The 57,391-nt window shown below is 70.3% G+C and carries 49 protein-coding genes and 1 pseudogene (1 of these 50 cut by a window edge); 42 read left to right on the top strand and 8 right to left on the bottom strand.

The annotated features are described in order from the left end of the window. A protein-coding gene (gene urtD / locus MFF64_RS24835) for an urea ABC transporter ATP-binding protein UrtD (RefSeq protein WP_099899801.1) crosses the window boundary here: on the top strand, positions 1-252 show its 3' end. Its footprint begins 540 nt before the window's first position; the window shows 252 of its 792 coding nt (coding positions 541-792); its start codon lies beyond the left edge, outside the window; its stop codon occupies positions 250-252. Between the two features lie 15 nt (positions 253-267). Continuing rightward, a complete protein-coding gene (urtE, locus tag MFF64_RS24830; RefSeq protein WP_099899799.1) occupies positions 268-963 on the top strand; it encodes an urea ABC transporter ATP-binding subunit UrtE in 696 nt (231 codons plus the stop codon). Positions 964-967: 4 nt separating this feature from the next. On the opposite strand, the gene MFF64_RS24825 is transcribed toward urtE, so the two are convergent. After that, positions 968-1,840 (bottom strand): LysR family transcriptional regulator, encoded by an 873-nt coding sequence (locus MFF64_RS24825; RefSeq protein ID WP_238192696.1) that lies wholly within the window; start codon positions 1,838-1,840, stop codon positions 968-970. Between the two features lie 103 nt (positions 1,841-1,943). Between MFF64_RS24825 and MFF64_RS24820 the strand changes: the two genes are divergently transcribed. From MFF64_RS24820 to MFF64_RS24760, 13 genes and pseudogenes are all read left to right on the top strand, one after another. Continuing rightward, a complete protein-coding gene (locus MFF64_RS24820; protein WP_238192695.1) occupies positions 1,944-3,059 on the top strand; it encodes an alkene reductase in 1,116 nt (371 codons plus the stop codon). 277 nt (positions 3,060-3,336) lie between these two features. Next, positions 3,337-3,930 (top strand): annotated as a pseudogene (gene rimP / locus MFF64_RS24815) (ribosome maturation factor RimP); the annotation flags it as partial. 73 nt (positions 3,931-4,003) lie between these two features. After that, entirely contained in the window at positions 4,004-5,713 is a 1,710-nt protein-coding gene (gene nusA / locus MFF64_RS24810; RefSeq protein WP_099908444.1) for a transcription termination factor NusA, read from the top strand. 14 nt (positions 5,714-5,727) lie between these two features. After that, positions 5,728-6,522 (top strand): RNA-binding protein, encoded by a 795-nt coding sequence (locus MFF64_RS24805; RefSeq protein ID WP_099908442.1) that lies wholly within the window; start codon positions 5,728-5,730, stop codon positions 6,520-6,522. A gap of 114 nt (positions 6,523-6,636) precedes the next feature. Beyond that, entirely contained in the window at positions 6,637-9,612 is a 2,976-nt protein-coding gene (infB, locus tag MFF64_RS24800; RefSeq protein WP_099908440.1) for a translation initiation factor IF-2, read from the top strand. Positions 9,613-9,781: 169 nt separating this feature from the next. Further along, the gene (gene rbfA, locus MFF64_RS24795) at positions 9,782-10,189 is read left to right on the top strand and encodes a 30S ribosome-binding factor RbfA (protein ID WP_425324424.1); all 408 of its coding nucleotides are present in this window, start codon (positions 9,782-9,784) and stop codon (positions 10,187-10,189) included. Positions 10,190-10,311: 122 nt separating this feature from the next. Further along, positions 10,312-11,358: a tRNA pseudouridine(55) synthase TruB gene (gene truB, locus MFF64_RS24790; protein WP_099908449.1), complete on the top strand. Its 1,047-nt coding sequence runs from the start codon at positions 10,312-10,314 to the stop codon at positions 11,356-11,358. A gap of 14 nt (positions 11,359-11,372) precedes the next feature. Next, complete coding sequence (locus tag MFF64_RS24785; RefSeq protein WP_099908436.1) at positions 11,373-11,804, top strand: acyl-CoA thioesterase; 432 nt, start codon at positions 11,373-11,375, stop codon at positions 11,802-11,804. Positions 11,805-11,925: 121 nt separating this feature from the next. Next, positions 11,926-13,446, top strand: a complete 1,521-nt coding sequence (locus MFF64_RS24780; RefSeq protein WP_099908434.1) for an ABC transporter substrate-binding protein — start codon at positions 11,926-11,928, stop codon at positions 13,444-13,446. Between the two features lie 320 nt (positions 13,447-13,766). Next, positions 13,767-14,711 (top strand): ABC transporter permease, encoded by a 945-nt coding sequence (locus MFF64_RS24775; RefSeq protein WP_099908433.1) that lies wholly within the window; start codon positions 13,767-13,769, stop codon positions 14,709-14,711. Next, positions 14,708-15,556, top strand: coding sequence for an ABC transporter permease (locus tag MFF64_RS24770; RefSeq protein WP_099908431.1), 849 nt, complete (start codon positions 14,708-14,710; stop codon positions 15,554-15,556). Before MFF64_RS24775 ends, MFF64_RS24770 begins: the two co-directional genes overlap by 4 nt. Further along, positions 15,556-16,395 (top strand): ABC transporter ATP-binding protein, encoded by an 840-nt coding sequence (locus tag MFF64_RS24765; protein WP_207768261.1) that lies wholly within the window; start codon positions 15,556-15,558, stop codon positions 16,393-16,395. Before MFF64_RS24770 ends, MFF64_RS24765 begins: the two co-directional genes overlap by 1 nt. Next, the gene (locus tag MFF64_RS24760; RefSeq protein ID WP_273557173.1) at positions 16,392-17,204 is read left to right on the top strand and encodes an ATP-binding cassette domain-containing protein; all 813 of its coding nucleotides are present in this window, start codon (positions 16,392-16,394) and stop codon (positions 17,202-17,204) included. Before MFF64_RS24765 ends, MFF64_RS24760 begins: the two co-directional genes overlap by 4 nt. A gap of 351 nt (positions 17,205-17,555) precedes the next feature. Here the strand turns inward: MFF64_RS24760 and MFF64_RS24755 are convergent, their stop codons facing one another. Next, positions 17,556-19,052, bottom strand: a complete 1,497-nt coding sequence (locus MFF64_RS24755) for a CoA-acylating methylmalonate-semialdehyde dehydrogenase (protein WP_238192694.1) — start codon at positions 19,050-19,052, stop codon at positions 17,556-17,558. A 237-nt stretch (positions 19,053-19,289) separates the two neighbouring features. After that, positions 19,290-20,621 (bottom strand): omega-aminotransferase AptA, encoded by a 1,332-nt coding sequence (gene aptA, locus MFF64_RS24750; RefSeq protein ID WP_099899570.1) that lies wholly within the window; start codon positions 20,619-20,621, stop codon positions 19,290-19,292. A gap of 152 nt (positions 20,622-20,773) precedes the next feature. On the opposite strand from aptA, the gene MFF64_RS24745 reads away from it, so the two are divergent. From MFF64_RS24745 to MFF64_RS24705, 9 genes are all read left to right on the top strand, one after another. Then, positions 20,774-21,325, top strand: a complete 552-nt coding sequence (locus MFF64_RS24745) for a cupin domain-containing protein (RefSeq protein ID WP_099899568.1) — start codon at positions 20,774-20,776, stop codon at positions 21,323-21,325. 62 nt (positions 21,326-21,387) lie between these two features. Beyond that, positions 21,388-22,092 carry a GntR family transcriptional regulator gene (locus MFF64_RS24740; protein WP_099899565.1) on the top strand — a complete coding sequence of 235 codons (705 nt, stop codon included), beginning with the start codon at positions 21,388-21,390 and terminating at the stop codon, positions 22,090-22,092. 324 nt (positions 22,093-22,416) lie between these two features. Next, complete coding sequence (locus MFF64_RS24735; RefSeq protein ID WP_099899563.1) at positions 22,417-23,169, top strand: ABC transporter ATP-binding protein; 753 nt, start codon at positions 22,417-22,419, stop codon at positions 23,167-23,169. Next, positions 23,162-23,866 carry an ABC transporter ATP-binding protein gene (locus MFF64_RS24730; protein WP_099899561.1) on the top strand — a complete coding sequence of 235 codons (705 nt, stop codon included), beginning with the start codon at positions 23,162-23,164 and terminating at the stop codon, positions 23,864-23,866. Before MFF64_RS24735 ends, MFF64_RS24730 begins: the two co-directional genes overlap by 8 nt. A 51-nt stretch (positions 23,867-23,917) precedes the next feature. Further along, positions 23,918-25,138, top strand: coding sequence for an ABC transporter substrate-binding protein (locus MFF64_RS24725; RefSeq protein WP_099899572.1), 1,221 nt, complete (start codon positions 23,918-23,920; stop codon positions 25,136-25,138). An 82-nt stretch (positions 25,139-25,220) separates the two neighbouring features. Next, on the top strand, positions 25,221-26,126 hold the full coding sequence (locus MFF64_RS24720) for a branched-chain amino acid ABC transporter permease (protein WP_099899559.1): 906 nt from the start codon (positions 25,221-25,223) through the stop codon (positions 26,124-26,126). Position 26,127: 1 nt separating this feature from the next. Continuing rightward, positions 26,128-27,120 (top strand): branched-chain amino acid ABC transporter permease, encoded by a 993-nt coding sequence (locus MFF64_RS24715; protein WP_099899557.1) that lies wholly within the window; start codon positions 26,128-26,130, stop codon positions 27,118-27,120. Between the two features lie 38 nt (positions 27,121-27,158). Then, positions 27,159-28,055, top strand: a complete 897-nt coding sequence (locus tag MFF64_RS24710) for a dihydrodipicolinate synthase family protein (RefSeq protein ID WP_099899555.1) — start codon at positions 27,159-27,161, stop codon at positions 28,053-28,055. Positions 28,056-28,065: 10 nt separating this feature from the next. Then, entirely contained in the window at positions 28,066-29,307 is a 1,242-nt protein-coding gene (locus MFF64_RS24705) for an NAD(P)/FAD-dependent oxidoreductase (RefSeq protein ID WP_238192693.1), read from the top strand. A gap of 118 nt (positions 29,308-29,425) precedes the next feature. Here MFF64_RS24705 and MFF64_RS24700 read toward each other — a convergent pair whose 3' ends face one another. Beyond that, on the bottom strand, positions 29,426-30,085 hold the full coding sequence (locus MFF64_RS24700) for an HdeD family acid-resistance protein (protein WP_099900811.1): 660 nt from the start codon (positions 30,083-30,085) through the stop codon (positions 29,426-29,428). Positions 30,086-30,356: 271 nt separating this feature from the next. Between MFF64_RS24700 and MFF64_RS24695 the strand changes: the two genes are divergently transcribed. From MFF64_RS24695 to MFF64_RS24685, 3 genes are read left to right on the top strand one after another with little or no spacing between them, the layout of a single operon-like run. Further along, positions 30,357-31,616, top strand: coding sequence for an HlyD family secretion protein (locus MFF64_RS24695; protein WP_238192692.1), 1,260 nt, complete (start codon positions 30,357-30,359; stop codon positions 31,614-31,616). A 10-nt stretch (positions 31,617-31,626) separates the two neighbouring features. Then, positions 31,627-33,234 carry a DHA2 family efflux MFS transporter permease subunit gene (locus tag MFF64_RS24690; RefSeq protein WP_099907777.1) on the top strand — a complete coding sequence of 536 codons (1,608 nt, stop codon included), beginning with the start codon at positions 31,627-31,629 and terminating at the stop codon, positions 33,232-33,234. A 48-nt stretch (positions 33,235-33,282) separates the two neighbouring features. Further along, a complete protein-coding gene (locus MFF64_RS24685; RefSeq protein ID WP_099907779.1) occupies positions 33,283-34,236 on the top strand; it encodes a cation diffusion facilitator family transporter in 954 nt (317 codons plus the stop codon). 117 nt (positions 34,237-34,353) lie between these two features. Here the strand turns inward: MFF64_RS24685 and MFF64_RS24680 are convergent, their stop codons facing one another. Continuing rightward, a complete protein-coding gene (locus MFF64_RS24680) occupies positions 34,354-35,613 on the bottom strand; it encodes a transglycosylase SLT domain-containing protein (RefSeq protein ID WP_099907780.1) in 1,260 nt (419 codons plus the stop codon). Between the two features lie 331 nt (positions 35,614-35,944). Between MFF64_RS24680 and MFF64_RS24675 the strand changes: the two genes are divergently transcribed. The 11 genes from MFF64_RS24675 to MFF64_RS24625 all read left to right on the top strand — a co-directional run bounded on the left by MFF64_RS24675 (position 35,945) and on the right by MFF64_RS24625 (position 48,165). Continuing rightward, positions 35,945-37,135: an inositol-3-phosphate synthase gene (locus tag MFF64_RS24675; RefSeq protein WP_099907782.1), complete on the top strand. Its 1,191-nt coding sequence runs from the start codon at positions 35,945-35,947 to the stop codon at positions 37,133-37,135. Between the two features lie 2 nt (positions 37,136-37,137). Beyond that, entirely contained in the window at positions 37,138-38,064 is a 927-nt protein-coding gene (locus MFF64_RS24670; protein WP_099907785.1) for an HD domain-containing protein, read from the top strand. Between the two features lie 91 nt (positions 38,065-38,155). After that, positions 38,156-39,328, top strand: a complete 1,173-nt coding sequence (locus MFF64_RS24665; RefSeq protein ID WP_099907787.1) for a class I SAM-dependent methyltransferase — start codon at positions 38,156-38,158, stop codon at positions 39,326-39,328. After that, positions 39,328-40,371 (top strand): Gfo/Idh/MocA family protein, encoded by a 1,044-nt coding sequence (locus MFF64_RS24660; protein ID WP_099907789.1) that lies wholly within the window; start codon positions 39,328-39,330, stop codon positions 40,369-40,371. Before MFF64_RS24665 ends, MFF64_RS24660 begins: the two co-directional genes overlap by 1 nt. A gap of 24 nt (positions 40,372-40,395) precedes the next feature. Next, a complete protein-coding gene (locus MFF64_RS24655) occupies positions 40,396-41,952 on the top strand; it encodes a YcaO-like family protein (RefSeq protein WP_238192691.1) in 1,557 nt (518 codons plus the stop codon). After that, entirely contained in the window at positions 41,949-42,773 is an 825-nt protein-coding gene (locus MFF64_RS24650; protein WP_238192690.1) for a sugar phosphate isomerase/epimerase family protein, read from the top strand. Before MFF64_RS24655 ends, MFF64_RS24650 begins: the two co-directional genes overlap by 4 nt. Further along, positions 42,770-44,005: a glycosyltransferase family 4 protein gene (locus MFF64_RS24645; protein ID WP_238192689.1), complete on the top strand. Its 1,236-nt coding sequence runs from the start codon at positions 42,770-42,772 to the stop codon at positions 44,003-44,005. The genes MFF64_RS24650 and MFF64_RS24645 overlap by 4 nt, the downstream gene beginning before the upstream one ends. A gap of 61 nt (positions 44,006-44,066) precedes the next feature. After that, positions 44,067-44,819, top strand: coding sequence for a PIG-L deacetylase family protein (locus tag MFF64_RS24640; protein ID WP_099901161.1), 753 nt, complete (start codon positions 44,067-44,069; stop codon positions 44,817-44,819). Next, on the top strand, positions 44,816-45,445 hold the full coding sequence (locus tag MFF64_RS24635) for a uracil-DNA glycosylase (protein ID WP_238192688.1): 630 nt from the start codon (positions 44,816-44,818) through the stop codon (positions 45,443-45,445). The genes MFF64_RS24640 and MFF64_RS24635 overlap by 4 nt, the downstream gene beginning before the upstream one ends. A gap of 169 nt (positions 45,446-45,614) precedes the next feature. Next, positions 45,615-46,748, top strand: coding sequence for a lysylphosphatidylglycerol synthase domain-containing protein (locus tag MFF64_RS24630; RefSeq protein ID WP_099907600.1), 1,134 nt, complete (start codon positions 45,615-45,617; stop codon positions 46,746-46,748). Positions 46,749-46,824: 76 nt separating this feature from the next. Continuing rightward, positions 46,825-48,165 carry an ATP-binding protein gene (locus MFF64_RS24625; RefSeq protein ID WP_099907603.1) on the top strand — a complete coding sequence of 447 codons (1,341 nt, stop codon included), beginning with the start codon at positions 46,825-46,827 and terminating at the stop codon, positions 48,163-48,165. On the opposite strand, the gene MFF64_RS24620 is transcribed toward MFF64_RS24625, so the two are convergent. After that, on the bottom strand, positions 48,132-48,770 hold the full coding sequence (locus MFF64_RS24620) for a DUF1007 family protein (RefSeq protein WP_099907598.1): 639 nt from the start codon (positions 48,768-48,770) through the stop codon (positions 48,132-48,134). The two genes, MFF64_RS24625 and MFF64_RS24620, sit on opposite strands and share 34 nt — an antisense overlap. Before the next feature lie 135 nt (positions 48,771-48,905). Between MFF64_RS24620 and MFF64_RS24615 the strand changes: the two genes are divergently transcribed. Further along, on the top strand, positions 48,906-51,317 hold the full coding sequence (locus MFF64_RS24615) for a heavy metal translocating P-type ATPase (protein WP_099907597.1): 2,412 nt from the start codon (positions 48,906-48,908) through the stop codon (positions 51,315-51,317). A 4-nt stretch (positions 51,318-51,321) separates the two neighbouring features. Here the strand turns inward: MFF64_RS24615 and MFF64_RS24610 are convergent, their stop codons facing one another. Then, entirely contained in the window at positions 51,322-52,410 is a 1,089-nt protein-coding gene (locus MFF64_RS24610) for a mandelate racemase/muconate lactonizing enzyme family protein (protein WP_099907595.1), read from the bottom strand. Between the two features lie 313 nt (positions 52,411-52,723). Here MFF64_RS24610 and MFF64_RS24605 point away from each other — a divergent pair, with 313 nt between their 5' ends. The 3 genes from MFF64_RS24605 (at position 52,724) to MFF64_RS24595 (ending at position 56,008) form a co-directional block, all read left to right on the top strand. After that, on the top strand, positions 52,724-54,103 hold the full coding sequence (locus MFF64_RS24605) for an ABC transporter substrate-binding protein (protein ID WP_099907594.1): 1,380 nt from the start codon (positions 52,724-52,726) through the stop codon (positions 54,101-54,103). A 124-nt stretch (positions 54,104-54,227) separates the two neighbouring features. Then, positions 54,228-55,097 carry a carbohydrate ABC transporter permease gene (locus MFF64_RS24600; RefSeq protein WP_099907592.1) on the top strand — a complete coding sequence of 290 codons (870 nt, stop codon included), beginning with the start codon at positions 54,228-54,230 and terminating at the stop codon, positions 55,095-55,097. Next, positions 55,094-56,008 (top strand): carbohydrate ABC transporter permease, encoded by a 915-nt coding sequence (locus tag MFF64_RS24595; RefSeq protein ID WP_238192687.1) that lies wholly within the window; start codon positions 55,094-55,096, stop codon positions 56,006-56,008. The genes MFF64_RS24600 and MFF64_RS24595 overlap by 4 nt, the downstream gene beginning before the upstream one ends. Positions 56,009-56,093: 85 nt before the next feature. Here MFF64_RS24595 and MFF64_RS24590 read toward each other — a convergent pair. Continuing rightward, on the bottom strand, positions 56,094-57,391 hold a 1,298-nt coding region (locus tag MFF64_RS24590), incomplete at its 5' end, for a hypothetical protein (RefSeq protein WP_238192686.1).

The raw sequence follows: 57,391 nt of genomic DNA, 5'->3' as shown, positions 1-57,391 counted from the left end.
CAGGACCCCAAGCTCCTCCTCGTCGACGAGCCGGTCGCCGGCATGACCGATGCCGAGACCGAGGCGACCGCGACGCTCTTGCGCCGCATCGCCAAGGACCACGCGGTGATCGTGGTCGAGCACGACATGCACTTCGTGCGGGCGCTGCAGTGCCGCGTCACCTGCCTGCACGAGGGCGCGGTGCTGGCCGAGGGCTCGATCGATTCCGTCTCGGCCGACCCGCGGGTGGTCGAGGTCTATCTCGGCCGCTGAGGATTTTTTCCAGATATGCTCTCCGTCGAGACCATCGATCTCCATTACGGCGCGGCGCAGGCCCTGCGCGGCGTCTCACTCCAGGCCGAACTCGGTAAGGTCACGGCTGTGCTCGGCCGCAATGGCGTCGGCAAGACCTCCTTGATGCGCGCCATCGTGGGCCAGCAGCCGGTGTCGAAGGGCGCGGTCAAGCTCGACGGCCGCGACATCAGCCGGCTCGCCCCCTACGACCGCGCCCGCCAGGGCATCGCCTTCGTGCCGCAGGGCCGCGAGATCTTCCCGCTGCTGACCGTCAAGGAGAACCTCGAGACGGGCTTTGCGCCCTGCAAGCGGGCCGACCGCTACGTGCCGGCCGAGATCTACGACCTCTTCCCCGTTCTCAAGGACATGCTGGGGCGGCGCGGCGGCGACCTCTCGGGCGGCCAGCAGCAGCAGCTCGCCATCGGCCGCGCCCTGGTGACGCGTCCCCGCGTCCTCGTCCTCGACGAGCCGACCGAGGGCATCCAGCCCTCGATCATCAAGGATATCGGCCGGGCGATCGACTATCTCCGGGGCAGGGGCGATATGGCGATCGTGCTGGTCGAGCAGTATTTCGAATGGGCCCGCGACCTCTGCGACACCTACGCGGTGATGGATCGCGGCCAGGTGGTCGAGGCGGGGCCGCGCTCCGGCATGGTCGAGGCGCAGGTCAGGCGCTGGCTGTCGGTGTAAATCCTCACGCCAATCCCCGCTCCAGGGCCGCCAGGAACACCCGCAGCTTCGGCGGCGCGTAGCGCGCCGTCGGGTAGAGGGCCCAGATCGACAGGTCCTGCGGCTCGGCGTCGGTGAGGTCGACGCTGGCGAGACGCCCCGCCGCCAGCTCGTCCTTCACGTCCCAGTAGGACAGGAGCGCGAGGCCGAGCCCGCGCCGGCAGGCCTCGTGCACCCCCTCGATGCTGCTCGACGAGAAGCGTCCGTCGATCCGGACGTTGCGGGAAGCGGTGCCGGAGCGGAACGGCCAGTGCGTCACCCCGGTGAGGCGCACGCAATCGTGGTGCGCGAGATCGGCGAGGGTGACCGGCACGGCCCGCTCGGCGAGATAGGCCGGGCTCGCGCAGAGCAGGCGCGGGTTGGGCGCGAGCCGCCGGGCGATCAGCCCGGAATCCCGCAGCGGTGCGATCCGGATCGCGACGTCGAACCCCTCGCCGACGATGTCGACCACCGCGTCGGTCAGCTGGAGGTCGATCCGCAGGCCCGGGTTGGCGGCGAGCAGGTCCGGCATCAGCGGCACCACCACCTTGCGCCCGAAGGCCGCCGGCGCGGTTGCCCGCAGGAGGCCGGTGGCGCAGACCTGGCCGGGGGCGAGGGCGGCGCGGGCGGCCTCCTCGGCCTCCAGCATCGCCTGGGCGTAGGGCAGCAGCGCCTCGCCCTCCGTGGTGAGCGAGACCGAGCGGGTGGTGCGGTGCAGAAGGCGCGCGCCGCAATCCCGCTCCAGGGCGGCGAGGCGGCGCGAGGCCGCCATCGGGGTCAGGCCGAGGCGGCGCGCCGCCGCCGAGAGGCTGCCGGCGCCCGCGGCCGCCGCCAGCACCGCGAGGTCGCGGGTCTCCATGGATTGTAACGCTTTCCGTTAAGACGGCTCCTCCGGCTCGGCACTACACCTCGGGCGCGCGATCGGCCATCTCGCCACCCTCCAAGCCCGGAGAACCATTCCCGTGTCGGCCCACGATCCCCTGTTTCAGCCTGTCCAGCTCGGCGCCCTGTCGCTCGCCCACCGCGTCGTGATGGCGCCGCTCACCCGCCTGCGCGCCCGCCGCCCCGGCGACGTGCCGGTGCCGCTGAACGCCACCTATTATGGTCAGCGCGCCAGCCGCGGCGGCCTGATCATCACCGAGGCGACCGACATCAGCGAGCAGGCCCGCGGCTATCCGGGCGCGCCGGGCCTCTACAGCGAGGAGCAGATCGCCGGCTGGCGCGGCGTCACCGGGGCGATTCACGCCCGCGGCGGGCTGGTCGCGGCGCAGATCTGGCACACCGGGCGCGTCTCGCACGCCTCGATGCAGCCCGGCGGCGCGAGTCCGGTCTCCTCCTCGGCCCGGCCTGTGACCGGCATGGGCCACATGGACGCCAGCGGCCGGCCGGTGCCGTTCGAGACGCCCCGGGCGCTCGAGGAATCCGAGATCCCCGGCATCGTCGCGGACTTCGCGCAGGCCGTGCGCAACGCCCGGGCCGCCGGCTTCGACGCGGTCGAGATCCACTCGGCGAACGGCTATTTGCTCGACCAGTTCCTGCAGGACGGCGTCAACGCCCGCACCGACCGCTACGGCGGCCCGATCGCCAACCGCGCGCGGCTGCTGCTCGAGGTGGTGGATGCCGCGACGAAGGCCTGGAGCGCGGACCGCATCGGCGTGCGGCTCTCGCCTTGGGGCAGCTTCAACGCCATGCGCGACAGCGATCCCGGCGCCCTGTTCGACCACGTCGCCGCCGCGCTCGGCACGCGGGGCCTCGCCTATCTCCACGTGGTCGAGCCCCGCGCCGACCAGAACAGCGACGTCAACGCCCTCGATCCTGACGCGCCCGACGCCGCGGCGCGGGTGAAGGCGGCCTTCGGCGGCAAGGTGATCTCGGCCGGCGGCTACGTGCGCGACACCGCCGACGCGGCGATCGCCGAGGGCCGGGCCGACGCCATCGCCTTCGGGCGCCTGTTCATCGCCAATCCCGACCTCCCCGAGCGCCTGCGGCAGGGCGCCCCGCTCAACCGCTACGACCGGGCAACGTTCTACGGCGGCGACGCGCGCGGCTACACCGACTACCCGGCGCTCGCCGGCTGAGGCCGCCCCGCCCGGCGCCTCTCCAGCCCGGAGAGCGGAAGCGCCGGGCGGGAAGTGCCGGGCGAACTCGCCGCCGACCACCTTGCATTTCGTGCAGTCCCGGATTATCTCCGCGACAACAGTTCTGTTCGTGGCTGATGAGGCTGCGGTGCGGGAGTGGGTCCCTCGGGGCCCGCTCTTTTTTATTGCCGCAAGCCTCCCCGGGCACGAGCCGAACGCCAGATTGCCTCCCTTCCAAGGGCCCCTCTCCCGGGGATTGCGCCACGGCACCGACCTCATGACCGACGTCCCAGACCTGAACCCGGCCGAGAAGCGCCTCATCACCGAGACCGGAATCGCCGCTCGCGTCGCGCAGATCATCGAGCCCGCGATCGAGGGCCTCGGCTTCCGCCTCGTGCGGGTGAAGGTCTCCAGCCAGAACGGCTGCACGGTGCAGATCATGGCCGAGCGGCCGGACGGCACCATGTCGGTCGACGAGTGCGAGACCGTCAGCCGCACGATCTCGCCGATCCTCGACGTCGACGACCCGATCGGCGGCGCCTACTACCTCGAGATCTCCTCGCCGGGGATCGACCGGCCGCTGGTGCGGGCGGGCGACTTCGCCCGCTGGGCGGGCTACGAGGCCAAGGTCGAGCTGGCGACGCCGCTGGACGGCCGCAAGCGCTTCCGCGGCATCATCCGGGCCCCGGAGGGCGACACGGTCCGCATCGACCTGCCCGACGCCAAGGAGGGCACCCCGTCCTCCTACGACCTGGCCTTGCGCGACATCGGCGAGGCCCACCTCGTCCTCACCGACGCCCTGGTGCGCGAATCCCTGCGGCGCGGCTCGGCCCCGCCGCAGGACGACGAGGAGGATGACGAGGACGAGGGCGGAAGCCCCTCCGTCACCCACTGAAAAACGCCCAGAGACCCGTAGCGAACCAAGAACAGGAAGGACTGATCCGATGGCCGTCGTCAGCGCCAACAGGCTCGAACTCCTCCAGATCGCCGAGGCGGTCGCCCGCGAGAAGGTGATCGACCGCTCGATCGTGCTCGGCGCCATGGAGGAGGCGATCGCCAAGGCCGCCCGCTCGCGCTACGGCGCCGAGACCGACGTGCATGCCGAGATCGATCCCCGCACCGGGGCGCTTCGCCTGTCGCGCCACCTCCTGGTGGTGGACGAGGTCGAGAACGACGCCCGCGAGATCGACCTCCCCTCGGCCCGCCGCCACAACCCGGCCGCCCAGGTCGGCGACGTGATCTCCGACACCCTGCCGCCGTTCGATTTCGGCCGCGTCGCCGCCCAGTCGGCCAAGCAGGTGATCGTCCAGAAGGTCCGCGACGCCGAGCGCGACCGCCAGTACGACGAGTACAAGGACCGCATCGGCGAGGTCGTCAACGGCCTGGTCAAGCGCGTCGAGTACGGCAATGTCATCGTCGATCTCGGCCGCGGCGAGGGCATCGTGCGCCGCGACGAATCGATCCCGCGCGAGACCTTCCGTCCCGGCGACCGCATCCGCGCCTACCTGTTCGACGTCCGCCGCGAGGTGCGCGGGCCGCAGATCTTCCTCTCGCGCTCGCACCCGCAATTCATGGCCAAGCTCTTCGGCCAGGAAGTGCCGGAGATCTACGACGGCATCGTCGAGGTGAAGGCGGTCGCCCGCGATCCGGGATCCCGCGCCAAGATCGCGGTGATCTCGCGCGATTCCTCGATCGACCCGGTCGGCGCCTGCGTCGGCATGCGCGGCTCCCGCGTCCAGGCGGTGGTCGGCGAGCTGCAGGGCGAGAAGATCGACATCATCCCGTGGTCGCAGGATCAGGCGACCTTCATCGTCAACGCGCTGCAGCCGGCCGAGGTGGTCAAGGTGGTGCTCGACGAGGAGGCCGACCGCATCGAGGTGGTGGTGCCTGACGACCAGCTGTCGCTCGCCATCGGCCGGCGCGGCCAGAACGTGCGGCTGGCCTCCCAGCTCACCGGCTGGGACATCGACATCCTGACCGAGGCCGAGGAGTCGGAGCGCCGGCAGAAGGAGTTCGTCGAGCGCACCAACACCTTCATGCAGGCCCTCGACGTCGACGAGACCGTGGGCCAGCTGCTGGCCGCGGAAGGCTTCCGCTCGGTCGAGGAGATCGCCTATGTCGAGCCGGCGGAGCTCGCCAACATCCAAGGCCTCGACGAGGAGACCGGCGCCGAGATCCAGGCCCGCGCCCTCGACTACCTCAACCGCATAGAGGCCGAGAACGACGCCCGCCGCATCGAGCTCGGCGTCGCCGACGAGCTGCGCGAGATCGACGGCATCACGACTCCGATGATGGTCGCGCTCGGCGAGAACGACGTGAAGACCGTCGAGGACCTTGCCGGCTGCGCCACCGACGACCTCGTCGGCTACACGGAAGGCCGCGGGCCCGAGGCGGTGCGCCATGCCGGCTACCTCGACGGGTTCGAGCTCTCCCGCGCTGAGGCCGAGGCGATGATCATGGCCGCCCGCGTCCATGCCGGCTGGGTCGAGGCACCCCCGCCGGAGGAGGCGCAGGACGGCGAAGGGTCCGAGGGTGACGAGGGCCAGGAATCCGAGGCTGAGGAATCCGGGACCGAGCACGCCGAGGGTGAGGAGCCCGAGACCGTGCCGGTCGAGGAGGGCGCCGTGAAGGCCACCGAGGGCCAGCCGACCTGAGGCCGGCGAGCGGGATGAGCGCGACCATGCAGGATGAGCAGCCCCAGGATGCGGATGCGCTGCCGCCGGACGTCCTCGACGCCGGCGCCGGGCGTGGCCGCGCCAACGCGGAGCGCACCTGCCTGGTCACGCGCGAGGCGGGCAACCCCGATCGGATGATCCGCTTCGCCCTCGGCCCCGACAACCAGGTGGTGCCGGACCTGCGCGCCCGGCTTCCCGGCCGCGGCGCCTGGGTCACCGCGACCCGGGCGGCGGTGTCGGAGGCGGTGAGGAAGCGCCTGTTCCAGCGCGCCTTCCGGCAGAAGGAAGCCCGCGTCGCGCCCGATCTCGTCGATGTGATCGAGGCGGGGTTGCGTGACGACCTGCGTCAGGGTTTCTCGCTCGCCAACAAGGCGGGCTGCGTCGTCACCGGCTTCACCAAGGTGGAGAGCGCGGTGGACAGCCCGACGGGGATCGCGGCCCTGGTGCACGCCAGCGATGCGAGCCCAGATGGGCGCCGCAAGCTCGCCCAGGCATTGCGAAGGCGCTACGGCGATGCCATATCGAGGATCCCGGTCATCGACGACCTGTCCGGTGAAGAATTGGACATGGCCTTGGGCCGGGATCATGTGATACACGCTGCCCTCGTCGCGGGAGCCGGCACTGCCGGCTTGCTCGCGCGTTGGCGTCGGCTCCACGTCTTCCGCGGCGGGACGGCGACGTCGGGACGCGCCGGAACGGAGCCCCCGGGCTCCGACGCGGCGCTCCCGGACGCTGTCCAGGATGGTGGAACATCGCTGCGGACCGGCCCCCCGGAGGCCGGTGGTTGAGTGAATCGAATGGGATCGGCCCGGTTGGTGGGTGCGCTCCCGGGAACACGATGGGAGGCGGCCACCGGGAGGCCGGGTCCCGGGACGGACGAGAACCCCCAGGGTCTGAACTGAATGAGTGAGACGAAGAATCCGGGCGACAAGACGTTGCATGCCGGTCCCTCCAAGACGCTGTCGATGAAGCGTCCGATCGAGCAGGGCACGGTGCGCCAGAGCTTCTCCCATGGCCGCTCGAAGTCGGTCGTGGTCGAGACGGTGAAACGTCGCCCCGGCGGCGCGCCGGCCCCGGCCGCGCCGAAGGACGCCGCACCGAGCCAGGCGCGCTCTGCTCCCCAGGGGCAGGGTCGTCCGGGCGCGTCGCGCCAGGATCGCCCGGGCGCCGCGCGCTCCGGCGTCGTGCTGCGCACCCTGAGCGATCAGGAGCAGAGCGCCCGCATGGCCGCCCTCGTCGACGCCAAGCGTCGCGAGGAGGAGGAGCGGCGCCGTGCCGCCGAGGAGGCGCAGCGCCGCGCCGAGCGCGAGGCCGCCGAGATTCGCGAGCGCGAGGCCGCCGAGGCCCGCAAGCGCGAGGAGGAGGAGCGCCGCCGCCAGGAGGACGCGCGCAAGCGCCGTGCCGCCGAGGAGGCCGAGCGCCGCGCCCAGGAGGATGCGGCCCGCGCCGCCGCCGCCACGGCCCCCGCTCCCGCCGCCGCCGCTCCGGCCGCCCCCGCGGCGCCGGCCCCTGCCCCGCGTCCGGCCGCCGCGGCTCCGGCTGCCGCCCGTCCGGCTTCTGCCGCGGGCGTCGCCCGCCCGGCCGCTCCTGCCGGCGCCGCGCGTCCCGCCGCCCCGGCGGGCGCGCGTCCGGGGGCTCCTGCCGGCGCCCGTCCGGCGACTCCGGGCATCACCCGTCCGAGCGCCCCGGCCGAGCCGCGCCGCGTGCTGACGGCCGATGCCCGCAAGCCGCGCGACCTGAACTTCATGGCTCGCCCGGCGCCGAAGCCGGAGCCCGAGCCCGCCAAGCCCGAGCAGCCGAATGCGGCCAAGGCCGCCGCTGCGGCCAAGCCCGCGACGGGTGCCGGCGCGACGGCGCGCCCCGCCACTGGCCGTCCGGCCGCGGCGGAAGAGGAGGCCGAGACCAAGCGGGTCATCCGCCGTCCCGGCATGCCGCTCAAGGTCATCACCCCGCCCAAGACGCCAAAGTCGCCGGGCGGAGACCGCAACCGCGGGCGCCTGACCATCGCGACGGCGACCTCGGGCGAGGACGAGCGCACCCGCTCGCTCGCGTCGTTCCGCCGCCGCAACCAGCGCCTGACCGGCCACCGCCAGGTGGAGCAGAAGGAGAAGCTGGCCCGCGAGGTGGTCATCCCGGAGACGATCACCATCCAGGAGCTCGCCAACCGGATGAGCGAGCGGGCGGTCGACGTCATCCGCATGCTGATGAAGCAGGGCCAGATCCACAAGATCACCGACGTGATCGACTCGGATACCGCCCAGCTCATCGCGGAAGAACTCGGCCACACCGTGCGCCGCGTCGCGGAGTCGGACGTCGAGGAGGGTCTGTTCGACGAGCCCGATACCGACGAGGACACCCAGCCGCGTCCGCCGGTCGTGACCATCATGGGCCACGTCGACCACGGCAAGACCTCGCTGCTCGACGCGATCCGCAACGCCAACGTCGTCTCCGGCGAGGCGGGCGGCATCACGCAGCATATCGGCGCCTATCAGGTGACCTCGCCCTCCGGCGGCAAGATCACCTTCATCGACACCCCCGGCCACGCCGCCTTCACCTCCATGCGCGCCCGCGGCGCCAGGGTGACGGACATCGTGGTGCTGGTGGTGGCGGCCGATGACGGCGTCATGCCGCAGACGATCGAGGCGATCTCCCACGCCAAGGCGGCCGAGGTGCCGCTGATCGTGGCGATCAACAAGATCGACAAGCCCGACGCGAACCCGCAGCGGGTCCGCACCGAGCTGCTGCAGCACGACATCCAGGTCGAGTCGATGGGCGGCGAGACCCTCGAGTTCGAGGTCTCGGCCAAGACCAAGGAAGGTCTCGACGAGCTTCTGGAGGGTCTTGCCCTCCAGGCCGAGATCCTGGACCTGCGCGCCAATCCGGAGCGGTCGGCCGAGGGTACGGTGATCGAGGCGAAGCTCGACCGCGGCCGCGGCCCGGTGGCGACGGTGCTCGTCGAGCGCGGCACCCTGCATACCGGCGACATCATCGTGGCGGGCGCCGAGTGGGGCCGCGTGCGCGCCCTCGTCGACGATGCTGGCCGGAACGCCAAGGAGGCGGCTCCGTCGGTGCCGGTCGAGGTGCTGGGCTTCAACGGCACGCCGGAGGCGGGCGACCGCGTCGCGGTGGTCGAAAACGAGGCCCGGGCCCGCGAGGTCACCGAGTACCGTGCCCGCGTGAAGCGCGAGCGCGCGGCGGCCACCGGCAGCGGTGCCGGCCGGACGCTGATGGACATGATGCGCGACCTCAAGGAGGGCGCCGGGCGCAAGGAGTTCCCGCTCGTCATCAAGGGCGACGTGCAGGGCTCGGTCGAGGCCATCGCAGGCTCGCTCGAGAAGCTCGGCAACGACGAGGTGGCGGCCCGCATCCTGCACACGGGCGTCGGCGGCATCACCGAGTCGGACATCACGCTCGCCCAGGCTTCCGGTGCGGTCGTGGTCGGCTTCAACGTCCGCGCCCACAAGGAGGCTCGCGAGGCCGCCGAGCGGGCGGGCGTCGAGATCCGCTACTACAACATCATCTACGACCTCGTGGATGACGTGAAGGCGGCGATGTCGGGCCTGCTTCCGCCGACGCTCCGCGAGGAGCGCCTGGGCGAGGCGCGCATCCTCGAGATCTTCAACGTCTCGAAGGTGGGCAAGATCGCCGGTTGCCGGGTCGAGGACGGCCGGGTCGAGCGCGGCGCCCATGTCCGCCTCATCCGCGACAACGTGGTGGTGCACGAGGGCAAGCTCTCGCAGCTCAAGCGCTTCAAAGACGACGCCAAGGAAGTGGCGGCCGGTCAGGAATGCGGCATGGCCTTCGAGAACTACCAGGACATGCGTCCGCGCGACGTGATCGAGTGCTACATCGTGCACGAAGAGCGCCGTACGCTCTGACGCGTAGCCCGCTGCCATCGGCCGTCCGCCGTCATGGCGGCGGCCCACGAGGAAACCGCGAGCCCGGGACGCCAGCGTCCCGGGCTCGTCGGTTCATAAGATGACAGCCGCGAGGGCCCAGAGGCCAGATGGCCGCCCCGCGGCCCGGTCCGAGCCCGGAGAGACGATGGTGCGCAAACCCCAAGAATCCGCAGGCCCCTCGCAGCGCCAGCAGCGCGTGGCCGAACTCGTGCGGCACGCCCTCGCCGAGGTGCTGAGCCGCGGCGACATCCAGGACCCGGTGCTGAGCCAGCACGTGATCACGGTGCCGGAGGTCCGCATGTCGCCGGACCTCAAGCTCGCCACCGCCTACATCATGCCGCTGGGCGGTCAGGACGAGCGCCCGGTGATCGAGGCGCTGGAGCGCAACAAGAAGGTGCTGCGCCAGGAGGTGGCCCGCCGGGTGGCGCTGAAATTCGCCCCTGATCTGCGCTTCCGCCGCGACGAGACCTTCGACGAAGCGGCGCGCATCGACGCGCTCCTGCGCAGCGACAAGGTCCAGCGCGACCTCGGGTCCGAGCCGGACACCGAGGAGTAGGACATCGCCCGGCGCGCCGAACCCGCGCCCGGCTGACGACTTGAACAAGCAGGATCGGCACGGACCAACGCGGGCGGCACGTCCCGCGGCGACCGCCGTTCGAGAACGGACACAGGATGACGATGCACGAGGACCAGCCCGCAGAGCCGGCGCCGCAGGCGACCCGCCCCGCCCGCGAAGGCCGTGACGGAGCCCCGCGTCAGGACGGTCAGCGCCAGGACCGGCCGCGCGGCCGCGGCCGCCCGCCGGGCGACCGGCCCAAGCGCCGCGAGATCAGCGGCTGGGTGATCCTCGACAAGGGCGTCGGCATGACCTCGACTCACGCGGTCGCGGCGGTCAAGCGCGCGCTCAACGCCAAGAAGGCCGGCCACGCCGGCACCCTCGACCCGCTCGCCTCCGGCATCCTGCCGATCGCGCTCGGCGAGGCGACCAAGACCGTTCCCTTCGTGATGGACGGCCGCAAGGCCTACGTCTTCTCGGTCACCTGGGGCGTCGAGACCGACACCGACGATGCGGAAGGGCGCCCGGTCGCGACCTCCGACGATCGTCCGACGCAAGGGGAGGTCGAGGCGATGCTGCCGCGCTTCGTCGGCGCGATCGAGCAGGTGCCGCCGCGCTACTCGGCGATCAAGATCCAGGGCGAGCGCGCCTACGACCTCGCCCGCGACGGCGAGGTGGTCGAGCTGGTCGCCCGCCCGGTGCAGATCGACCGTCTGGCGATCGTCGCCCACACGCCCGAGCGCACCGTGATCGAGGCGGAGTGCGGCAAGGGCACCTACGTGCGGGCCATCGCCCGCGACCTCGGCCGGGCGCTCGGCTGCTACGGCCACGTCTCGGCCCTGCGCCGCACCCGCGTCGGCCCCTTCGCCGAGGACCAGTCCTGCACCATCGGCGCGCTTGAGGCCGCCGAGGCCGAGGCGAACGCGGCTTTGCTCCGCCCGGTCGAGACGGCGCTCGACGCCGTACCGCACGTGCCGGTCTCCCGCGACATGGCGGTGCGGCTGATGCGCGGCCAGCCGGTGATCCTGCGCGGCCGCGACGCGCCGACCGAGGGCAAGGCCTACGCGACCTGCGGCGGCGTGCTGGTGGCGGTCGGCGACGTCGAGCGCGGCGAGTTGGTGCCGCACCGGGTGTTCCACCTCGGCGGCACCGCCCCGCGCAACGGCTAGAAGAGGGCAGGGCAATGACCGAGGGGCTCGAGGGCGATCCGCGGGTGCTGTGGAGCGAGGACGTGCTGCGCTACCGCGACACGGACGCCAACGGCCACGTCAACAACGCGGTCTTCGCCGCCTTCTGCGAGAGCGGACGGGTGCAGTTCTTCGGGACGCACCTGACCCCGCTGCTCACCCCCGACACCTTCTTCGTCATCGCCCGTTTCGTCATCGATTACCGGGCGGAGCTGCACTATCCGGGCCGGGTCCGCACCGCGACCTGGCTCGCCCGCGCGGGCCGCACCTCGCTGAGCTTCCGCCACCGGATCCTGACCGGCGACGACGTCGCCGGGGAGGCCGAATCGATCTGCGTGCTGCTGTCGAAGGATACGCGGCGGCCGACGCCGCTCGGGGCGGCGGGGGAGGTCGCGGCGCGGCTGGTGGTCGAGGCGGCGGCGGGCTGAGGGTTCGGACCCGGCCGTTCCACATCGCTGTTGCGGCCACACCAAAAATCCTGATCTCCTTGCGGAACCAGAACGGCCGCGCGAGAGAGGCGGCCGGTCCCAACGCCGACCGAGGGGTTCCATGGTTTCTCGTACGCGCGCCTCACGCCGCCGCCTGCTGGCGGGCGTCCTCTTCGCCGCGCTCGCGGTTCCGGGGCTCGCCGGCAGCGCCCTGGCGGCGGCGCGCACCGACCTCGTCCTCGGCATGCCGGTGGAGCCCCCGGGCCTCGATCCGACCAGCGCCGCCCCGACGGTGATCGGCCAGGTGGTGTGGCAGAACGTGTTCGAGGGTCTGACCCGGGTCGACCGCGACGGCAAGGTGCAGCCGCAGCTCGCCAAGAGCTGGACGGTGTCGCCCGACGGCCTGACCTACACCTTCGTGCTCCAGACCGGGGTGACGTTCCACAACGGCGAGCCCTTCAACGCCGAGACGGCGAAGTTTTCCCTCGACGCGATCCGGGCGCCGGGCTCGGTCAACCCGCAGAAGGCGCTCTACGCGGCTATCGCCGACGTGAAGGCGCCGGACCCGGCAACCCTGGTCCTGACCCTGTCGAAGCCCTCCGGCAACCTGCTGTTCTGGCTCGGCCTGCCGGCGGCGGTGATGGTCGAGCCGAAATCGCGCGACGGCCTCAAGAGCCATCCGGTCGGCACCGGGCCGTTCCGCTTCGCCTCCTGGCGCAAGGGTGACCGGGTCGAGCTGACCCGCAGCCCCGACCACTGGGATGCCGCCCGCAAGGTCCATCTCGACAAGGTGACCTTCCGCTTCATCGGCGATCCCCAGGCTGCCGCCGCGGCGCTCCGCGCCGGCGACGTCGACGCCTTCCCGCTGCTGCCGGCGCCGGAACTCTACGCCGCCTTCCAGAAGGACAAGGCGTTCACGGCGGAGCCGGGGCTGACCGAGATGAAGGTCGTGGCCGGCATGAACAACGCCGCGAAGCCTTTCAGCGACAAGCGCGTGCGCCAGGCGCTGATGATGGCGGTCGACCGCAAGCTCCTGATCGAGGGCGCCTATTCCGGCTACGGCGCGCCGATCGGCAGCCACTACACGCCGAACGATCCGGGCTACAAGGACCTGACGGGCGTCTACCCCTACGACCCGAAGAAGGCGAAGGCGCTCCTCGCCGAGGCCGGTTACGCCAAGGGCCTGACCTTCACCTTCAAGTCGCCGCAGATGGCCTACGCCACGCGCACCGCCGAGATCCTGCAGGCGATGTTCTCCGAGGTCGGTGTCACGATGACCATCGTCCCGACCGAGTTCCCGGCCAAGTGGGTGCAGGAGGTGATGCGCGACCGCAGCTTCGACATGACGGTCATCGCCCATGCCGAGCCGATGGACATCGCGATCTACTCCAACGATCCGTACTATTTCGGCTACAAGAACCCGGCCTTCAACACCGCGGTGACGGAGGCCGCGCAGGCCACCGACGAGGCGACGCGGCTCAAGCGCTACGGCGAGGCGCAGGAGATCCTCGCCGAGGACGTCCCGGCCCTGTTCCTGTTCGTGCTGCCGAAGCTCAGCGTGTGGAAGGCCAAGCTGACCGGCTACTGGAAGAACGAGCCGGTGCCGTCGAACGACCTGACCGAGGTGCGGTGGACGGAGTAGGGGCCCTCTCTGTCGGACGTGATTCACGCAACGGATGCGCGCATCGCCTCTCCCCGCGGGCGGCAAGGTTGTCCGGGGAGAAGAAGGGGGCGGGCTTTTCCCTCCCCCCTCTGCGGGAGAGGCGCGCGCGACGCTTCAGGATATGGCGCCCGCCATGAAGCACGCGACTTCTCGGTAGCGGCGTCCCCTCTCCCGGCCCCCTGCGGGGCCCACCCTCCCCCGCAGAGGGGGAGGGGAAACCCGCGCCGCATCGTCGGAGACGGCTTCTCTCGAACGTGAGTCCGAACAACTGCAAAGGCTCCGATGCTCGAATTCGCTCCATGCTGAGGCACCTCGCCCGCCGCGCCGCCGGCTTCGCCGTCACCTTCCTGCTGATCTCGGTCCTGGTCTTCTGCATGATGGAGATCGTGCCCGGGGACCCGGCCTCGGCGATGCTCGGCACCTCGGCGACTTCTGAGACCCTGGCGGCGCTGCGCGCCCAGATGGGCCTCGATGCGCCGGCTCTCGTCCGTTACCTGCGCTGGCTCGGCGGGCTCGCGAGCGGCAATCTCGGCGTGTCCTACACCTACGGCGTGCCGGTGGGCGGGTTGATCCTCGAGCGGCTGGCGGTGACGCTGCCGCTCACGGGTTTGGCGGTGCTCCTCGCCGTCGGCATCGCGCTCCCGCTCGGCGTCACCGCGGCGTCGCGACCGGGCGGCGTGGCGGACGGGGTCGCCACCCTCTACGCGCAGGCCGGGATCGCGGTGCCGAATTTCTGGATCGGGCTCCTGCTCATCATGGTGGTGGCGCTCGGCCTCGGGTGGCTGCCGGCCGGGGGCTTCCCGGGCTGGGGCGAGCCCGTGGCGGCGTTCCGCGCCCTGCTGCTGCCGGCGCTCGCGCTCGCCATCCCGCAATCGGCGGTGCTGACCCGGGTGACGCGGGCCTCGGTGGTCGAGGTGATGAACGAGGATTTCGTCCGCACCGCCCGGGCCAAGGGCGCCTCGGTCTCCCGCGCCCTGTGGCGCCACGCGGTGCCGAACGCGCTGGTGCCGGTCATCACCATGCTGGGCCTGCAGATCTCGTTCCTGATCGGCGGCGCGGTCCTGGTCGAGAACGTGTTCACCCTGCCCGGCATGGGCCGCCTCGCCTGGCAGGCCCTGGCGCAGCGCGACCTGATCGTGATCCAGAACGTCGTGATGGTGTTCGCCACCATCGTCATCGTGGTCAATCTCGGGGTCGACCTGCTCTACACCGTGGTCGATCCCCGCCTGAGGAGGCGCGCATGACGGCGCTGGCCCTGAGGCTCCGGCGCGGCTGGCGGCCCGGCAGCGCTGCGCTCCTTGTCGGCGGCGTCCTGACGGCGTGCCTCGTCGGCATCGCGCTCACCTCCCTGGTCTGGACTCCCGAGGACCCGACCCGGATGCGCATCCTCCAGAAGCTGCGAGGCCCGCTGGTCTCGGGGTGGCTCGGCACCGACCATCTCGGGCGCGACGTCGCCTCGATGCTGATGCGCGGCGCCTTCAACTCCCTCACCACCGCCTTCGCGGCGGTGGGCTTAGGCGCGGTGCTCGGCACGCTCGCTGGCGTCGCGGCGGCCGCGGGCCCGACGTTCGACGCGATGCTGATGCGGATCTGCGACGCGCTGTTCGCCCTGCCGCCGATCCTGTCGGCGATCATGCTCGGCGCGCTGCTCGGCCCGGGGGCGCTGACCGCCATCGTCGCCATCGGGGTGTTCATGATCCCGGTCTTCGCCCGGGTCACCCGCGGCGCGGCGATGCAGATCTGGGCCCGGGAGTACATCATGGCCGCCCGCATGGCCGGGAAGGGCACGGCGCGGATCACCCTGGAGCATGTCCTGCCCAACATCGCCGGCCAGGTCATCGTCCAGGTCACGATCCAGCTCGCCATGGCGATCCTGACCGAGGCGGGCCTGAGCTTCCTCGGCCTCGGCCTGCCGCCGCCCGCCCCGACCTGGGGGCGGATGCTCGCCGAATCGCAGACCTACCTCACCCAGGCGCCTCACCTCGCGCTCGCCCCCGGCCTCGCCATCGCGGCCGCGGTGCTCGGCCTCAACCTCCTCGGCGACGGGCTCGCCGCCCGCCTCGATCCGCGCCGCCGGCAGGCCTCCTGATGCTCGCGATCCGCAACCTTTCCGTCGCCTTCCCGGGACCGGAGGGCCCGGTCCGCGTCGTCGACGACGTCTCGGTCGAGGTCGGGCGCGGCGAGAGTCTCGGCATCGTCGGCGAATCGGGCTCCGGCAAGTCGATGCTGTCGCTCGCGACCATTGGGCTGCTGCCGAAGAGCGCCCGCACCTCCGGCGGGATCCTGCTCGAGGGCCGCAACATTCTCACGATGGGCGAGAAGGAGCTGTGCGGTTTACGCGGCCGGCGCATCGGCATGATCTTCCAGGAGCCGATGACGGCGCTCAACCCCGCCATGACGGCGGGCCAGCAGATCGCGGAAGGGATCCGCCTGCACCACGGAACCGGCCGCGCCGAGGCTCGGGCCGAGGCGTTGCGCCTCCTCGACCGGGTGCGAATCCCCGATCCGGCCCGGCGCATCGACAGCTACCCGCACGAGATGTCCGGCGGCCAGCGCCAGCGCGTCGGCATCGCGATCGCGCTGGCCCTGAAGCCCGACCTGCTGATCGCCGACGAGCCGACCACGGCCCTCGACGTGACGGTACAGAAGGAGATCCTCGACATCCTCGACGAGCTGGTGGCCGATCTCGGCCTGTCCCTGATCCTGATCAGCCACGATCTCGGGGTAATCGCCCGCAGCACCGACCGGACCCTGGTGATGTGCCGCGGCCGGGCGGTGGAGGACGGGCCGACCGAGGCGGTGCTGCGCAACCCCACGGCGCAGTACACGCGCGACCTGATCGCGGCGCTGCCGCGCCGGGCCAGGGCGGGCTTGGGCGAGCCGGGTCTGGGTGAGGAAGCCCGCCTCGCCGCAGGGGGCACCCCGTGACCGCGCTCCTGGAGATCGAGAACCTGACCCGCGACTACGCCCTGCGGGGCAAGGGCGGCGCCGCGCGGTCCTTGCGCGCCGTCGACGATGTGAGCCTCGACGTCGAGGCCGGCAGCATCGTCGCGGTGGTGGGCGAATCCGGCTGCGGCAAGTCCACGCTCGCCCGCATCGTCATGGCCCTCGACCGGCCGACCGGCGGCACGGTGCGGCTCGGCGGCGACGATCTCTTCGCGCTCACGCCCAAGGCGCTGGCGCGCAAGCGCCGCGACTTCCAGATGGTCTTCCAGGACCCCTACGGCTCGCTCAACCCGCGCCACTCGGTCGGCCGCATCGTCGCCGAGCCGCTCCACCTCCTCGACGACGCGCCCCGGGGCCGGGAGCGCGCCGCCCTGGTCGCCCGGGCGCTGGAGGATGTCGGACTGCCCGGCAGCGCCGCGGAGCGCTTTCCCCACGAATTCTCCGGCGGCCAGCGCCAGCGCATCGCCATCGCGCGGGCACTCATCACCCACCCGAAGCTCCTCGTCGCCGACGAGGCGGTCTCGGCCCTCGACCTGTCGATCCAGGCCCAGATCCTGCGCCTGATCCTGTCCCTGCGTGACCGGCACGGCCTGACCGTGCTGTTCATCACCCACAATCTCGGCGTCGTCGACGAGATCGCCGACCGGGTCGGGGTGATGCAGGCCGGGCGCCTGGTCGAGACCGGGCCGGTGCGCGAGGTGCTGGACCACCCGCGCGAGGATTACACCCGTACGCTGCTCGCGGCCGAGCCGACCCTGGCTGTGCTGGGGCAGAGGCGGCGGCGAGCGTGAGAGGGGGAACGGCGGCACCCTGTTGGCGCCATGTCGTCGGCGCATGGCGGCTCCTCCGCCGCGCCGCTTGCTGCACGGGGTGCAGTGTGTGAAAACGATTTCACGCACCGCGGCGATGGCGTCGCGGCGGTGCTGCCCTTCTTGGGCGTTTCCTCCCTAGACTTCGGGCCGCCTCGCAAGGGCGGCCTTTTTTCTGTCCCGTCTCGGGCCGCGAGGATTACTCTGTGCCGTGTGCCGGCCACCGCGCTTGGCAGCGGCCCGTGGGTGGACCGCGCGGGGGCGCGGTCCCGGGCAGCACCGGGCGTCTGGGCGGGATCCAGCGATTCCCACCCGTCCGCCGCCGCGCGTTCGTCAGCGCATGGTCGGCATCACGAACTCGGCGCCGGCACGGATGCCGGTGGGCCAGCGGGTCGTGATGGTCTTCAGCCGGGTGTAGAAGCGCACGCCCTCCGGCCCGTGCATGTGGTGGTCGCCGAACAGCGATGCCTTCCAGCCGCCGAAGGAGTGGAACGCCATCGGCACCGGGATCGGCACGTTGATGCCGACCATCCCGACCTGGATCTGGTGCGCGAATTCCCGCGCCGCGTCGCCGTCCCGGGTGAAGATCGCCGTGCCGTTGCCGAATTCGTGCTCGTTGATCATCCGCGCGGCCGTCTCGTAATCGGCTGCGCGCGCCACCGCGAGCACCGGCCCGAAGATCTCCTCCTTGTAGATCGTCATCTCGGGCGTCACCCGGTCGAACAAGGTGCCGCCGACGAAGTAGCCGTTCTCGTAGCCCTGGAGCGTCAGCCCGCGCCCGTCGACCACCAGTTCGGCGCCCTCGGCGACGCCGCGGTCGATGTAGCCTTTCACCTTGTCACGGTGTTGCGCGGTGACGAGGGGGCCCATCTCGGCCTCCGGGTCGGTGCCGGGGCCGACCTTGAGGGCACGCACCTTCGGCACCAGCTTCTCGATCAGCCGGTCGGCGGTCTCCTCGCCGATCGGCACCGCCACCGAGATCGCCATGCAGCGCTCGCCGGCCGAGCCGTAGGCCGCGCCCATCAGGGCGTCGACCGCCTGATCCATGTCGGCATCGGGCATCACCACCATGTGGTTCTTGGCCCCGCCGAGGCATTGCGCCCGCTTCCCCGTCCGCGCCGCGGTCTCGTAGATGTATTTCGCGATCGGCGTCGAGCCGACGAAGGACACGGCCGAGATGTCGGGGTGGTGGAGGAGGGCGTCCACCGCCTCCTTGTCGCCCTGCACCACCGTGAACACGCCGTCGGGCAGCCCGGCTTCCTTCAGCCACTCGGCCATGACGAGGGCGGCGGAGGGGTCGCGCTCGGAGGGCTTGAGCACGAAGCAGTTGCCGCAGGCGAGCGCGACGGGGAACATCCACATCGGTACCATGGCGGGGAAGTTGAACGGCGTGATGCCGGCCACGACGCCGAGCGGCTGGCGCAGGGAGTGGCTGTCGACGCGGGTGCCGACATTCTCGGTGATCTCGCCCTTGAGGAGCTGCGGCGCGCCGGTGGCGAACTCGACCACCTCCATGCCGCGCTGGATCTCGCCCTTGGCGTCGGACAGGACCTTGCCGTGCTCGGCGGTGATCACCGCGGCGAGCTCGTCGATCCGCTCCTCCAGGAGGCGCAGGAACTTGTTGAGGATGCGGGCGCGGCGCAAGGGCGGCGTGGCGGCCCAGGCCGGGAAGGCGGCGCGGGCGGCAGCCACCGCGGCGCCGACCTCCTCGGCGCTCGCCAGCGCGACCTCTGCCGATTGCTCGCCGGTGGCCGGGTTGAAGACCGGCGTGGTGCGGCCCGAGCGGCCCGCAACCTGGCTGCCGCCGACGAAGTGTCCGATGGTGTGCATGGTGACTTTGATTTTCCAGTTTTCGGTGGAGCCGAGTTTTTTGCCCCACGTTCCATCGTCATTCCGGGGCTCGCCGCAGGCGAGAGCCCGGCATCCAGCGCCGCAGGATCGTCAGGATTGAGCGAAATGCACTCCGCTTCGTCCTGAACCATCAGCGGATCTGGATTCCGGGTTCCGCTGCGCGGCCCCGGAACGACCAGGAGGGTGGAAGGACCGTCGATCGGGTCCAGGTGATCGTCACGCCGCCCGGCGCAGCGCCTCGCGCAGCATCGAGGCCATCGTGTCGATGTGCTCGGCTTGCGCGATCAGCGGCGGCGAGAGGGCGATGATGTCGCCGGTGACGCGGATCAGGAGGCCCTTCTCGAAGCAGTCGGTGAAGACGTCGTAGGCCCGCGCCCCCGGCGCCCCGGCCCGGGGCTCCAGCTCGATGCCGGCGATGAGGCCGATGGTGCGGATGTCGATCACGTGCGGGCAGTCGCGAAGTCCGTGCATGACCTCGTGCCACTGCGCCTGGACCTGGGTCGTGCGGGTGAGCAGGTCCTCCTCGGCGTAGATCTCCAGGGTGGCGAGGCCGGCGGCGCAGGCGACCGGGTGGCCCGAATAGGTGTAGCCGTGGAACAGCTCGATCGCGCCCTCCGGCCCATGCATCAGCGCGTCGTGCACGGCACGCGACGCGAAGACCGCGCCCATCGGGATCGTGCCGTTGGTAAGCCCCTTCGCGGTGGTGACGAGGTCGGGCGTCACGCCGAAATAGTCGGTGGCGAAGGGCGCGCCGAGGCGGCCGAAGCCGGTGATGACCTCGTCGAAGATCAAGAGGATGCCGTGGCGGGTCGCGATCTCGCGCAGGCGCTCGAGATAGCCCTTCGGCGGCACCAGCACGCCGGTCGAGCCGGCCACCGGCTCGACGATCACCGCCGCGATCGTCTCGGCGCCGTGGAGCGCCACCAGCCGCTCGAGGTCGTCGGCGAGATCGGCACCGTGCTCGGGCTGGCCCTGCACGAAGGCGTTGCGGGAAAGATCGTGGGTGTGGCGCAGGTGATCGACGCCCGGCAGCAGCGGGAACATCCGGCGGTTGTTGACCAGCCCGCCGACCGAGATGCCGCCGAAGCCGACGCCGTGATAGCCGCGCTCGCGCCCGATCACCCGGGTCCGGGTGCCCTGGCCGATGGCGCGCTGGTAGGCGAGCGCGATCTTGAGCGCGGTATCGACCGATTCCGAGCCGGATCCGGTGAAGAACACCCGGTCGAGGGCGCCGCCCGGGGCGATCGCCGCCAGGCGCTCGGCGAACTCGAAGGCGATCGGGTGGCCCATCTGGAACGAGGGCGCGTAATCGAGGGTGGCGAGCTGGCGCTCGACGGCCTCCGCGATGCGGCGGCGGCCGTGGCCGGCATTGACGCACCACAGGCCGGCGGTGCCGTCGAGCACCGTGCGGCCGTCATCCGCCGTGTAGTGCATGCCCTCGGCCGCGACGAGCAGGCGCGGCGCGGCCTTGAACTGGCGGTTGGCCGTGAACGGCATCCAGTAGGCGTCGAGGCTCGGGCGGTTGAGGCGCGGCGGATGGGCGTTCATCGTGGAGTCCTTCTGGGGCGCGGCGGCCGCCAGACAAGACCGTTCCGGCAAGGGCAACAAGTCCTTTTCTGCTCACCTGCAACCCTTTGAAAAGCCTTGCGGCCAGGATAAGCTGTTGCCTGATCCGCAACAGCCTCAACAGGGGAGCCGGCGTGACCAACGACGAGGTGGGCGCGCGCCTGCGCCACGTGCGCATCCTGCACGGCCTGTCGCAGCGGGCGCTGGCCAAGCGCGCCGGGGTGGTGAACTCCACGATCTCGCTCATCGAATCGGGCCAGACCAACCCGTCGGTCGGCGCCCTCAAGCGCATCCTCGACGCGGTGCCGATCGGGCTCGCCGAGTTCTTCTCCCTGACGCCGGAGCGGTCCGAGAAGGCGTTCTACGCCAGCGAGGAGCTGGTCGAGATCGGCAAGGGCCGGATCTCCTACCGGCAGGTCGGCGACACCTTGTTCGGCCGCGCCCTGCAACTGCTCAAGGAGCGCTACGAGCCCGGGTCCGACACCGGCCGCGTGCCGCTGGTCCATGACGGCGAGGAGGGCGGCATCGTGCTCTCGGGCAGGCTCGAAGTGACGGTGGACGACGAGCGCCGGGTGCTCGGGCCGGGCGACGCCTACTACTTCTCCAGCCGCCGGCCGCACCGCTTCCGCTGCATCGGCCCGATTCCGTGCGAGGTGGTGAGCGCCTGCACGCCGCCGACCTTCTGATGCCCTTGCCAATCCAAGATCGTATACAATATGCGTTCGAGTGAGCCGGTGGAGTTGAGAGCATGGCCGTGACGGCGCGCGCCCGCGGAGCCCGATCCGTCCCCGGAAGCCTCGGCCACCGGACCGTCTCGGCGGCGGTTGCCGAGGCCCTGCGCCAGCGCATCCTCTCGGGCGCCCTGGCGCCGGGCTTCCAGCTGCGCCAGGACGCCCTGGCGGAGGAGTTCGGCATCAGCCGGATCCCGATCCGGGAGGCTCTGCTCCAGCTCGAGGCTGGCGGCCTCGTCAAGATCGTGCCGCATCGTGGTGCCGTGGTCTCCGGGCTCTCGGTCGAGGAGATCGAGGACGTCTTCCAGCTCCGCGTCTCCCTCGAGCCGCAATTGCTGATCCTCTCGGCCCGCCACCTGACGCCGGACGATTTTTCCGAGCTGCGCGCCTTGCGCGACGAGTACAGCGCGGCGCTGAAGGCCGGCCAAGTCGAGCATTGGGGCGAGCTGAACCGGCGCTTCCACCTCGGCCTGCTGCGCCATGCCGGCCGGCCGCGCTCGCTCGCGATCGTCGCCGGCCTGCTCCAGGATTGCGACCGCCCGACCCGCCTCCAGCTCTCCGTCTCCGGCGACGTCGCCCGCGCCGACATGGAGCACACCACGATCCTCGATTTGTGCGAGGCGGGGGAGGTTGTGGCGGCAGCGAACCTGTTGCGGATCCATGTCGAGCATGCCGGGCACTCGCTGGTGGAGATCTACCGCAAGTCGGCGGCGGCGGAGTAAAGATTATCCGCGGATGATCCCGGTCGGCAGCTTCGAATAAATCGACGATTGTCCAACCCTCTCCGTCATCCCGGGTTCAGCTGCGCGGCCCCGGGATGACGCGGGGCGTGTAATACGACGTCCGCTCGATCGATCTCGAAAAGATAGACCGCGGGATCCCCTCTCCCACACGCGAGAGGGGAGCCGCGCTCCATCCTGAATGCCGATCAGTCAAGCGGAAGCCGTACGAAATCCGCATCCGGTCGAACAGACCGCCGCAAGGTCGCTTGACGTTGCCGAATATTTTATACAATCTACGAATCAGGTGATGCGAAGGACCGCGCCGTGCCCGACACCGCACTCGAGACCAGGGGGCTCACCAAGGCGTTCGGCGGCTTCCGGGCGGTGCGGGGGCTCGACCTGAAGGTCCGGCGCCACGCGATCCACGCGCTGATCGGCCCGAACGGCGCCGGCAAGACCACGGTGTTCAACCTGCTCACCAAGGTCCACGTGCCGACCGAGGGTCAGATCCTATACGAAGGTGCGGACATCACGCGGGAGGCCTCGGCAGCCATCGCCCGGCGCGGGCTGGTGCGCTCGTTCCAGATCTCGGCGATCTTCCCGAACCTCTCGGTGCGCGACAACGTCCGGGTCGCGCTGCAGCGGCGGCTCGGCACGCAGTTCCAGTTCTGGCGCTCCGGCCGCACGCTCACGGTGCTCGACGAGGAGGCGATGCGGCTGCTGGCCGAGGTCGGCCTGGCGGAGGCCGCCGACGCCCGCGCCGCCGATCTCTCCTATGGCCGCAAGCGCACGCTGGAGATCGCCACCACGCTCGCCCTCGACCCGCCCTTTCTCCTCCTCGACGAGCCGACGCAGGGGATGGCGATCGAGGATGTCGACCGCATCAAGCGGCTGATCCGGCGCATTGCCCGGGGGCGCACCATCCTGATGGTGGAGCACAACATGTCGGTGGTGGCCGACCTCTGCGACACGATCACGGTGCTCCAGCGCGGCGAGATCCTGGCCGAGGGTCCCTACGCCGCCGTCTCGACTGATCCGGCGGTGCGCGCCGCCTATCTCGGGGGCGGGCATGCCTGAGACCGTCCTCGAGACGCGCGGCCTCCAGGCCTGGTACGGCGAGAGCCACGTGCTCCACGGCATCGACCTCACGGTGCGCGAGGGCGAGTGCGTGACGCTGATCGGCCGTAACGGCGCCGGGCGCACCACGACCCTGCGGGCGATCCTCGGGCTGACCGACCGGCGCGCCGGCTCGGTGCGGGTGCGCGGGCAGGAGGCGATCCGGCTGCCGCCCCACCGCATCGCCCGCCTCGGCCTCGGCTACTGCCCGGAGGAGCGCGGCGTCTACCGCACGCTCACCACCCGCGAGAACCTGACCCTGCTGCCGCGCCTCGGCGAGGGCGGCCTGCCGCTCGACGAGGTGCTGGCGCTGTTCCCGAACCTCGCCGAGCGCGCGGACAGCTATGGCGGCCGATTGTCGGGCGGAGAGCAGCAGATGCTGGCCCTCGGGCGCATCCTCACCACCGGCGCCCGCATCCTCCTCCTCGACGAGATCACCGAGGGGCTGGCGCCGGTCATCGTCGAGGCTTTGGGCCGTGCCGTGGCGCTCCTGAAGGGCCGCGGCTTCACCATCGTCCTGGTCGAGCAGAACTTCCACTTCGCCCGTCACCTCGCCGACCGCCACTACGTGGTCGAGCACGGCCGCATCGCCGCGGAGATCGCGGCGCACGAGGTCGCGGCGCGGGAGGAGGAGGTCGGCCGGCTGCTCGGGGTCTGACCCGACACAGCGTTGCGCGTCTATCGAGCGATCATCACGGAGGCGGGAATCATGCGGTCGCGTGTCATCGGGTGCGCCCTCGGGCTCACGCTCGCGGGTCTGACATCGGGGGCTCTCGCCGCCGACACGATCAGCGACGGGGTGGTGAAGGTCGGCATCCTCAACGACCTGTCGGGGATCTATTCCGACTTCACCGGCCGCGGCTCGGCGGTGGCGGCGCAGATCGCCATCGACGAGATGGGGGCCAAGGTGCTGGGCGCACCCGTCGAGCTCGTCGCCGCCGACCACCAGAACAAGCCCGACATCGCCGCGAACCTCGCCCGCGAGTGGTTCGACCAGGGCAAGGTCGACATGATCGCCGACTTCCCGACCTCCTCGACGGCTCTGGCCGTCATGGAGATCGCCAAGCAGAAGAACCGGGTGACGATGCTCTCGGCGGGCGTCGCCATGGCGGCGATCACCGACAAGTGCTCGCCCTTGAGCGCGCAATGGATGGTCAACACCTACGCGCTCGCCGCCGGCACCGCCAAGGCGCTGCTGAAGGCCGGGCGTAAGAGCTGGTACTTCGTCACCGCCGACTACACCTTCGGCCACTCGCTGGAGAAGGACGCCGCCGCGGTGGTCGAGGCCGAGGGCGGCAAGGTGCTGGGCGTCTCGCGCCATCCGTTCCCGGGCGGCGACTTCTCGTCCTACATGCTGAAGGCGCAGAGCACCGGTGCCCAGGTGATCGCGCTGGCGAATGCCGGCAGCGACACCATCAACGCCGTCAAGCAGGCCGCCGAATACGGCATCGGCCGCACCGACAAGCAGGTGATCGCGCCGCTCCTCACCTACATCACCGACGTGAAGAGCCTCGGCCTCGCCAAGGCTCAGGACATGTACCTGACCGAGGCGTTCTACTGGGATTACGACGACCGCTCGCGCGCCTTCGCCGAAAAATATTTTTCCAAGATGAAGCGGATGCCGAGCGCCTCGCAGGCTGCCGTCTACTCGGCGGTGCTGAGCTACCTGAAGGCGATCGAGGCGGCGGGCACCGACGAGGCCGGTGCGGTTATGAAGCAGCTGCGCGCGATGACCATCGACGACGCGGTGATCCGCAACGGAAAGCTTCGCGCCGACGGGGCGCTGGTGCACGACCTGCTGCTGCTCCAGGTGAAGAAGCCGGCGGAGTCGAAGCGCGACTGGGATTTCTACCACGTCAAGGCGGTGCTCAAGGGCGACGACGTCTACCCGAAGCCGAGCGACGCCTGCCCGCTCAACGCGAAGGGGTGACGCAACGCCCCGAGCCCTCCCCCGCAGAGGGGGGGGAGGGGAGAACCCTGAACCGTCCCGTCAGTCCTTCCTCGGTGCCCCCATGTCGGACATCACCCTCCAGGCCTTCATGGCCCAGCTCACCATCGGGCTGATCGGCGGCTGCTTCTACGCCATGCTGAGCATGGGGCTGGCGATCATCTTCAGGCTGCTCAACATCATCAACTTCACCCACGGGGCGCAGTTCATGATGGCGGCGTTCCTGGCCTGGATCGGGCTGACCCAGGTGGGGCCCTGGCTCGGACAGCCGGACCTCCAGGTGAATTTCTGGCTCGCCCTGGTCCTGGCCCCGGCCCTGGTCGCGGTGTTCGGGATGGCGATCGAGCGCACGCTGCTGCGCCGGCTCTACCACCTCGACCACCTCTACGGCCTGCTCCTCACCTTCGGCGTCGCCCTGGTGATGGAGGGCGGCTTTCGCTATGTCTTCGGCGTCTCCGGCCAGGGCTACGAGCCGCCGGAGGTCCTGCAAGGCCCGGTCGATGTCGGCTTCATGCTGCTGCCGAAATACCGGGTCTTCGTGGTCGCCGCCTCGCTGCTGATCTGCCTGTCCACTTGGTATCTGTTCGAGCGCACCAAGCTCGGCGCCTACCTGCGGGCCGGCACCGAGAATCCGCGCCTGCTCCAGGCCTTCGGCATCAACGTGCCGGTGATGATCACCCTGACCTACGGGTTCGGGGTGGCGCTCGCCGGCATCGCCGGGGTGCTGGCCGCCCCCATCATGCAGATCACCCCGCTGATGGGCGGGAGCCTGCTCAACATCGTCTTCGCCGTGGTGGTGATCGGCGGCCTCGGCTCGATCCTGGGCGCCATGCTGACGGGGCTCGGTCTCGGGCTGATCGAGGGCCTGACCAAGGTCGTCTACCCGGAGGCCTCGACCGTGGTGGTGTTCGTGATCATGGCCCTGGCGCTGCTGCTGCGCCCGGCCGGGCTGTTCGGGCGCGAGGCGTGAGATGAGCAACAAGACCCTGTTCGCCGCCCTCGTCGCGCTGCTCGTCCTGGTGCCGCTGGTGCCGGGGCTGATCTACCCGATCTTCGTCATGAAGGTGATGGCCTACGGGCTGTTCGCCTGCGCGTTCAACTTGCTTCTCGGCTTCACCGGCCTCGTCTCCTTCGCCCATGCCGCCTTCCTCGGCACCGCGGGCTACGTCACCGGCGCGCTGATGATCCGGTTCGGCGCCCATCCCCTCGGGGTGCCGGCGGCCTTCGCGGCGGGCGTGGCGGCGGCCGCGCTCGTCGGCTTCGCCATCGGCGGCCTGGCGATCCGGCGGCGCGGCATCTACTTCGCGATGATCACGCTCGCCTTGTCGCAGATCGTCTACTTCCTGGCGGTGCAGTTCCGCTGGACCGGCGGCGAGGACGGGCTCCAGGGCATCCCGCGCGGCACGCTGCTCGGCCTCGTCGACCTCTCCAGCGACACCGCGATGTACTACGTCGCGCTGGCCCTGTTCGCGGCGGGCTTCCTGTTCATCGACCGGGTGGTGCACTCGCCCTTCGGCCAGATCCTCCAGGCGGTGCGCGACAACGAGGCGAGGGCGGTGTCGCTCGGCTACGACGCCGCCCGCTTCCAGCTCCTCGCCTTCGTGCTCTCGGCGGCGCTCGCCGGCTATGCCGGCGCCCTCAAGGCCCTGGTCTTCGGCCTCGTCTCGCTCAACGACGTGTCGCTGCACACCTCGACCGAGGTGGTGCTGATGACGCTGCTCGGCGGCGTCGGCACCCTGTTCGGGCCGCTCGTCGGCGCCGCCCTGGTGGTCGGGTTGCAGAACTACCTCGCGACGATCGGGGACCTCGTCACGGTGGTGATCGGCCTGATCTTCATCCTCTGCGTCTCGTTCTTCCGCCGCGGCGTCGTCGGCGAGTGGCTGCACTGGCGCCACCGCCGCGCCGCCCGGGCGGCGCGGCCCCTGCCCGAACCGGAGCACCCCCCGGTCGCCGAGGCGGCCTGACTCGTCCAACCCGAAGAAAACCCTCAGGAGACAGACCCATGTGGACAGGCGTCCTTCCCGCCGTCACCACCAAGTTCACCGCCGACGGCGCCCTCGACCACGCCGAGATGGAGCGCTGCTTCGCCCTCCAGATGCAGGCCGGCTGCGACGGCCTCATCGTCTGCGGCTCGCTCGGCGAGGGCCCGATGCTGTCGCCCGACGAGCGCCTCGCGGTCCTGAAGACCGCGCAGTCGGTCGCCGGCGCCAAGCCCGTCCTGCTCACCGTCTCGGAGGCCGGCACCCGTGAGGCCTGCGCGCTCGCCGCCGGGGCCGCCAAGGCCGGCGCCGCCGGCCTGATGGTGGTGCCGAGCCCGATCTACCACACCGACGAGGACGAGACCGTCGCGACCCTGAGCGCCGTCGCCGCGGCCGGCGACCTGCCGGTGATGATCTACTCGAACCGCGTCGCCTACCGAGTCGACGTGACGCCCCGCATCATGGAGCGGCTGGCCGGCGACGCGCGCTTCGTCGCCATCAAGGAATCCTCCGACGACATCCGCCGCACCACCGAGATCATCAACCATTTCGGCGACCGCTTCGCGGTGCTGACCGGCGTCGACAACCTCGCCTTCGAGGCGCTCAGCGTCGGTGCGGTCGGCTGGGTCGCGGGCCTGGTCGTCGCCTTCCCGGAGGAGACCGTGGCGATCTACCGGCTGATGAAGGCCGGGCGCACCGCCGAGGCGCTCGAGATCTACCGCTGGTTCCGCCCGCTCCTCGATCTCGACGTCTCGACCTTCCTGGTCCAGAACATCAAGCTCGCCGAAGCTCTGGCGATCGGCTCGACCGAGCATGTCCGCATGCCGCGCAAGCCCCTCTCGGGCGAGCGCCGGGCGGCGGTCGAGGCGATCGTGCGCACGGCGCTGGAGCGCCGCCCGACCCTGAAACGCGCCGCGTAAGGGAGCCGCCTTGCCCCGCGAGGTCGCCATCGTCGGGGCCGGCATCGTCGGCCTCGCCTGCGCCCACCACCTGCTCGCCGAGGGCTGGCGGGTGCGGCTGATCGAGCGCGGCGGCGTCGCCGAGGGGGCGAGCTTCGGCAATGCCGGGGCGCTCGCCTTCACCGACGTGCTGCCGCTCGCCTCGCCGGGCATCCTGCGCAAGGCGCCCGCCTGGGTCCTCGATCCCCTCGGGCCGCTGGCGCTGCCGCCGGCCTACCTGCCGCGGATCGCCCCCTGGCTCGTGCGCTTCTGGCGCGCCAGCCTGCCCGACCGCCACCGGCACGCGACGGTGGTGCAGGCCGCCCTGATGCAGCTCGCCGCGCAGGCGATGGCGGCGATGACGCAGGCCGCCGGCCTGACCGGGCGGCTTCGCCACGACGGCAACCTCGAACTCTACGAGAGCGAGGCGGAACTGATCGCTTCTGAACCCGGCTGGGCCGCGCGGGCGCGGGAGGGCATCGCCTTCGAGCATGTCCGCGGCGCCCGCCTCGCCGAACTCCAGCCCGGCCTGTCGCCGCGGCTCGTCGCTGGAACCTTCACGCCGAACTGGATGACGGTGGACGATCCCCACCGCTTCGCCTTGGCGCTCCACGCCGACGTGACGGCGAAGGGCGCCGCGCTCACGCGGGCTGAGGTGAGGGATATCGCGCCTGCGGACGAGGGCGTGCGCCTGACGCTGGCCGACGGAACGGCGCTCAGGACGGAAGCCTGCGTGCTCGCCGCCGGCGCCTGGTCGCGGGAGCTGGCCCGCCGCCTCGGCGACCGGGTGCCCCTCGACACCGAGCGCGGCTACAACACCACGCTCCCGCCCGGCGCCTTCGACTTGCGCCGCCAGCTCACCTTCGGCGGCCACGGCTTCGTGGTGACGCCGCTCGCCACGGGCCTGCGGGTCGGCGGCGCCGTCGAGTTCGGCGGCCTCCACCGCCCACCCAACTTCGCCCGCGCCGACGCGATGCTGCGCAAGGCCGCCGCCTTCCTGCCGGGGTTGCGGACGGAGGGCGGCCGGCAATGGATGGGATTCAGGCCCTCGCTCCCCGACAGCCTGCCGGTGATCGGCCTGTCGCGGGCGAGCCCCCGGGTGATCTACGCCTTCGGCCACGGGCATCTCGGGCTGACGCAGAGCGCCGGGACGGGGCGGATCGTGGCCGATCTGCTGGCGGGGCGAGAGCCCGCGGTGGCGGTGGAGGCGTTGCGGGCGGGGCGGTTCGGGTGAGCCACACCCGTAAGGCTCGCACCTGAACCTCACCTCTGCGCAGGGCGGTCCGGGGACAAATCGGCCATGCCCAGGGACGTTGTGCCGCCGCGAATGGTCCCGATGAGACCACGTGCCGTCACACCGGCCGCATCGACCCGCCCGGCGCGCCCATCCCGACATGCCGGCTGCGCAGCCGAAACGCCAGGATCAGCATGAACACCCCGAAGGCGATGGCGTAGCCGCCCATCCAATAGGTGAGGACCAGGAGCGACAGGACCGGGCTGGCGATGAGCGCGACCGCGAAGAGGACGGAGAGCGCACCGCCGAGCCCCAGCCACCAGCGGCCGTGGTCGAGATGGAGCCGGAAGGCGGCGGCGATCATCAGGGCGCCGGTCACGAGAGCCCAGGCGGCGATGAGGTAGATGAAGGCGAGAAGCGTGCTGCCCGGCATCAGGAAGGCCAGCACGCCGACCAGGATGTTGAGCACGCCGGCCGCGAGCAGGTAGCCCCAGCGCTCGTGCCGCTCCGCCGCCCGCACCGCCGCCACGATCTCGGCGATGCCGTCGACCAGCATGTAGGCCGAGAAGAAGATCACCAGGGTCAGCAGCGTGGCGCCGGGCGCGATCAGCGCGATGATCCCGAACAGGATCGCGAACACGCCGCGCAGCGCGATCAGCCACCAGTTGCGGGCGAGCACCGCGCTCATCGCGGAGAGGCGCGCGAGCGGGTCGGGCGCGGCGCCGTAAGGAGACGCGCCGCCCGGCGTGGCATTCGGCATCGATGGACCAGTACTCATCCCAGCATCCTCCAGGACGACGCGCATGGACGACACGCATGGGGGTGTCGTGAAAGGCCCCGCTTTTACTGGCTCAACGTCCACCGAGCGTAGCCGTTCCCTGGATCGTCGATTTCGGATTCCTGCGGACGGCGTTGGGCCGCGTTTCATCCCGGCAAGGCCGGGGGTTTTTTGCCGCATTGCGGAACCTGCGCCTTCGCCCCGGCGTCTTCCAGGCCGAGGCGGGCGCCTTGCCCGGTCGGCTCCCCGACCGTCGCGTGGAATTCACGACATGCTGGACGATCAGTCGCGGGCGGAGGCCCCGGTGGGGCGGGACGCGCCGGCGCCCGTCGTGGTGCGGGACGGCGAGGCGCAGGTCGCGAACACGCGCGCGCTCCGCGAGAATACCCGCGCCCTGCGCGAGCACACGCCCCAGGACGAGGCCGCGGGGAAGGAGGCCGACGGCAACGCGTCGGAGGATCGGGGCGACGAGGGCCAAGGTGAGTCGGGCAAGCGGAAGAAGCCGAGCCTGATCCGGCGTCATCCGCTCTGGTTCGTCCTCGGCGCGGTCCTGCTGCTGCTGGCGGGTGCGGCGGGGTACTGGTACTGGCTCGCCTTCGTCCATCCCTACGAGAGCACCGACGACGCCTTCGTCGATGCGCGCCAGTTCGCGGTCTCGCCGAAGGTGTCGGGCTACATCACCGCCGTGCCGGTGACCGACAACCAGCACGTCGAGACCGGCGCAGTGCTGTTCCAGATCGACAAGCGCGACTACGAGGTCGCCCTGCAGCAGGCGCAGGCGCAGATCCAGTCGGCCCAGGCTCAGATCCAGGGCTTCGAGGCCCAGATCCAGGCGCAGCAGGGCAGCATCCAGGAGGCCAGGGCTCAGGTCGAGCAGGCCAAGGCGGCACTGCAATTCGCCAAGCAGGACGCCGCCCGCTACCAGGATCTCGCCCAGCGCGGCGCCGGCTCCGTGCAGCAATCGCAGCAATCGACCTCGAACCTGCAGCAGCAGCAGGCGAATTTCGATCGCGCCAACGCCGCCGTGACGGTGGCGCAGCGCCAGATCGGCTCGCTCCAGGCGCAGAAGGCCGGCGCCGAGGCGAGCCTCGCCCAGGCCCGCGCGCAGGAGGCGCAGGCGCGGCTGAACCTCGAATACACTACCGTCACGACCGCCCAGCCGGGCCGGGTGGTGCGTCTCACCGGCGCGGTCGGGCAGTTCGCGCAGGCGGGCCAGGCGCTCAGCATGTTCGTGCCGGACGACATCTGGGTCACGGCGAACTTCAAGGAGACCCAGATCACCGACATGCGCCCCGGCCAGCCGGTGGATGTCGAGATCGACGCCTATCCGGACCACACGATCACCGGCCAGGTCGATTCGGTGCAGCCGGGCTCCGGCACCGCCTTCAGCCTGCTGCCGGCGGAGAACGCCACCGGCAACTACGTCAAGGTGGTGCAGCGCGTGCCGGTGAAGATCACGGTCCAGAACTGGCCGCAGGACGTCTCGATCGGTCCCGGCCTGTCGATCGTGCCGACGGTGCGGGTGCGCTAGGCATCGCCCGATGAGCGCCGCAAGCCCTGCGAAGAGCCCTGCCGACAGCGCCGCCGGCGACCACAACCCCTGGATCATCGCCATGGTGGTGGCGATCGCCACCTTCATGGAGGTGCTCGACACCACCATCGCCAACGTGGCCCTGCGCTACATCTCAGGGGGACTGGCGGTCGGTCCCGACGAGGCGGCCTGGGTGGTGACGAGCTACCTCGTCGCCAACGCGATCGTGCTCACCGCCTCGAGCTTCCTCGCCAAGCGCTACGGGCGAAAAGCCTTCTTCATGGCGGCGATCGCGCTGTTCACCGTCTCCTCGGTGCTGTGCGGCTTCGCCTGGAGTCTCGAATCGCTGCTGTTCTTCCGGGTGCTGCAGGGGCTCGGCGGCGGCGGCATGGCGCCGCTGGCGCAGTCGATCCTGGCCGATTCCTTCCCGCCGGAGAAGCGCGGCCAGGCCTTCGCCCTCTACGGCGTCGCCATCGTGGTGGCGCCGGTCGTCGGGCCGACCCTCGGCGGCTGGCTCTCCGACCAGTATTCCTGGCACTGGTGCTTCCTCATCAACGCGCCGGTCGGCGTGATCGCCCTGTTCCTGATCTGGTGGCTGGTGCAGGACCCGAAATCGGCGATCGAGGAGAGGAAGCGCCTGCGCCGCGAGGGCGTGCGCTTCGACATCGTCGGTTTCATCCTGGTGGCGACCTTCCTCGGCTCGCTCGAGGTCGTCCTCGACGAGGGCCAGCGCAAGGACTGGTTCGGCTCGAACCTGATCGTGGTCTTCGCCTGTCTGACGGTCCTGTCCTTCGTGGCGATGATCCCGTGGGAGCTGAACCACAAGAACCCGGTCATCGACCTGCGCCTGCTCGGCCAGCGCCAGTTCGGCTCGTGCTTCCTGGTGATGCTCGCCACCGGCGCCATCCTGATCGCCACGACGCAGTTCCTGCCGCAGCTCCTCCAGGATTATTTCGGCTACACCGCCACCTGGGCCGGCCTGGCGCTCTCGCCCGGCGGCGTCGTCACCTGCCTGATGATGTTCGTGATCGGCCGCGTGTCCGGATACGTCCAACCCAAGTACCTGATCGCCACGGGCGCCACCATCATCGCCTTCGCGATGGTTGATCTGACCAACCTCTACGGCGATCTCAACTTCGGCTTCTTCGTCTGGTCGCGGATCTATATCGGCATCGGCCTGCCGATGATCTTCCTCTCGATCACCGCCGCCTCCTACGAGGGGATCACCAAGGACCAGACCGACCAGGCCTCGGCCTTGATCAACGTCGCCCGCAACGTCGGCGGCTCGATGGGCGTGTCGCTGGCCCAGAACATCCTGGCCTACCGGCAGCAATTCCACACCAGCCGCCTCGTCGAGCACGTCGTGCCCTCGGAGCCGGCCTACCAGGAGACCCTGCGCGCCGCGACTCAGTTCTTCGCGACCCGCGGTGCCAGCACGGTCGACGCCCAGAACCAGGCCGTCGCCTGGATCGGCCAGCAGGTCCAGACCCAGTCCGCCTTCCTGGCCTATATCGACGTGTTCTGGGCGCTCGCCCTGGTCTCGGCCTGCGCGGTGCCGCTGGCGATGATCCTCAAGAACGTGAAGCGCGGCGGCGAGGCGCCGGTGGGCGGGCATTGAGGGCGCGGGTAGGACAGATCGGGTCGTTCGTCGAACAGGTATCGAGAGTTGGCACCCACCGGATCGAAGCTCGTCGTCTACGCTGCCCTCGCCGGCAACCTCGCCATCGCCGTCACCAAGCTCGCGGCGGCCTCCTATACCGGCTCCGGGGCGATGTTCACCGAGGCGGTGCATTCCTTCGTCGATACCGGCAACCAGGGCCTGCTGCTCTACGGGATGCGGCGCGCCGCCCGGCCGGCCGACGACAGCCACAATTTCGGGCACGGGCTCGAGCTGTATTTCTGGTCCTTCGTCGTCGCGCTGCTGATCTTCACGCTGGGGGGCGCCTACGCGGTCTACGAGGGCATCGAGAAGCTGCGCCACCCCGAGCCGATGACGGCGCCGTGGATCAATGTCGGGGTGATCGCGCTCTCGGGTGTCTTCGAGGGGCTGTCGTTCCGCACCGCCCGGCGGGAGATGCGAGCCCGCTTCGCCCGCGAATCGCTCTGGACGGCGGTCACCCGCAGCAAGGATCCGAGCACCTTCGCGATCATCCTGGAGGATGGGGCAGCGTTGATCGGCCTAGGCCTCGCCCTCGTCGGTGTGGTCGCGAGCGGCTTCCTCGGCTGGCCTCAGGGAGACGGTGTCGCCTCGGTGGCGATCGGATGCCTGCTCATCGCCACTGCCGGCGTGCTGTTTCGCGAGACCCGCAGCCTGCTCACCGGAGAGAGCGCCTCGCCGCGGGTGATCGAGCAGGCGCGGGCGATCCTTGCCGCCGATCCCCGGGTGGTGCGGATCGAGCGGATGCGCAGCCTGCAGCTCGGCCCGGGCACAGTGCTGCTCGCCGTCACCCTCGACCTCGCCCCCGACCTCACCGGCGATGGCCTGCGCCGCGCGACCGCGGACTTGCGCGCCGCGATCCGTCACGGCCTGCCGGGTGTCGCCCACCTCTATTTCCAGCTGCCGGTGCGGGAGCACGACGGCGCGGGTGGCGCGAGAAATCCGTTAAAAAATCTTGAATGAGCCGGAACCGGCCGGCGCATCCCGTGTTATCGCAGTGTCAGAGGCGACGGGTCGTCCTTCCCGTGCGCTTTGCCCCCATGGCCGCTTCGCTCAAAATGAGGCCCCGGGGGAGTGACATCAGGGGAGCTGGCTCAAGGCCGCGGGCGGAGCGTCGCTCGGCCTGCGGATATCAATGCGCTCCGCAATCGCCACGACCGGCTGATACAAGTCGAGGCGCTGGTCGATCATGCCGTCGAGGCGGTCATAGACCTCGGCGACCGTCAGGCTGCGCGTCTTCCGGCCCTCTCGACGGAAAAAAAGGCTGCGATTCGCCTTCGCCGCGGCCCGGAACGAGGCCTGGGCCGGCTGATGCGGCTTCTCGGCCGTCAGCTCCATGAACTTGCCCGCGCTGGCGGCTCCCAAGAAGTGGGCGAAGTAGCATTCCGTCGGTTTCAGGTCGCGGCCGAGGCGCTGCTCCACCCGCGACCGGTCGCGCTTCATCATCTCGCCGGCCATCAGGCTCGCCGCGTAGGGGTCGCGCCGCAGGGCAAGCACCCGACGCCGGTCGGCATCCTTCAGAACCACCAACGTGCCGCCGCGCTTCTCGATCAGCTCGGCCTCGGCGGCGTAGCCGTGCTTGGCGCCGAAGCTGCGCAGCAGCTCGAGCCACGTGCCGGTGAGGAACTGGAACAGCCCCTCCGCCGTCGAGGTCGCGGCGCGGACGCTTGGCTGGAAACTCGATTCCTTGTCGGCCAGCGCCATCAGATAGACCGGATCGGTCTCGGTCTCGCGGGCGGCCCGCACGATGGTCTCGACCAGGACCCGCGGCACCTTCTTGTCGCCGAAGATCACCAGCCCGTCCGCCGTCTCCTCGGGAAGCGCCGGCTCGGCACGTGCCGCGTCCTCGCTCCGGGCCGGATCTGCCTGGATCTGTTGCCCGATCTCCCGCGGGACGTCAGGCAGGGACGCGTGCAGGGACGTTCCCCGACGCGAGTCCTGTTGCGTCTCCGGCTGCGTCTCCTGCCGCAGCCGCTCGAGGTCGTCGCGAATCAGCGCCGTGGTGCTCGGCGTCTCCTCGATCAGAGCCGGGCCCGGCCAGTCCGGCGATAGGCCGCGGGAGGTGAGCGGCGGACGCGGGGCCGCGAGGTCGATCCGGTCATGCGCTTCCGCCGCCGGGGCGACGGCGTCCTGCGGCAGGCAGGCCGCGAAGGCGACGCCGACGGCGAGCGCCGCGGCGACCTTGCGGCTCAGCGAGGCGGCCAGGGACAGTGTCCGGCCGCGCGCTTCAGAATGATGGCCTTCGCGGGCATCGAGCCAGCGGATGGTGTCGGTGCCCGCCTCGGGCACGAGTCGGCCAGCGTCGTCGGCGCAGGGCGCCGGCTCCGGGTAAACCCCCATCTCCAACCTTTTGTCCTTGGCGCGGGTCCGGTCCTGACAACCGCGCCGTGTTTCGTGCTTCGCTCGCCGGCACCTCTGGCCGTCCGGTGTGTCCAGAATGGGACGAGGCCGGGGCGGGGCGTGAGGCCATTTTGCGGCACCGTTTCTCGCGAGATGGTTAACGAGAGGTTGGAAAGGCTGCCCGGGACGATCGCGAGGGCGCGAAAAAATCGCGCGCGCCTCGGAACCAAATACTCCCCGGAGCATTTCCAGTCGCCACGCGGAGTGGGCGAACGACTGCCCCGGTGCCCCGCCCGGGGTCCGCGGGCCTTGAAGAGGACAATCCCTACCGATGAGCATGCAGCCCGGTCGGCGCGTCGGCGTCGCTTTCGTCGGGATGGGTGGGGCTGTCGCCACCACCGCCATCGCCGGCATCGAGATGATCAAGTCCGGCTCGAACCGTCTCGATGGACTGCCCCTTGCGGGTCATGCGGTGGCCGGGATGGTCGGGTACAAGGATCTCGTCTTCGGCGGCTGGGATCTCAACGGCGACGACCTCGGCGCCGCGGCGAGCGGGCATGGCGTGCTCACCAAGCAGGATCTCGAGAACGGCGCCCAGGTGCTCAACGGCATGAAGCCGTGGCCGGCGGTCGGCAGCGCCAAGTTCTGCAAGAACATCGACGGCGGCAACCGCATCGTCGCCAAGGACCACCGCGAGGCGGTCGATTGCATCGCCGACGACCTCAAGCGCTTCCGCGAGGAATCGGGCGTCGACGACGTGGTGGTGGTCAACCTCGCCTCCACCGAGCGCTGGCCCGACCTCGACGACCCGACGTTGAACTCGGCCGCCGCCTTCGAGCGCGGCCTCGACGCGAGCGACGAGGCGATCAGCCCGGCGATGCTCTACGCCTACGCGGCGATCAAGAACGGCATCCCCTACGCCAATTTCACCCCGTCGGTCGCTGCCGACGTGCCAGCGCTCGTCGACCTCGCCAAGCAGATGAACGTCCCGGTCGCCGGCAAGGACGGCAAGACCGGCCAGACCATGATGAAGACGGTGCTGGCCCCTGCGCTCAAGTCGCGGGCGTTGCACGTCGACGGCTGGTTCTCGACCAACATCCTCGGCAACCGCGACGGTCTGGCGCTCAACGACAAGGATTCGCTCCAGTCCAAGCTCAACACCAAGGGCACGGTGCTGGATTCGATCCTCGGCTATCCCGTCGAGGACCACCTCGTCCACATCCACTACTACCGCCCGCGCGGCGACGACAAGGAAGCCTGGGACAACATCGACGTCACCGGCTTCCTCGGCCAGCGGATGCAAATCAAGATCAACTTCCTGTGCAAGGACTCGATCCTGGCGGCTCCGCTGGTGATCGAGATCGCCCGCGTCCTCGACCTCGCCAAGAAGCGTGGCGACGGCGGCGTGCAGGAGCAGCTGTCGCTCTTCTTCAAGGCGCCGATGGTCAAGAACGGCCACGGCCCCGAGCACGCTTTCGGCGCGCAGGAGCGGATGCTGCTCGACTGGCTCGGCGTCCACTAGGAATGGCCGGCAGCCCAGACGCGGCGGGTGGGGCTCACGCCCCGCTTCCTCTCCGCGAGCTCCTGGTCGAGCTCAACGACATCAAGCGCGTCCGGTCCGCCGGGCGCGACGGCTCGATCGCCGAGCGGCTGTTCCTCCAGGCCTGGTCGGCACTGACCGGCGGGGCCGATCCGGAGGCCTTGGCCCTCGACATCACCGCCAAGGCGCTCGCAGCCTCCCGCCTCGGCGACCTCGACGCGGCCTTCCTCTCCGCCGCGGGCCTCTCGCCCGCTCAGGCCTCCGCCGTGCTGGTGCGGGGCTTCGACGAGGTGGCGGGCCCGCTCGATCCGGGCCTCGCGGACCGTTTGCGCGCCTGTCTCGCCGCGCCGCAGGACTGGACGGCCGGTCCGGTGCCGCACTTCGCCCTGCTGCAGGCCGACCAGCCGCGGGCCGGCGTGACCTGCCCGGGCAAGCCGCGCATCCTGCTCGAACCGCCGGAGAACCACGCCGAGCACTGCCTGATGGTTGCGGCGTACGGCGTCGCCTTGAGCCCGTTCTACGGCGCCGATCCGACGACGGTCTTCGTCGCGGCCCTCGCCCACCACCTGCACAACGCGCTGATGCCGGATGCCGGCTTCACCGGCGAGATCCTGCTCGGGGATCATCTCGATTCCGTCATCGCGACCTTGAGCGAGCGGGCACTCGCGGAACTGGACGCCCCGCTCCGCGAAGTCGTCGCCTCGTCGCGAAAGATCCTGGCGGATGACGGGACGGCGGAGGGCCGCGCCTTCCACGCCGCCGACGTGATCGACCGGGTGCTGCAGATCGCCCAGCACCTGCGGGCGGCCTCGCTCACCATGGATACGGTGCTGGGCGAGATGGCGCTGGTGCATGACGGCCCGGTGAAGGGGTTTCACGACCGGGTGCTCGCCGACATGCGGCTGCCGTGACGAGGATGGCGGACGCCCCTGGGCGTCTGCGCCCGTGCTCTATCTCACGTCAGAGCCTGCCGCCCGGCGGGCGCCGCGAGGAAACGCATCCGTGATCCCGTTCGGGCTCCTCTCGCCGGTGACCGGCGAGGCGCTGCACCACGACACGCCCCATTCCCTGCGCGAGGGCAAGCGCGGCCCGCGCTGGCCGGTGGTCGACGGCATTCCCTATCTGCGGGTCGGGCGCGACGACCTGGTGCGCGACGTGCTGGGCCATCTCGACAAGGGCGCGCCCGGCCACGCCCTCGAACTCCTGCTCGCCGACCAGGACGATTGGTGGACCGGTCCGCCGGCCGATCCCGCGACCCTGCGCGAGCTCGTGCGCGAGATGAAGTACGTGTCGTTGCGGGAGGCCTGCGCGCGCCTCGGCTGGGGGAGGGTCGGCGACTACTTCGTCAATCGCTGGAGCGACCCGACCTATCTCGCCGGCCTCGCCCTCTTGGAGGCGCACTGGAACAAGCCGGCCTGCGCCTTCGAACTCGCCTGCGGCATCGGCCACTACCTGCGCGAGTTGCAGGCGAGGGGGGTCAGGGTCTCGGGGAGCGACGTGGTCTTCGCCAAGCTCTGGGTCGCCCGCCACTGGGTCGCCGGGCAGCGGCCGCAGCTCGTCTGCTTCGACGCCGCCTCGCCGCACTGGCCGATCAACCAGGCGCCCGTCGACCTCGTGATGTGCCACGACGCGTTCTATTTCTTGCCCGAGAAGGCCCGCATCCTCGATTGCCTGCGCAAGACCGCCGGCGAAGAGGGATGGCTGGCGCTCAGCCACGTCCATAACAGCGCCCGGCCCGGCTTCTCGTCAGGGCACGCGGTCTCGTCGGCCGAGATCGAGGAACTGTTTCCCGACGGACTCGTCTACGACGACGACGAATTGACCCGGGCCCTCGTCGAGGCCCGTGCCCCCGTGCCGGCCGAGCCCGCCACCCTCGACCACGTCGAGGCGTTCTCGGTCGTCTGCGGTCCCGGGATGCGTCCGGCGCCCCGGCCCCTCGTCGACGGCCTGACCCTGCCGCGGGAGGGCGCGCCCTTGCGCCTGAACCCGCTCTACCGACCTGATCCCGCCGGTGGCTACGCCATCGCCTGGCCGTCCGAGCGCTACCGCGACGAGTACGCGGCCCGCGCCACCTATCCGATGCACTCCGAGGGCCCCGAGACCCTGGAGGCGACGCCTGACACCATCGACCGCGCCCGCATCCGCGAGTTCGTCGACCTGCCGGAGCGCTGGTGATGCCGGATTCGATCGGCTGGGGCATCGTCGGATTCGGCTGGGTCGCCCGCGACTTCATGGCCCCGGCGATCCGGGCCGCCGGCCATCGGCTCGTCGCGGTCTGCGATCCCGGGGCGGACGCCCGCGCGGCTGCCGCCGATCTCGGCGCGCACGGCCATGCCGACCTCGCCGGGCTCCTCGCCGAGCCGGAGGTCGAGGCGGTCTACGTCGCGACCCCGAATCACCTCCATCGCGGCGCCGTCGAGGTGCTGGCCGGGGCCGGCAAGGCGATCCTGTGCGAGAAGCCGATGGCGGCCTCGCTCGGGGACGCCGAGGCGATGGCGGCGGCGGTGGCCCGCACCGGCATCCTCTACGGCACCGCCTTCGACCAGCGCCACCACCCGGCTCACCGGCTCCTGCGCGACGAGATCCGCGCTGGCCGGGTCGGCACCGTCACGGCGGTCCGGATCGTCTATGCCTGCTGGCTCGACCGGGGCTGGACGGCGATTCCAGGGCAGACGAACTGGCGCATCGACCAGGCCCAGGCCGGCGGGGGTGCGCTGATGGACCTCGCCCCCCATGGCCTCGACCTGACCGACTTCCTCCTCGACGAGCCGCTCCTCGACGTGACGGCGCTGACCCAGGCCCGGGCCCAGGACTACGCCGTCGACGACGGCGCGCTCCTCATCGGCCGCACCGGGTCGGGCGTGCTGGCGAGCCTGCACGTCGCCTATAACTGCCCCGACGCGCTGCCGCGGCGGCGCCTGGAGATCGCCGGCACGAAGGGCCTGTTGGTTGCCCAGAACACGATGGGCCAGGAATCGGGCGGGAGCGTCACCTTCACCGACGGCGCCGCGGGCGAGACCGTGGCGCTTCGCTTCGACGAGGGAGCCTCGCCGTTCCTGGAGCAGGTGCGGGCCTTCGGGCACTCTCTGCGCGATCCGGCGGGACGCGACGCGTGGTCGGCCGAGCGCGACCTGCACACGATGCGGCTCCTCGCCCGCGCCTACGCCGCCTCCCCCTCGCATCTTCCCGCCCGATCCCCCGTCCTGCCGGCCGCCTGAGGCCCGCGGAGGAGTTCTTCTATCGTGGACAGACCCACCGCACCCCGCCCCTATACCTACGGCCAGACGCGCGTCGTCGAGGGGCTCCCCGAGCGCCTGCCGGACGCGGTCCTGGCCTATCTCGACGTGCTGCCGCCGGGCCGGATCGTCGGCTTTCCCCTGGCGCCCCTCGATCGCACCGGGGTGCCGTGCTGGTTCGTCTCGCTGTTCCTCGACGATCCCTACTTCGTCGGCGCGATGCCGAGCGGGATCGGCTACGGTGCCACCGACGACGAGGCGATCATCGGCTCGGTCGCCGAGATCGCCGAGAACCTGATGCCGAGCCTGGCGCTGATCCCGCGCAAGAAGGAGCGCGGCAGCTACCACGACCTCGTGCGGGTGTTCGGCGCCAAGTCCGTCGCCGATCCGCTCACGCTCGGGCTGCCGGCAGGCAGCCCCGTGAACCGCGACACCGTGCTCGAATGGACCGGCACGGTGCGGGCGCGGACCGGCGAGACGGTGCTGATGCCGCTCGACGTGGCGGCGACCGACTATTTCGAGCTGTCGCCGGGCTACCAGCCCTTCACCAACCTCATCACCAACGGGCTCGGCGCCGGGCCGGACGTCGACTTCGCCCTCGGGCATGGGCTCCTCGAACTGCTCCAGCGCGACGGCAACGGCCTGCTGTTCCGCGCCCTCGACCAGGGCGTGATGCTCGACACCTCGGAGGGCCTCGGCCCCGAGACCCGCTTCATGCTCGACCGGCTGGAATCCTTGGGGATTCGCGCGATGCCGAAATTCGCCACCGATCAGTTCGGCTTCACCAACGTCTACTGCGTCGGCTACGACGTCGATGCGTCGCGCACGCCGGCGCCGATCGCACTCTCGGCCTGCGGCGAGGCCTGCGATCCCGACCGCGAGCGGGCCCTGCGCAAGGCGATCCTGGAGTTCCAGGCGGCGCGGGTGCGCAAGACCTTCGGACACGGGCCGCTCGACCTCGCCCGCTCGATCACCCCGCCGGGCTACGTCGATGCCTTCATCGAGAAGGCGCTGCCGAGCCTCGACCTGGAAGAGGGCAGGGCGCTCGCCGCGATGCTCGACTGGATCGGCGAGCCGGCCGAGACCCTTCGCGGCTTCCTGAGCCAGACGGTCTATTCCGAGCGCGCCACCAAGCGCTTCGCCGACCTGCCGACGCAAGCCGCCCCGACCGGCCAGGATCGCGGCCGCATCGCCCGCGAGCGGCTGGAGGGGCAAGGCTTCGACGTGCTCTACGTCGATGCCTCGCCGCCCGGCGGCGGGGTCGGCATCGTCAAGGCGATCGTGCCGGGGCTCGAGGTCGAGACCATGAGCTACTACCGCATCGGCGAGCGCAACACGCTTAAGCTCATCGAGCGCGACCACCCGCTGATCCGCTTCGGAGAGCCGAGCGAGACCTTGCGCCCGGTGCGCCTGACCCCGGAGGCCCTGGAGCGCTTCGGCGGCCAGCCGCTGTTCGACGTGGCGCTGGCGGACGAGATCGTCGGCCCGCTCTATCCGCTCTACCGCGAGCCGGAATCGCACCACGCGCCGTTCCGCCTCGAGCGCCGGGGGAGGGCGGCATGACCCTGCGCTTCGCCTACAACACTAATGGGGCGGCCAACCACCGCCTCGACGACGCGCTGAACCTCATCGCCGATGCCGGCTACGACGGCGTCGCGCTCACCCTCGACATCCACCACCTCGACCCGTTCGCGGAGAACTGGGCTCAGGAGGCGGAGCGGGTGCGCGGCCGGCTCTACACCCTCGGTCTCGGCTCGGTGATCGAGACCGGGGCCCGCTTCCTCCTCGATCCGCGGGCCAAGCACGAGCCGACCCTGGTGACGGCGGATCCCGCCGGCCGCGCCCGCCGGGTCGCCTTCCTGCACCGCGCCGTCGACATCGCGGCGATCCTCGGCTCGGAGGCGGTGTCGTTCTGGGCCGGCGTGCCGAAGCCCGGCGTCGACCCCGCGGAGGCCCGTACCTGGCTGCGGGCGGGGCTGGAGGAGGTCGTGGCCTACGCCGCCGAGCGCCGGGTTGTCGCGGCGCTCGAGCCCGAGCCCGGCATGCTGGTCGAGACCCTGGACGACTACGCCGCCCTCGACCTGCCCGGCCTTCGGCTCGCCCTCGATACCGGCCACTGCCTGGTGACGCGGGAGCGCGAGCCCGCCGCCGCCGTGACGGAGTTCGCCGACCGGCTCGGCACCGTGGCGATCGAGGACATGGCGCGCGGGGTCCACATCCACCTGCCCTTCGGCGAGGGCGACATGGACGTGCCGGGCGTGCTCGACGCGCTCGAAGCGATCGCCTTCGACCGGCTCGTCTGCGTCGAGCTCTCCCGGGAGAGTCACCGGGCCGACCGGATGATCCCGGACTCGCTCCGCTATCTCCGGGAGTGCCGCCGATGAGGATCTGCTTCGTCAGCCGGCGCTACTTCCCGGCCATCTCCGGCATGAGCGTCTATGCCCAAAACCTGCTGCGCGAGTTGGTCGGTGCCGGTCACGACGTGACGATGGTGAGCCAATACCGGGGCGATGCGTTCGGCACCAAGGTCTATGGCGGCGGCCCGCCGCCGCCGGTGCCCGGCGTGCGGGTGATCGGCCTCGAGCAGATCGGCGAGCAGCAGAGCGGCGATTTCGAGCGCGACATCGCCACGATGGTCGAGACGATCGCGGCGGAGCACGGGCGCAACCCCTTCGACGTGCTGCACGCGCAGTACGGCTATCCCACGGGCTTCGCCACGCTGATCGCCTCCAGGCGCCTGGGCGTGCCGAGCGTGGTCTCGATCCAGGGCGGCGACGGCCACTGGGTCGGCTCCTGCTGCGAGACCCACCGCCTCGCCATGGTGCGGGTGCTGGCTCACGCCAACGCGCTCCTGATCGGCGGGCGCTCCTTCGTGGCCGAGGTCTGCGACCGGCTCGGCAGCGATCCCGACCGCTTCACCATCGTGCCGGGCGCCGTCGACACTGCGCGCTTCCGACCGCCGGAGGGCTGGCAGCCGGGGGATGCCGCCGATCCGGTGCGGTTGTTCTACCACGGCCGGGTCGACCGCCGGAAAGGCGTGCTCGACTTCCTCGACGCGTTGAGCCTGCTGCGCCTGCGCGGCACGCCCTTTTCCGCCATCATCTCGGGCATCGGCCCCGACGTGGAGCCGGCTCGCGCCTTGGCCGCCGATCTCGGCTTCTCGGAAGCCGAGGTGCGCTTCACCGGCTACGCCGATTACGACGCGGTGCCGGGCCTCTACGCCATGGGCGACGTGTTCGTCTCGCCGACCTACGCGGAAGGCTTCTCCAACACCATCCTGGAGGCGATGGCGGCGGGCCAGGCCGTGGTCTCGACCCACTCGGTCGGCGTCTCGGACTGCCTGCGCGACGGCGAGAACGGCCTCCTCGTCCAACCCGGCGACGTGACGGCCCTGGCGGACGCCCTGCACCGGATCATCACCGACCACTCCCTGCGGGCGCGCCTCGCGGCATCCGCCCTGGAGGAGTGCCGCCGGGTCTATTCCTGGCAGGCGGTGGGACGGCAGATCATGGAGGTCTACGCGGCGGTGAAAGGCGAGCGGCCGGACCCGGCCTTCGACCCGGACCTGCCGCACGACCCCGGCTGCCGCTTCCGCGCCGAGCCGCACCTGTTGTGAGGGCACCCCCTCTCCCGTGTGGGAGAGGGGATCCCGCGCCTTATTCGTTACCTTTGAGTACTTGATGCCCACAGCCCTCGCCCTCTCGCCCCATCTCGACGATGCCGCCTTCTCCTGCGGCGGCACCCTGGCGCAGCTCGCGCACGGGGGATGGCAGGTGGTGATGGTGACGCTGCTCACCGCCAGCGTACCGGAGCCGACGGACTTCGCGCTGGCCTGCCAGATCGACAAGGGACTCGGGCCGGAGGTCGACTACATGGCCCTGCGGCGTGACGAGGATCGGGCGGCGGCGGCGGCCCTCGGCCTCAACCTTCCCGTCCACGTCGCGCTCACGGAAGCACCGCATCGCGGCTACGCCTCGGCGCCGGAACTCTTCGCCGAGACCCGGCCCGACGACCCCCTCGCCGACGACCTCGCCCCGGTTCTCGCCCGCCTGATGGCGGAGGCCTCGCCCGACCTGCTGCTCGCCCCGCAGGGGGTGGGCGGCCATGTCGATCACGTCCAGCTGGTGCGGGCGCTGGCCGCCCTGGCCCCGTCCTGCCCGGTCCTGTGGTGGCGCGACTTCCCCTATACCGTGCGCCACCCCGACCCGAAGGAGCCGTTCCGCGACACCTTCGCGGGGCTCCCCGCCGTCACCGTGCGCCTGTCCGCGGAGGAGGAAGCCGCCAAGCACGCGGCCTGCGCCGCTTACGCGAGCCAGATCGGCTTCCAGTTCGGCGGCCCCGCCGGCCTCGCCGAGCGCCTGGGCGCCGAGGGCGCACGCGAGCATTTCCGCCTCGCCGGCGCCATGCCGGACGGGCTCGCCCTCGCGTGAGCGGTGGACCGGCTGCTCCGAAGAGCCTGGCCGACCCCGGCGCCGTCGCGGCGCGCCACGCCCTCGTCGAGGCCAGCCCCCACCTCGCAGCCCTGCGCCGCCTCGCCGAGCGGATCCGGGCCGAGCAGGACAGGCCGGTGCCGGAGGCCGATCCCCTCGACGGCGGCGTGGGGGCCCGCCTGCTCCTCCTCCTCGAGACTCCGGGCCCGGCCACGGGCCGCACCGCCTTCGTCTCCCGCGACAACCCGACCGGCACCGCCGCCAACCTCTTCCGCTTCCTGTCGCAGGCCGGCATCCCGCGGGCCGACACCCTGATCTGGAACGCCGTGCCGTGGGTGATCCACGCCCCCGGCGCCCGCAACCGGGCGCCGCGCACCGGAGAGATCCGGGCAGCGCGGGCCTACCTGCCGCCGTTGCTGGCCCTGATGCCGGACCTCGCGGTCGTCGTCCTGTCCGGCCGCGTCTCCCAGACCCTGGCATCGGACCTCGCCGCGGCGCACCCGGACCTGCCCGTGGTGGCGATCCCGCATCCGAGCCCGACCTACGTTTGCACCAGCCCCCTGGTCTCCCAGCGCATCGCCGCCGGCCTCGCCGAGGCGGCGCGTCGTCTCGGCCTTCCCGGCTGATGTCCCGCCCGCCGCATGGTCCGGCTGGTCATTCGCCGGCAGAGCGCCTAAATGGCCCCTCATGCGAGCGGGGCTCGGTCGGAGTGCCGCCGGGCACCTTTGTGCGCGAGCCTGGCCGCGATCGGCCGCGGGCTCGCGCCGGCGACCAGCGGGGTCGGACGCCGACGCGATGAACTTCGCCACGCAGGACAAGAACCTCGCGCAGGCCAAACCCCTGCGCGATGCCGGCGCCGGGGGCGGGCTGCCGCGCGACGAGGATCCGGCCGGGCACGAACCCGGCAAGGATCCGGGCTCCAAACCGGGCCCGGAGGAGCACCGCGCCCGCCACCGGCGTCGCTACGCCTGGATCGGCACGCTCGCCAGCGTCGTGCTGTTCGTCATCTCCCTCGGGGTGCTGGGCAAGCTCGTCTCCACCGTCACCTGGGCCGAGCTGCGCACCGCCTTCCTGGCGGCGACGCCGGACCAGATCGGGCTGGCCATCGCGCTCGTCGTGGTGAGCTACCTCTTCCTCACCTGCTACGACGCCCTGGCGCTCCGCCAGCTCAAGCTGAAGGTGCCCTACCGCACCACCGCGCTCGCCTCCTTCACCAGCTACGCGGTGAGCTTCAACTTGGGCTTCCCGCTGCTCACTGCCGGCACGGTGCGCTACTGGATCTATTCCGGGCAAGGCCTCAGCCCCGGGCGCATCGCGGCGCTCACCATCGTCGCCGGCTTCACCTTCTGGCTCGGCATGGGGGCGGTGCTCGGCATCAGCCTGATCCGCGAGGCCGAGCCGCTCTCGCACCTCACCTATACCAGCGTCCTGCTCAACCAGGGGTTCGGCGTCGCAACGCTCGCCGCGGTGATCGCCTACCTCGTCTGGGTCTCGCTCAGGCGCCGCAGCGTCAAGGTGCGGGGCTGGCGCCTGGAACTGCCGGGCCTGAAGCTCTCCCTGAGCCAGATGCTGGTCGGCGCCGGCGACGTCTGCGCGGCGGCCGGCGTGCTCTACGTGCTGCTGCCGGCCGGCCACGGCGTCAGCTTCGAGACCTTCCTGGCGATCTACGTGCTCGCCGCGATGCTCGGCATCGCCAGCCACGCGCCAGGCGGGCTCGGGGTGTTCGAGGCCACGGTGCTGCTGGCGCTCTCGGGCCTGCCGCGGGAATCGGTGCTCGGCGCGCTGCTGCTGTTCCGGGTCTGCTACTACCTGATCCCGTTCGTGGTGGCGCTCGCGGCGCTCGGCGCCTATGAGATCGCCAAGCGGGCGCGCCTCACCCCGCGGGAGGCGCCTGACGATGATGCCGCCGAGAGCGACCCGACGCCCTGAGCCCGGCGGTTCGCTCGACGACTTGCCGCCCGACGACTTGCCGCCTGCCGCCTTGCCGCCCGCCGCCCCGACGACGATGCCGCCGTTCCTGCCCGGCGCCTCCGGCGCCCTCACCGCCGCCCGGCGGGCGGCCTGGCGGGGCGCGCTCTGCGCCGTGCTGGTTGTCCTGGCCATCCAGGCCTGGCGTCACGGGTTCGATCTCGGCACCGGGCTCGCCGGCCTCGTCGCCCTCCTGGCCGGCGGCCTCGCGGCGGCGCCGCGCCGGGGCGAGCCGGTGCCGCGCTCCGATGCCGCGCCGGGGCGGGGCCGCCACGGCCTCGCCGAGGCCCTGCTCGCCAACATCCCCGATCCCGTGATCCTGATCGATCGCCGCTCCCTGGTGATCGAGTCGAACGCCGCCGCCCGGGCGCTCCTGCCCTCCTTGCGGCCCCGCCACCCGCTCTCCTTCGCGCTGCGCGACCCCGACGTGCTCGACGGCATCGAGACGGTGCTCCGCACCGGCGAGCCGCTGAAGACGGTCTATTCCCCGCGGGTGCCGACCGAGCGCACCTTCGAGGTCCAGATCGGCGCCATGCAGGGCGGCGAGGCCGGGCGGGCCGGGCCGAACCTCGTGCTCTTTCTGCGCGACCTCACCTCGGCCCAGCGCCTGGAGACGATGCGGGTCGATTTCGTCGCCAATGCCAGCCACGAGCTGCGCACCCCGCTCGCCTCGCTCCTCGGCTTCATCGAGACCCTGCAGGGCCCGGCCCGGGACGACGCCAAGGCGCGCGAGCGCTTCCTCGGCATCATGCGGGTGCAGGCCCTGCGCATGACCCGGCTGATCGACGACCTCCTGTCGCTCTCCCGCATCGAGCTGCGTGCCCACGTGCCGCCGACCGAGGTGGTCGATGTCGGTCCGCTCGCCCGCCAGATCGCCGATGCGCTCGGGGTGATCGCCCGCGAGCGCGGCGTCGCCATCACGCTCGACGCGACGTCGGGGCCGCACCGCGTGCTGGGCGACCGCGACGAGATCCTGCGGGTGATCGAGAACCTGGTCGAGAACGCCGTGAAGTATGGTGGCGACGGCGGCCGGGTCGAGCTGCGATTGGAGACCCTGCCGGCGGAGGATGGCCGGCCGCCGCAGGTCGAGATCGCGGTGCGCGACGAGGGCCCGGGCATCGCCCCCGAGCACCTGCCGCGCCTGACCGAGCGGTTCTACCGGGTCGATGCCGTGTCCAGCCGCCAGCAGGGTGGCACGGGCCTCGGCCTCGCCATCGTCAAGCACATCCTCAACCGCCATCGCGGCCGGCTGGTGATCGAGAGCACCCCGGGGGAGGGGGCCACCTTCCGCGCGCTGATCCCGGCCCTGACCCCGGCTCACGGCGATGCGAAGACCACCGCGGATCAGGGGCAGGCGACGAGCAGGCGCCCGGTATAGTCGGCGGCCGCCGCTGCCGCCGCGCCCGGCGTGCCGGTGGCCTCCTCGTCGGGGATCAGCTGCTCGCCCTCCTTCGCCTGCCGGGCCGGGCGGTTGAGCTTCAGCACGCACTCCGTGCTGCCCGACAGCCTGACCGGATCCCCCGGCGGCAGCCCGAAGGCGACGTAGAAGTCCGGATCGTCGAAGCTCACCACCAGGTTGCGCACCGGGCCGGTCGGCGCCTGCGGCACCAGCGTGAAATCGAGGGTGAGGCGCCCCTCCGAGAAGCTCGCCTTCGGCGCGGGGCCGCCCTTCAGGGCCAGGGGGCGGCCGTTGAGCTTGCCTTGCGTGAAGAACGCCGTCTCGGCCATCGCCTCCAGGCGCTCGACGGCCATCGCATCGAGCTTCTTCTGGTCCGGCACGCCGTCGCGCTTCGAATCGAGGTTCAGCACGGCAAAGGCCGAGTATTCCGGGTCGAAGGTCCAGGATTCGCGGATCGCCACCAGGTTACGCTTCTGGTCGAGCACCAGCTCGGCCCGGGCCTGCACCCAGACATGGGGATGCGCCAGCGCCGCCCCCGCCCCGCCGCACAGCATCGCCACAGCCACCAGAAACCGCCCGATCATCGCCCGCTCCCGCTTCGCCCCGCGCTCTGGAGCTTGAGCACGGCGAAACCATGTTCGCGGTGCAGGGCGCAGCCTCGATCCGAGCCGTATCGCAGGGCCGCCCGGCACCCCACATCGGGTCCGGGAGACCGCACCATGACCGCATCCGCCCGCCGCCTCACCCTGCCCGTCGAGGGCATGACCTGCGCATCCTGCACCGGCCGGGTCGAGCGTGTGCTGAAACGGGTACCGGGCGTGCAGTCCGTCGCCGTCAACCTCGCCACCGGCCGTGCGACCCTCGACCTCACCCCCGACAACGACCCCAGGGCGCTCGCCGAGGCGGTCGAGGGTGCCGGCTATGCCGTGCCGGAGGCGGTGAGCGAACTCGCCGTCGAGGGCATGACCTGCGCGTCCTGCACCGGCCGCGTCGAGCGGGTGCTCGAGGCCGTGCCCGGCGTGCGCGAGGCGAGCGCCAACCTCGCCACCGGCCGGGTGACCGTGCGCCACCCCGCCGGCCTCGTGCCGCTCGAGTCCCTCGAGGTGGCCGTGCGGGAGGCGGGCTACGAGCCCCGCCCGGCGACGGCGGAGATGGCGGCGCCCGCCGCTCCCCGCGAGGCCGGGACGCTGACCCGCGACCTGATCCTCGCCGCCCTGCTCTCGCTCCCCGTCGTGGTGCTCGACATGGGCAGCCACGTCGCCGGCCACGGCCTCCTGCCCGGGGCCTGGAGCGCCGGCATCCAGGCCGTGTTCGCCACCCTGGTGCTGTTCGGCCCCGGCCGACGCTTCTTCGCCCGCGGCCTGCCCGGGCTGCTGCGCGGCCATCCGGACATGAATGCCCTCGTGGCCTTGGGCGCCGGCGCGGCCTACCTGTTCTCCCTGGTCGCGACCGTCAGCCCCGGCTTGCTGCCCGTGGGAGCGGCCCACGTCTATTTCGAGGCCTCGGTCCTCATCGTCACCCTGATCCTGCTCGGGCGCAGCCTGGAGGCGCGGGCACGGGGCCGGACCGGGGCAGCGGTGGCCCGCCTCGTCGGCTTGGCGCCGAAAACCGCGCTCCTCCTGCGCGACGGCGCCGAGACCGAGGTGCCGGCGGCGGAGCTGGCGGTTGGCGACCGGGTCCGCGTCCGCCCCGGCGAGCGCCTGCCGGCGGACGGACGGGTGGTCGAGGGCCGGTCCCGCATCGACGAGAGCATGCTCACCGGCGAGCCGGTGCCGGTGGCGAAGGGGCCGGGCGATCCCGTCACCGGCGGCACCGTCAACGGCACCGGCGCGCTCACCGTCTCGGTCGAGCGGGTCGGCGCCGACACGGCGCTGGCGCAGATCGTTCGCATGGTCGAGGCGGCGCAGGGCGCGAAGCTCCCGATCCAGGCCCTCGCCGACCGGGTCACCGCCCGCTTCGTGCCCGCGGTGCTCGCCTTGGCCCTCGTCACGTTCCTGGCCTGGCTCGCCCTCGCGCCGGCCCCCGCCCTTGGCGAGGCCCTGGTCCACGCCGTCGCGGTGCTGATCATCGCCTGCCCCTGCGCCATGGGCCTCGCCACCCCGACCTCGATCATGGTCGGCACCGGCCGGGCGGCGGAGCGCGGCGTCCTGTTTCGCAGCGGCCAGGCGCTCCAGGCCCTGGAGGAGGTGCGCGTCGTCGCCTTCGACAAGACCGGCACCCTGACCGAGGGCCGCCCGACCCTCACCGACCTGATCCCCGCCCCCGGCTTCGACCCCGACACGGTGCTGGCCAGTGCTGCCGCCCTCGAATCCCGCTCCGAGCACCCGATCGCCCGGGCCATCGTGGCTGCCGCCGCGGCGAAGGGTCTCGACGTGCCGCCGGTGAGCGAGGTCGCGGCGGTGCCGGGCCACGGCATCACCGGCCGGGCCGGCGGCCAGGCGGTCGCGGTCGGCGCCGCCCGCCACCTCGCCGGCCTCGACCTCTCGGGGCTGGCGCCCGAGGCCGAACGCCTGGCGGCGCAAGGGCGCTCCCCGCTCTACGTCGCCCTCGACGGGGTTCCGGCGGCCTTGCTGGCGGTGTCGGACCCGGTCAAGCCCGGGGCGGCCGAGGCCGTGCGGGCGCTGACCGGCCAGGGCCTCGCGGTGGCGCTGGTCACCGGCGACGACCGGCGCACCGCCGAGGGCGTCGCCCGCAGCCTCGGCATCGCCACGGTGCTGGCCGAGGTGCTGCCCGCCGGCAAACGCGACGCCGTCCAGGCGCTGCGTGCCCAGTACGGCCCGGTCGCCTTCGTGGGCGACGGCATCAACGACGCCCCGGCGCTGGCCGAGGCCGATACGGGCCTGGCGCTCGGCACCGGCACCGACGTGGCGGTGGAGAGCGCCGACGTGGTGCTGATGGCCGGCGATCCCGCCTCCGTCGCCGAGGGCCTGAGGCTGTCGCGGGCGGTGATGCGCAACATCCGCCAGAACCTGTTCTGGGCCTTCGCCTACAACGTGGCGCTGATCCCGGTGGCGGCGGGGGTGCTGCGGGCGGTCGGCGGGCCCTCCCTGTCGCCGGTGCTGGCCGCCGGCGCCATGGCCCTGTCGAGCGTGTTCGTGGTCGGGAACGCGCTGCGGCTCCGGCGGGCGTGAGACCTCAGGCGCGGATGGCGTCGAGGCCCTTCCAGTCGAAGGCGATGCCGTGGCCCGGGCGGTCCGGCGCCACCGCGAAGCCGTCCTCGATCGCCAGCGGCTCGGCGATGTAGGCGTCGAGGCCGAAGCCGTGCGCCTCCAGGTAGGAGCGGTTCGGGCAGGCGGCGAGCAGGTGCACCGTGACGTCGTGCGCGCCGTGGGAGGTGACCGGCAGGTTGAAGGCCTCCGCCAGGTGCGCGATCTTCATGAACGGGGTCACGCCGCCGCAATTCGTCACGTCCGGCTCCGGGAAGGTGACGCCGCCCGCCGCGATCAGCTGCTTGAAGTCCCACAAGGTCCGCAGGTTCTCGCCGGCGGCGATCGGCAGGCCGCCCTCGCGCACGACCCGGGCCTGGCCGGCGACGTCGTCGGGAATCACCGGCTCCTCCAGCCAGAACGGCTCGAACGGCTGCAGGGCGCGTGCGGCGCGGATCGCCTCGTCGGCGCTCCAGCGCATGTTGGCGTCGACCATCAGCGGGAAGCCGTCACCGAGGTGCTCGCGCATCGCACGCACCCGCTCGACATCCTCGGAGAGGCGCGTCCGGCCCACCTTCATCTTGATGGCCCGGAACCCCTTCCTGAGGTTGTCGTCGGTCTGCCGCAGCAACTGGTCGAGGGGTAGCTGCAGGTCGATGCCGCCGGCGTAGCACGGCACTCTGGCGTCGTGGCCGCCGAGCAGCGTCCAGAGCGGCTGGCCGAGGCGCTTCGCCTTCAGGTCCCACAACGCCATGTCGAGAGCCGACTGGGCGAGCACGGCGGCCCCGCCGCGGCCGCCGTAATGCTGGCCCCACCAGATCCGCTGCCACAGGTGCTCGATCCGGTCGGCCTCCTGCCCGACGATCTGCTCGGGAATGTCGCGCCGCAGGATCGCGTCGATCGCCGCGCCGTTGCGGCCGCAGGTATAGGTGTAGCCGATGCCCTCCGCGCCGTCCGCGTCGCGTAAGACGACGGTGTTGAGCTCGAAGGCCGGCATGTCGCCGTGCATGCTGTCGCTGAGGGTCACGGCCAGCGGCACGCGATAGTAGCCGGCCTCCAGCGAAACGATGCGGGGCATGGTGCTCCTCCCTTTTTGCAGCTCTTCGGCCGCTCCCGGACAGGTCAGTCCGGTGTTATGATTATGGCCTATGATCGGATAGCCCTATCGTCAAGACATGGTTGTGATGCACGATCCATGAGGGCGGAGGTGTTGTTGGCAAGAGTATTCTGCCCTATGACGGAACTGCGCGCACCCGCCAATCTGTAGGGCGCAATATGATTTCGCGCGTTCATACTTTGTGTTGACTGCCGCGGAATTGCCTCGCGCGCCGTCCCGTGCTGATATGCCGGAAAGTCGCCCGACGAACGGGGCGCGTGGGAGGAATCGATCGATGAAGCGGGTGATCGCGGGGGCGGTGTCGCTGGGCGCGCTGATTATGGCAGCGCTGCCGGCCGTGGCGCAGGACAACAAGACGCTCACCGTCTGGTTCAGCAAGGGCTTCTATCGGTCCGAGGACGAGTCGCTCTGGGCGACCATCAAGAAGTTCGAGCAGAAGACCGGGATCAAGGTCGAGCTGTCGCAATACGCGATCCAGGACATGATCCCGAAGACCGTGGCGGCGCTCGATTCCGGCTCGCCGCCCGACGTCGGCTATTCCGACACCTACAACAACCAGGCCGCCGGCAAGTGGGCCTTCGAGGGCAAGCTCGAGGACCTCACCGACATCCTCCAGCCGATGATGCCGCGCTTCGCGCCGCAGACCGTCGAGCACGTGCTGCTCATGAACGGCCAGACCGGCAAGAAGGCCTATTACGGCTTCCCGCTCAAGCGCCAGACGCTCCACACCGAGATCTGGGGCGACATGCTCGACAAGGCCGGCTTCAAGCAGGCCGACATCCCGCAGAAGTGGTCCGACTACTGGGCGTTCTGGTGCGACAAGGTCCAGCCCGGCTACCGCAAGGCGTCCGGCACCCGCGCCTACGGGATCGGCGCGCCGATGGGCGTGGAATCGACCGACAGCTTCCAGTCCTTCTACGCCTTCATGGACGCCTACGACGCCAAGCTCGTCGACAGCGACGGCAAGCTGACCGTCGATGACCCGAAGACCCGCGAGGGCGTGGTCAAGGCGCTGAAGGACTACACCGACCCCTACATCAAGGGCTGCGTGCCGCCCTCGGCCACGACCTGGAAGGACCCCGACAACAACGTCGCCTTCCACAACCGCACCACGGTGATGACGCACAACTTCACCATCTCGATCGCCGCGAAGTGGTACGAGGACAGCGTCAACCCGAACAACACCCCTGAGCAGCGCGAGGCCTCGAAGAAGGCCTACGAGGAGACCATCATCACCGCGCCGTTCCCGAACCGGCCGGACGGCAAGCCGATGACCTACCGCGCCGACGTCAAGCAGGGCGTGGTCTTCTCGGGCGCCAAGAACAAGGCGGCGGCCAAGGAGTTCGTGAAGTTCATCATGGAGGAGGACAACCTCCGTCCCTACGTCGAGGGCGCGATCGGCCGCTGGTTCCCGGTCACCAAGGACTCGATCGAGAGCCCGTTCTGGCAGGCCGACAAGCACCGCAAGGCGGTCTACAACCAGTTCAAGTCCGGCACCGAGCCGTTCGACTACGTGAAGAACTACAAGTTCACGCTGGTCAACAACGAGAACGTGTTCGCCAAGGCGATGAACCGGGTAGTGAGCGAGAAGGTCCCGGTCGAGAAGGCCGCCGACGAGATGCTGACCCGCATCAAGCAGATCGCCGGGCAGTAATCGCCCGACCGACGCGCTGAGTTCGGGAGCCGGGTCCGCCCTTCATGGTCGGATCCGGCTCACCGCTTTCGACCAGGCCCCATCCGGTGTCGCCCGCGGCAGGGCTTCATTGAGGAGACCGACCATGTCCGCAACGGTCGCTGAGGCAGCGCCGGTCGCCGCGGCCCAGCCCTTCCGCCTGACCTCGTGGCAGGCCTGGGGGCTGATCCTGATCGCGCCCTACCTGCTGATCTTCCTGTTCTTCGTCATCTACCCGATCGGCTACGGGCTGTGGCTGGCGCGCAGCCCCGCGAGCTACGTGCATCTGGCCGAAGATCCGATCTTCGCCCGCGCCGTCGTCAACACGCTGATCTTCCTGATCGTCGGCATCAACGTGAAGATGGCGATCGCGCTGATGCTGTCGGGCTTCTTCACCAACGAGCGGAAGTGGATCCGCTGGCTGTCGGTGCTGTTCATCCTGCCCTGGGCGGTGCCGTCGATCCCGACGATCCTGTCGGTGCGGTTCATGCTGAACCCCGAATGGGGCGTGGTGAACTCGCTGATCTTCCGCTTCACCGGCGATGACGGCCCGAACTGGCTCAACGACCCGTCGCTGGCGCTCACGCTGGCCATCGGCGTCCATATCTGGAAGTCGCTGCCGTTCTGGACGCTGATCCTGCTCGCCGGGCGCCTCGCCATCTCGGCCGATCTCTACGAGGCGGCCTCCGTCGACGGCGCCACCAAGTGGCAGAAGTTCCTGCACGTCACCTGGCCGTCGATGCGGACGCTCTACGTGACCTGCACCATCCTGTCGATGATCTGGACGCTGGGCGACTTCAACTCGGTCTACCTGCTCACCGGCGGCGGTCCCGCCGACCTGACCCACGTGCTGGCGACGCTCGGCATCCGGTACCTGCGGCTCGACCAGGTCGACCACTCGATGGCGGCGGTGGTCTGCGCGATGCCGTTCGTGCTGCCGCTGGTCTACGTGCTGATGAAGAGGCTCTCGAAATGAGCACGACCACCACGGCCCGCGCGTCCCTCGCGACGCCTTCGGCGGAGGAGCGCTCCGCCGCCCGGACCAACTGGCTGCGCGCCGCCGGCACCGAGGCGAAGCTCCTCCTCGTCGGCATCCCGGTCCTGCTCTGGACCGTGATCCCGATCTACCACCTCGTCCTGTTCGCGATCTCGCCGAAGCAGGACGCGATGTCGGGTGCGCTGTTCCCGGCCCACCCGACGCTGCAGAACTTCAAAGTGGTGTTCGGGCAGCAGCACTACTTCCTGTCGAATTTCTGGCAGCAATTCTGGAACTCGGCCGTCATCGCCTTCGCGACCGGCGTGCTGACGCTGCTCGTCGCCACCGCGGCGGCCTTCGCGATCAGCCGCCTGAAGGTGAAGGGCGGTCGGACCGTGATGAACATGGCGCTGTTCACCTACTTCATCCCGGCCGCGTTCCTGGCCGTGCCGATGTACAAGACGATGGGGGCCTACGGGCTGCTCAACTCGAAGTGGGCCTTGATCCTCGCGATGGTGACGATCGCCAGCCCCTACGCGATCTGGGTGCTGAAGCAGGCCTCCGACAAGCTGCCGGTGGAGCTGGACGAAGCCGCGATCATGGACGGCGCCTCGCCGCCCCAGCTCTTCCGCTTCGTCTACCTGCCGCTGATGGTCCCGTCGCTCGTCGCGATCGGCGTCTACGCGCTGCTGCTCGCCTGGAACGAGTACCTGTTCGCCTTCCTGCTCCTGTCGCGCGACACCGACGTGACGCTGCCGGTGGCCCTGGGCAGCTTCCTGGCGGCGGATGACTCGCCGTGGGAGCTGCTGATGACCACCGGGTTGATCTACGCCCTGCCGCCGGCCGCGATCTATTACGTGTTCAAGCGGTATATGGTGGGTGGGTTGACGGCTGGGGCGGTGAAGAGCTGAATTGCCGATAGATCTAGCAGTTTAGTCTGCAATGTCGGCCACGGATAAATTCGTGGCCGACATCATTTTTATCGGCACTTTGCACTTATGTGTTTTTAGTTTCAGGTGGAGCGAGAGGTTTATTGCGTTTCCTATTTCGGCGCCGTTTCTTGGGCGCCTCGTGACTCTCGACTTTCACAGGGGGCTTAGCAATTTGAGCTTTTTCATGTTTAGGGTTGCCCTTTGGTTTGTTGAAATTTCTCTTTTTGATCACATCCCGGCCTGAATTGAGATGCTTGTCGCTCCGGCGTGATTTTTCGAACCACTCTCCAAACGTGGTAAATCTTATAACTCTCGCCTTAGCCTTTTGAAGCGCGGGCGAGTCAGTTTCTTTCTCAAGTTGCTGAATTCGATCAAAGTATCTTACTGCTGCCTCCCTAGCAAGTTCCCGTTGACCATGTTTGATTAGTGCGCTTAGATGGCCGTTGATCAGAGTTACAATCGGATACTGATCAGTTGTAATTTGACTCTTCGCATCTTGAGCCGTAAGTGATTTCACGGCATTGCTTATTAAAGATCTTGCGGTGGCATCATAATTTATTCGATCTTTTGCGACTCTCAGTTCTATATCAGCAAGAGCATGGATGGCGAACTCATTGGCCGAATACGCTTCGATAGATTTTTTCAGCATTATAATTGCAGAGCCGAGTTTATTAATATCAGCCATATATAGGCCGTACTGGAGCCAAAAATGCCCATCAAGCTGGAAATCTACCTCAAAATCTTGATAAACTTCTGCACCTCTTTTGATTTGCCCATGGCTCTTGGCGATATTTATAACAAAAGAATGATTTGTAACATACTTGAAAAGAGTATAGTCCGTGCGTGCGACACTTTTTATGACGGGTATATCAAATTTGCGATAAGTTTTTAGTGTAGCTGTGATTGCTTTGACAATTTCGTCAAAATTGGTAACGCTATCCAAGATATGTCTAACATACAAATCATGTCTGGCGACCAGACGGCCGGCTTCAGTTTCTGATACTATTCCATCTAGTGGGCTCATTGCTTGGTCGAAGCTTCTCTTCTCTGAAATATAGCTATATGCTTCCTTGGCGGCCTCGATGCTTATGCCAACTCTCGCAAGTGTCGCTATCCCAATAATAATGAACAATCTTCGTGAGTCGTCGTCAGGCAAGCCTTCGAACTCGTTTGTGATAATCTCGTCAAATCGCTCTGATTGAGTGGCTTCACGTAGTGCTATCAGAAGCTGACTTTTTGAGTCGGCCAATTTTGAGACTTGTTCCTGCTTACTTAATTGCCTAAACTTGGGAGATGGAACATATTTTGTAATTACCCAGGGGGTTTGGCGCGGTGCACGAGCCGGCTGACCTTGCCGAAGCC

This window comes from Methylobacterium frigidaeris (genome assembly GCF_022179185.1).
Taxonomy (GTDB): domain Bacteria; phylum Pseudomonadota; class Alphaproteobacteria; order Rhizobiales; family Beijerinckiaceae; genus Methylobacterium; species Methylobacterium frigidaeris.
Note: the sequence above shows the minus strand (reverse complement) of the source record. Positions and strands in the feature narration are given on the sequence as shown.

Excerpts from the sequence above, each read along its gene's own strand:
- urtE (WP_099899799.1), top strand. The coding sequence starts at position 268 with ATGCTCTCCGTCGAGACCATCGATCTCCATTACGGCGCGGCGCAGGCC.
- MFF64_RS24825 (WP_238192696.1), bottom strand. The coding sequence starts at position 1,840 with ATGGAGACCCGCGACCTCGCGGTGCTGGCGGCGGCCGCGGGCGCCGGC.
- nusA (WP_099908444.1), top strand. The coding sequence starts at position 4,004 with ATGGCCGTCGTCAGCGCCAACAGGCTCGAACTCCTCCAGATCGCCGAG.
- MFF64_RS24805 (WP_099908442.1), top strand. The coding sequence starts at position 5,728 with ATGAGCGCGACCATGCAGGATGAGCAGCCCCAGGATGCGGATGCGCTG.
- infB (WP_099908440.1), top strand. The coding sequence starts at position 6,637 with ATGAGTGAGACGAAGAATCCGGGCGACAAGACGTTGCATGCCGGTCCC.
- truB (WP_099908449.1), top strand. The coding sequence starts at position 10,312 with ATGCACGAGGACCAGCCCGCAGAGCCGGCGCCGCAGGCGACCCGCCCC.
- MFF64_RS24785 (WP_099908436.1), top strand. The coding sequence starts at position 11,373 with ATGACCGAGGGGCTCGAGGGCGATCCGCGGGTGCTGTGGAGCGAGGAC.
- MFF64_RS24780 (WP_099908434.1), top strand. The coding sequence starts at position 11,926 with ATGGTTTCTCGTACGCGCGCCTCACGCCGCCGCCTGCTGGCGGGCGTC.
- MFF64_RS24775 (WP_099908433.1), top strand. The coding sequence starts at position 13,767 with ATGCTGAGGCACCTCGCCCGCCGCGCCGCCGGCTTCGCCGTCACCTTC.
- MFF64_RS24770 (WP_099908431.1), top strand. The coding sequence starts at position 14,708 with ATGACGGCGCTGGCCCTGAGGCTCCGGCGCGGCTGGCGGCCCGGCAGC.
- MFF64_RS24765 (WP_207768261.1), top strand. The coding sequence starts at position 15,556 with ATGCTCGCGATCCGCAACCTTTCCGTCGCCTTCCCGGGACCGGAGGGC.
- MFF64_RS24755 (WP_238192694.1), bottom strand. The coding sequence starts at position 19,052 with ATGCACACCATCGGACACTTCGTCGGCGGCAGCCAGGTTGCGGGCCGC.
- aptA (WP_099899570.1), bottom strand. The coding sequence starts at position 20,621 with ATGAACGCCCATCCGCCGCGCCTCAACCGCCCGAGCCTCGACGCCTAC.
- MFF64_RS24740 (WP_099899565.1), top strand. The coding sequence starts at position 21,388 with ATGGCCGTGACGGCGCGCGCCCGCGGAGCCCGATCCGTCCCCGGAAGC.
- MFF64_RS24730 (WP_099899561.1), top strand. The coding sequence starts at position 23,162 with ATGCCTGAGACCGTCCTCGAGACGCGCGGCCTCCAGGCCTGGTACGGC.
- MFF64_RS24725 (WP_099899572.1), top strand. The coding sequence starts at position 23,918 with ATGCGGTCGCGTGTCATCGGGTGCGCCCTCGGGCTCACGCTCGCGGGT.
- MFF64_RS24720 (WP_099899559.1), top strand. The coding sequence starts at position 25,221 with ATGTCGGACATCACCCTCCAGGCCTTCATGGCCCAGCTCACCATCGGG.
- MFF64_RS24715 (WP_099899557.1), top strand. The coding sequence starts at position 26,128 with ATGAGCAACAAGACCCTGTTCGCCGCCCTCGTCGCGCTGCTCGTCCTG.
- MFF64_RS24710 (WP_099899555.1), top strand. The coding sequence starts at position 27,159 with ATGTGGACAGGCGTCCTTCCCGCCGTCACCACCAAGTTCACCGCCGAC.
- MFF64_RS24700 (WP_099900811.1), bottom strand. The coding sequence starts at position 30,085 with ATGAGTACTGGTCCATCGATGCCGAATGCCACGCCGGGCGGCGCGTCT.
- MFF64_RS24695 (WP_238192692.1), top strand. The coding sequence starts at position 30,357 with ATGCTGGACGATCAGTCGCGGGCGGAGGCCCCGGTGGGGCGGGACGCG.
- MFF64_RS24690 (WP_099907777.1), top strand. The coding sequence starts at position 31,627 with ATGAGCGCCGCAAGCCCTGCGAAGAGCCCTGCCGACAGCGCCGCCGGC.
- MFF64_RS24680 (WP_099907780.1), bottom strand. The coding sequence starts at position 35,613 with ATGGGGGTTTACCCGGAGCCGGCGCCCTGCGCCGACGACGCTGGCCGA.
- MFF64_RS24675 (WP_099907782.1), top strand. The coding sequence starts at position 35,945 with ATGAGCATGCAGCCCGGTCGGCGCGTCGGCGTCGCTTTCGTCGGGATG.
- MFF64_RS24670 (WP_099907785.1), top strand. The coding sequence starts at position 37,138 with ATGGCCGGCAGCCCAGACGCGGCGGGTGGGGCTCACGCCCCGCTTCCT.
- MFF64_RS24660 (WP_099907789.1), top strand. The coding sequence starts at position 39,328 with ATGCCGGATTCGATCGGCTGGGGCATCGTCGGATTCGGCTGGGTCGCC.
- MFF64_RS24650 (WP_238192690.1), top strand. The coding sequence starts at position 41,949 with ATGACCCTGCGCTTCGCCTACAACACTAATGGGGCGGCCAACCACCGC.
- MFF64_RS24645 (WP_238192689.1), top strand. The coding sequence starts at position 42,770 with ATGAGGATCTGCTTCGTCAGCCGGCGCTACTTCCCGGCCATCTCCGGC.
- MFF64_RS24630 (WP_099907600.1), top strand. The coding sequence starts at position 45,615 with ATGAACTTCGCCACGCAGGACAAGAACCTCGCGCAGGCCAAACCCCTG.
- MFF64_RS24625 (WP_099907603.1), top strand. The coding sequence starts at position 46,825 with ATGCCGCCGTTCCTGCCCGGCGCCTCCGGCGCCCTCACCGCCGCCCGG.
- MFF64_RS24620 (WP_099907598.1), bottom strand. The coding sequence starts at position 48,770 with ATGATCGGGCGGTTTCTGGTGGCTGTGGCGATGCTGTGCGGCGGGGCG.
- MFF64_RS24615 (WP_099907597.1), top strand. The coding sequence starts at position 48,906 with ATGACCGCATCCGCCCGCCGCCTCACCCTGCCCGTCGAGGGCATGACC.
- MFF64_RS24610 (WP_099907595.1), bottom strand. The coding sequence starts at position 52,410 with ATGCCCCGCATCGTTTCGCTGGAGGCCGGCTACTATCGCGTGCCGCTG.
- MFF64_RS24605 (WP_099907594.1), top strand. The coding sequence starts at position 52,724 with ATGAAGCGGGTGATCGCGGGGGCGGTGTCGCTGGGCGCGCTGATTATG.
- MFF64_RS24600 (WP_099907592.1), top strand. The coding sequence starts at position 54,228 with ATGTCCGCAACGGTCGCTGAGGCAGCGCCGGTCGCCGCGGCCCAGCCC.
- MFF64_RS24595 (WP_238192687.1), top strand. The coding sequence starts at position 55,094 with ATGAGCACGACCACCACGGCCCGCGCGTCCCTCGCGACGCCTTCGGCG.